This window comes from Micromonospora sp. NPDC047756, from assembly GCF_055587245.1.
Genome location: NZ_JBVJGQ010000005.1, coordinates 243,088 through 300,758 on the forward strand (window position 1 = coordinate 243,088; position 57,671 = coordinate 300,758).

The 57,671-nt window shown below is 72.6% G+C and carries 51 protein-coding genes and 1 pseudogene; 18 read left to right on the forward strand and 34 right to left on the reverse strand.

The annotated features are described in order from the left end of the window. Positions 1 to 344 precede the first annotated feature (344 nt). The 10 genes from ACZ6NZ_RS17760 to ftsY form a co-directional block, all read right to left on the reverse strand. A complete protein-coding gene (locus tag ACZ6NZ_RS17760) occupies positions 345 to 1,424 on the reverse strand; it encodes an amidohydrolase family protein (protein WP_465859039.1) in 1,080 nt (359 codons plus the stop codon). 18 nt (positions 1,425 to 1,442) lie between these two features. Continuing rightward, positions 1,443 to 2,021 carry a Uma2 family endonuclease gene (locus ACZ6NZ_RS17765; RefSeq protein ID WP_465859041.1) on the reverse strand — a complete coding sequence of 193 codons (579 nt, stop codon included), beginning with the start codon at positions 2,019 to 2,021 and terminating at the stop codon, positions 1,443 to 1,445. A gap of 68 nt (positions 2,022 to 2,089) precedes the next feature. Next, the gene (gene ffh, locus ACZ6NZ_RS17770; RefSeq protein WP_357269939.1) at positions 2,090 to 3,649 is read right to left on the reverse strand and encodes a signal recognition particle protein; all 1,560 of its coding nucleotides are present in this window, start codon (positions 3,647 to 3,649) and stop codon (positions 2,090 to 2,092) included. Positions 3,650 to 3,763: 114 nt separating this feature from the next. Further along, positions 3,764 to 4,420, reverse strand: a complete 657-nt coding sequence (locus tag ACZ6NZ_RS17775; RefSeq protein ID WP_465859043.1) for a response regulator transcription factor — start codon at positions 4,418 to 4,420, stop codon at positions 3,764 to 3,766. Next, the gene (locus tag ACZ6NZ_RS17780; RefSeq protein ID WP_465859045.1) at positions 4,417 to 5,580 is read right to left on the reverse strand and encodes a sensor histidine kinase; all 1,164 of its coding nucleotides are present in this window, start codon (positions 5,578 to 5,580) and stop codon (positions 4,417 to 4,419) included. The genes ACZ6NZ_RS17775 and ACZ6NZ_RS17780 overlap by 4 nt, the downstream gene beginning before the upstream one ends. 426 nt (positions 5,581 to 6,006) lie before the next feature. After that, positions 6,007 to 8,337, reverse strand: a complete 2,331-nt coding sequence (locus ACZ6NZ_RS17785; RefSeq protein WP_465859047.1) for a [protein-PII] uridylyltransferase — start codon at positions 8,335 to 8,337, stop codon at positions 6,007 to 6,009. A 16-nt stretch (positions 8,338 to 8,353) separates the two neighbouring features. Then, on the reverse strand, positions 8,354 to 8,692 hold the full coding sequence (locus tag ACZ6NZ_RS17790) for a P-II family nitrogen regulator (protein ID WP_172862163.1): 339 nt from the start codon (positions 8,690 to 8,692) through the stop codon (positions 8,354 to 8,356). A gap of 25 nt (positions 8,693 to 8,717) precedes the next feature. Continuing rightward, positions 8,718 to 10,130 (reverse strand): ammonium transporter, encoded by a 1,413-nt coding sequence (locus ACZ6NZ_RS17795; protein ID WP_465859049.1) that lies wholly within the window; start codon positions 10,128 to 10,130, stop codon positions 8,718 to 8,720. Positions 10,131 to 10,405: 275 nt separating this feature from the next. Further along, on the reverse strand, positions 10,406 to 11,269 hold the full coding sequence (locus ACZ6NZ_RS17800) for an aminoglycoside phosphotransferase family protein (RefSeq protein WP_366608241.1): 864 nt from the start codon (positions 11,267 to 11,269) through the stop codon (positions 10,406 to 10,408). Between the two features lie 6 nt (positions 11,270 to 11,275). Continuing rightward, on the reverse strand, positions 11,276 to 12,457 hold the full coding sequence (gene ftsY / locus ACZ6NZ_RS17805; RefSeq protein WP_366608240.1) for a signal recognition particle-docking protein FtsY: 1,182 nt from the start codon (positions 12,455 to 12,457) through the stop codon (positions 11,276 to 11,278). Positions 12,458 to 12,641: 184 nt separating this feature from the next. Here ftsY and ACZ6NZ_RS17810 point away from each other — a divergent pair, with 184 nt between their 5' ends. The 5 genes from ACZ6NZ_RS17810 (at position 12,642) to ACZ6NZ_RS17830 (ending at position 17,657) form a co-directional block, all read left to right on the forward strand. Further along, positions 12,642 to 14,369 (forward strand): alkaline phosphatase D family protein, encoded by a 1,728-nt coding sequence (locus tag ACZ6NZ_RS17810; RefSeq protein WP_465859051.1) that lies wholly within the window; start codon positions 12,642 to 12,644, stop codon positions 14,367 to 14,369. A gap of 10 nt (positions 14,370 to 14,379) precedes the next feature. Then, positions 14,380 to 14,820 (forward strand): MarR family winged helix-turn-helix transcriptional regulator, encoded by a 441-nt coding sequence (locus tag ACZ6NZ_RS17815; protein ID WP_366608238.1) that lies wholly within the window; start codon positions 14,380 to 14,382, stop codon positions 14,818 to 14,820. Between the two features lie 147 nt (positions 14,821 to 14,967). Next, complete coding sequence (locus ACZ6NZ_RS17820) at positions 14,968 to 16,587, forward strand: MDR family MFS transporter (protein WP_465859054.1); 1,620 nt, start codon at positions 14,968 to 14,970, stop codon at positions 16,585 to 16,587. 9 nt (positions 16,588 to 16,596) lie between these two features. After that, positions 16,597 to 17,091, forward strand: a complete 495-nt coding sequence (locus ACZ6NZ_RS17825; protein WP_355005258.1) for a universal stress protein — start codon at positions 16,597 to 16,599, stop codon at positions 17,089 to 17,091. Between the two features lie 44 nt (positions 17,092 to 17,135). Then, complete coding sequence (locus tag ACZ6NZ_RS17830; RefSeq protein WP_465859056.1) at positions 17,136 to 17,657, forward strand: DinB family protein; 522 nt, start codon at positions 17,136 to 17,138, stop codon at positions 17,655 to 17,657. 7 nt (positions 17,658 to 17,664) lie between these two features. Here ACZ6NZ_RS17830 and ACZ6NZ_RS17835 read toward each other — a convergent pair whose 3' ends face one another. From ACZ6NZ_RS17835 to ACZ6NZ_RS17845, 3 genes are all read right to left on the reverse strand, one after another. Beyond that, a complete protein-coding gene (locus ACZ6NZ_RS17835; RefSeq protein ID WP_465859058.1) occupies positions 17,665 to 18,285 on the reverse strand; it encodes an HAD family hydrolase in 621 nt (206 codons plus the stop codon). Further along, a complete protein-coding gene (gene smc, locus ACZ6NZ_RS17840; protein ID WP_465859060.1) occupies positions 18,285 to 21,899 on the reverse strand; it encodes a chromosome segregation protein SMC in 3,615 nt (1,204 codons plus the stop codon). Before smc ends, ACZ6NZ_RS17835 begins: the two co-directional genes overlap by 1 nt. A 349-nt stretch (positions 21,900 to 22,248) precedes the next feature. Further along, a complete protein-coding gene (locus ACZ6NZ_RS17845; RefSeq protein WP_030487463.1) occupies positions 22,249 to 22,443 on the reverse strand; it encodes a hypothetical protein in 195 nt (64 codons plus the stop codon). Positions 22,444 to 22,815: 372 nt separating this feature from the next. On the opposite strand from ACZ6NZ_RS17845, the gene ACZ6NZ_RS17850 reads away from it, so the two are divergent. After that, complete coding sequence (locus ACZ6NZ_RS17850) at positions 22,816 to 23,979, forward strand: CAP domain-containing protein (RefSeq protein ID WP_465859062.1); 1,164 nt, start codon at positions 22,816 to 22,818, stop codon at positions 23,977 to 23,979. A 116-nt stretch (positions 23,980 to 24,095) separates the two neighbouring features. Then, positions 24,096 to 24,938: an endo alpha-1,4 polygalactosaminidase gene (locus tag ACZ6NZ_RS17855; RefSeq protein WP_465859064.1), complete on the forward strand. Its 843-nt coding sequence runs from the start codon at positions 24,096 to 24,098 to the stop codon at positions 24,936 to 24,938. Positions 24,939 to 25,191: 253 nt separating this feature from the next. On the opposite strand, the gene ACZ6NZ_RS17860 is transcribed toward ACZ6NZ_RS17855, so the two are convergent. The 9 genes and pseudogenes from ACZ6NZ_RS17860 to rsmD all read right to left on the reverse strand — a co-directional run bounded on the left by ACZ6NZ_RS17860 (position 25,192) and on the right by rsmD (position 33,204). Then, entirely contained in the window at positions 25,192 to 27,411 is a 2,220-nt protein-coding gene (locus ACZ6NZ_RS17860; protein ID WP_465859066.1) for an MMPL family transporter, read from the reverse strand. Positions 27,412 to 27,631: 220 nt separating this feature from the next. Further along, positions 27,632 to 28,489 (reverse strand): bifunctional DNA-formamidopyrimidine glycosylase/DNA-(apurinic or apyrimidinic site) lyase, encoded by an 858-nt coding sequence (gene mutM / locus ACZ6NZ_RS17865; RefSeq protein WP_465859067.1) that lies wholly within the window; start codon positions 28,487 to 28,489, stop codon positions 27,632 to 27,634. 220 nt (positions 28,490 to 28,709) lie between these two features. Further along, a pseudogene (gene rnc / locus ACZ6NZ_RS17870) lies at positions 28,710 to 29,459 on the reverse strand (ribonuclease III); the annotation flags it as partial. Beyond that, the gene (locus ACZ6NZ_RS17875) at positions 29,456 to 30,439 is read right to left on the reverse strand and encodes a phosphate acyltransferase (RefSeq protein WP_465859485.1); all 984 of its coding nucleotides are present in this window, start codon (positions 30,437 to 30,439) and stop codon (positions 29,456 to 29,458) included. The pseudogene rnc and the gene ACZ6NZ_RS17875, both read right to left, overlap by 4 nt. 114 nt (positions 30,440 to 30,553) lie before the next feature. Beyond that, complete coding sequence (rpmF, locus tag ACZ6NZ_RS17880) at positions 30,554 to 30,727, reverse strand: 50S ribosomal protein L32 (RefSeq protein WP_030335284.1); 174 nt, start codon at positions 30,725 to 30,727, stop codon at positions 30,554 to 30,556. 5 nt (positions 30,728 to 30,732) lie between these two features. Then, positions 30,733 to 31,296 (reverse strand): YceD family protein, encoded by a 564-nt coding sequence (locus tag ACZ6NZ_RS17885; protein ID WP_366608229.1) that lies wholly within the window; start codon positions 31,294 to 31,296, stop codon positions 30,733 to 30,735. A gap of 109 nt (positions 31,297 to 31,405) precedes the next feature. Beyond that, a complete protein-coding gene (locus tag ACZ6NZ_RS17890; protein ID WP_355005267.1) occupies positions 31,406 to 31,903 on the reverse strand; it encodes an SPFH domain-containing protein in 498 nt (165 codons plus the stop codon). Between the two features lie 258 nt (positions 31,904 to 32,161). Continuing rightward, positions 32,162 to 32,644, reverse strand: a complete 483-nt coding sequence (gene coaD / locus ACZ6NZ_RS17895) for a pantetheine-phosphate adenylyltransferase (RefSeq protein ID WP_030335289.1) — start codon at positions 32,642 to 32,644, stop codon at positions 32,162 to 32,164. Continuing rightward, positions 32,641 to 33,204, reverse strand: a complete 564-nt coding sequence (rsmD, locus tag ACZ6NZ_RS17900) for a 16S rRNA (guanine(966)-N(2))-methyltransferase RsmD (RefSeq protein WP_366608227.1) — start codon at positions 33,202 to 33,204, stop codon at positions 32,641 to 32,643. Before rsmD ends, coaD begins: the two co-directional genes overlap by 4 nt. A 396-nt stretch (positions 33,205 to 33,600) precedes the next feature. On the opposite strand from rsmD, the gene ACZ6NZ_RS17905 reads away from it, so the two are divergent. After that, positions 33,601 to 34,563: an LPXTG cell wall anchor domain-containing protein gene (locus ACZ6NZ_RS17905; protein WP_366608226.1), complete on the forward strand. Its 963-nt coding sequence runs from the start codon at positions 33,601 to 33,603 to the stop codon at positions 34,561 to 34,563. A gap of 76 nt (positions 34,564 to 34,639) precedes the next feature. Here ACZ6NZ_RS17905 and recG read toward each other — a convergent pair whose 3' ends face one another. Together recG and ACZ6NZ_RS17915 are read right to left on the reverse strand one after the other, a co-directional pair. After that, positions 34,640 to 36,838, reverse strand: coding sequence for an ATP-dependent DNA helicase RecG (gene recG, locus ACZ6NZ_RS17910; RefSeq protein ID WP_465859070.1), 2,199 nt, complete (start codon positions 36,836 to 36,838; stop codon positions 34,640 to 34,642). Then, positions 36,835 to 38,448, reverse strand: a complete 1,614-nt coding sequence (locus ACZ6NZ_RS17915) for a DAK2 domain-containing protein (RefSeq protein WP_465859072.1) — start codon at positions 38,446 to 38,448, stop codon at positions 36,835 to 36,837. The genes recG and ACZ6NZ_RS17915 overlap by 4 nt, the downstream gene beginning before the upstream one ends. Before the next feature lie 344 nt (positions 38,449 to 38,792). Here ACZ6NZ_RS17915 and rpmB point away from each other — a divergent pair, with 344 nt between their 5' ends. After that, positions 38,793 to 38,984, forward strand: a complete 192-nt coding sequence (rpmB, locus tag ACZ6NZ_RS17920) for a 50S ribosomal protein L28 (protein ID WP_011905179.1) — start codon at positions 38,793 to 38,795, stop codon at positions 38,982 to 38,984. A gap of 128 nt (positions 38,985 to 39,112) precedes the next feature. On the opposite strand, the gene ACZ6NZ_RS17925 is transcribed toward rpmB, so the two are convergent. Beyond that, entirely contained in the window at positions 39,113 to 39,574 is a 462-nt protein-coding gene (locus ACZ6NZ_RS17925; protein WP_366608223.1) for a GNAT family N-acetyltransferase, read from the reverse strand. Between the two features lie 29 nt (positions 39,575 to 39,603). Further along, positions 39,604 to 40,593 carry a thiamine-phosphate kinase gene (locus tag ACZ6NZ_RS17930; RefSeq protein WP_465859074.1) on the reverse strand — a complete coding sequence of 330 codons (990 nt, stop codon included), beginning with the start codon at positions 40,591 to 40,593 and terminating at the stop codon, positions 39,604 to 39,606. Positions 40,594 to 40,689: 96 nt separating this feature from the next. Here ACZ6NZ_RS17930 and ACZ6NZ_RS17935 point away from each other — a divergent pair, with 96 nt between their 5' ends. Both ACZ6NZ_RS17935 and ACZ6NZ_RS17940 read left to right on the forward strand, forming a co-directional pair. Further along, positions 40,690 to 40,923, forward strand: a complete 234-nt coding sequence (locus ACZ6NZ_RS17935) for an Lrp/AsnC ligand binding domain-containing protein (protein WP_030487446.1) — start codon at positions 40,690 to 40,692, stop codon at positions 40,921 to 40,923. Positions 40,924 to 40,932: 9 nt separating this feature from the next. Continuing rightward, positions 40,933 to 41,616 (forward strand): DUF3515 family protein, encoded by a 684-nt coding sequence (locus tag ACZ6NZ_RS17940; RefSeq protein ID WP_465859076.1) that lies wholly within the window; start codon positions 40,933 to 40,935, stop codon positions 41,614 to 41,616. 55 nt (positions 41,617 to 41,671) lie between these two features. Here ACZ6NZ_RS17940 and ACZ6NZ_RS17945 read toward each other — a convergent pair whose 3' ends face one another. Then, complete coding sequence (locus ACZ6NZ_RS17945) at positions 41,672 to 42,772, reverse strand: D-alanine--D-alanine ligase family protein (protein WP_366608220.1); 1,101 nt, start codon at positions 42,770 to 42,772, stop codon at positions 41,672 to 41,674. Between the two features lie 195 nt (positions 42,773 to 42,967). Next, positions 42,968 to 43,186, reverse strand: coding sequence for a hypothetical protein (locus ACZ6NZ_RS17950; RefSeq protein ID WP_030335309.1), 219 nt, complete (start codon positions 43,184 to 43,186; stop codon positions 42,968 to 42,970). A gap of 278 nt (positions 43,187 to 43,464) precedes the next feature. Here ACZ6NZ_RS17950 and ACZ6NZ_RS17955 point away from each other — a divergent pair, with 278 nt between their 5' ends. Together ACZ6NZ_RS17955 and ACZ6NZ_RS17960 are read left to right on the forward strand one after the other, a co-directional pair. Further along, entirely contained in the window at positions 43,465 to 44,310 is an 846-nt protein-coding gene (locus tag ACZ6NZ_RS17955) for a helix-turn-helix domain-containing protein (RefSeq protein ID WP_091393087.1), read from the forward strand. Positions 44,311 to 44,316: 6 nt separating this feature from the next. Beyond that, positions 44,317 to 44,517 (forward strand): DUF397 domain-containing protein, encoded by a 201-nt coding sequence (locus ACZ6NZ_RS17960; protein ID WP_366608219.1) that lies wholly within the window; start codon positions 44,317 to 44,319, stop codon positions 44,515 to 44,517. 141 nt (positions 44,518 to 44,658) lie between these two features. On the opposite strand, the gene ACZ6NZ_RS17965 is transcribed toward ACZ6NZ_RS17960, so the two are convergent. From ACZ6NZ_RS17965 to ACZ6NZ_RS17985, 5 genes are all read right to left on the reverse strand, one after another. Further along, on the reverse strand, positions 44,659 to 45,708 hold the full coding sequence (locus ACZ6NZ_RS17965) for an ROK family protein (protein ID WP_465859079.1): 1,050 nt from the start codon (positions 45,706 to 45,708) through the stop codon (positions 44,659 to 44,661). A 240-nt stretch (positions 45,709 to 45,948) separates the two neighbouring features. Further along, a complete protein-coding gene (locus ACZ6NZ_RS17970; protein ID WP_465859080.1) occupies positions 45,949 to 46,737 on the reverse strand; it encodes a putative protein N(5)-glutamine methyltransferase in 789 nt (262 codons plus the stop codon). Further along, a complete protein-coding gene (locus ACZ6NZ_RS17975; protein ID WP_366608216.1) occupies positions 46,734 to 47,852 on the reverse strand; it encodes a cystathionine gamma-lyase in 1,119 nt (372 codons plus the stop codon). The genes ACZ6NZ_RS17970 and ACZ6NZ_RS17975 overlap by 4 nt, the downstream gene beginning before the upstream one ends. A gap of 8 nt (positions 47,853 to 47,860) precedes the next feature. Further along, complete coding sequence (locus tag ACZ6NZ_RS17980; RefSeq protein WP_210786417.1) at positions 47,861 to 48,868, reverse strand: NAD(P)H-dependent glycerol-3-phosphate dehydrogenase; 1,008 nt, start codon at positions 48,866 to 48,868, stop codon at positions 47,861 to 47,863. Positions 48,869 to 48,941: 73 nt separating this feature from the next. Beyond that, positions 48,942 to 49,679 carry a lysophospholipid acyltransferase family protein gene (locus ACZ6NZ_RS17985; protein ID WP_465859083.1) on the reverse strand — a complete coding sequence of 246 codons (738 nt, stop codon included), beginning with the start codon at positions 49,677 to 49,679 and terminating at the stop codon, positions 48,942 to 48,944. A gap of 127 nt (positions 49,680 to 49,806) precedes the next feature. Here ACZ6NZ_RS17985 and cofC point away from each other — a divergent pair, with 127 nt between their 5' ends. The 5 genes from cofC (at position 49,807) to ACZ6NZ_RS18010 (ending at position 55,586) form a co-directional block, all read left to right on the forward strand. Beyond that, the gene (gene cofC / locus ACZ6NZ_RS17990; RefSeq protein WP_465859084.1) at positions 49,807 to 50,454 is read left to right on the forward strand and encodes a 2-phospho-L-lactate guanylyltransferase; all 648 of its coding nucleotides are present in this window, start codon (positions 49,807 to 49,809) and stop codon (positions 50,452 to 50,454) included. 114 nt (positions 50,455 to 50,568) lie between these two features. Continuing rightward, a complete protein-coding gene (locus ACZ6NZ_RS17995; RefSeq protein WP_355172353.1) occupies positions 50,569 to 50,766 on the forward strand; it encodes a cold-shock protein in 198 nt (65 codons plus the stop codon). A 54-nt stretch (positions 50,767 to 50,820) separates the two neighbouring features. Next, complete coding sequence (locus ACZ6NZ_RS18000; protein ID WP_465859086.1) at positions 50,821 to 53,175, forward strand: RNA degradosome polyphosphate kinase; 2,355 nt, start codon at positions 50,821 to 50,823, stop codon at positions 53,173 to 53,175. 24 nt (positions 53,176 to 53,199) lie between these two features. Further along, a complete protein-coding gene (locus ACZ6NZ_RS18005) occupies positions 53,200 to 54,720 on the forward strand; it encodes a CYTH and CHAD domain-containing protein (protein ID WP_465859088.1) in 1,521 nt (506 codons plus the stop codon). Then, positions 54,708 to 55,586 carry an NUDIX hydrolase gene (locus ACZ6NZ_RS18010; RefSeq protein WP_465859090.1) on the forward strand — a complete coding sequence of 293 codons (879 nt, stop codon included), beginning with the start codon at positions 54,708 to 54,710 and terminating at the stop codon, positions 55,584 to 55,586. Before ACZ6NZ_RS18005 ends, ACZ6NZ_RS18010 begins: the two co-directional genes overlap by 13 nt. Before the next feature lie 12 nt (positions 55,587 to 55,598). Here ACZ6NZ_RS18010 and ACZ6NZ_RS18015 read toward each other — a convergent pair whose 3' ends face one another. Then, positions 55,599 to 57,566 (reverse strand): endonuclease/exonuclease/phosphatase family protein, encoded by a 1,968-nt coding sequence (locus tag ACZ6NZ_RS18015; protein WP_465859092.1) that lies wholly within the window; start codon positions 57,564 to 57,566, stop codon positions 55,599 to 55,601. Positions 57,567 to 57,671 lie beyond the last annotated feature (105 nt).

Sequence of the window (57,671 nt, forward strand, 5' to 3'; positions counted from 1 at the left end):
GCACCAGGCCACTCCCGCCCCCGCCCGCGACAACGCGGAGCAGGCCGCGACGACGCCGCGCACCCCGCACCCCGCACCCCGCACCCCGCACCCCGCACCAAGATCCGAGCAACTTCCCGGATGTTGCTGCCTCAGGCGCGCGGCAGGCAGCAACATCCGGGAAGTTGTGCGGATCTTCGGGCCATGATCGTGCTCGATCCTGGATGTAGTGGCATCCCGCGACGTTGAGGCCCCTACATCGTGGTTCGAGCACGATCTTGCGCCAAGGGACGCGGCACACGCGCACAGCCGCACAGCGGCCCAGCGGCCCAGCGCACCACGACGGCGGAACCCGCGGGGGGCGGTCAGCGGATGACGCGGCCGCGGAGGATCGTGCGGGACGGGGCGCGGACGACGCGCAGGTCACTGCGGGGGTCCTCGGGGTAGACGGTCAGGTCGGCGAGGCCGCCCTCCACCAGGCCGGGAAAGCCGAGCCACTCCCGGGCGCCCCAGGAGGCGGCGGCGAGCACGTCGATCGGGGCCATGCCCGCCCGCTCGTGCAGCAGCAGCATCTCCTCGGCGGCCAACCCGTGATCGATGCCACCGCCGGCGTCGGTGCCCACGTAGATGGGCACCCCAGCCTCGTACGCGGCACGCACCACCTCGGGGAAGCCGTCACGCAACGCCAGCATGTGGTCGGCGTACCCGGGAAACTTGCCCCGCGCCTGCTCGGCGATCCCCCCGAAGGTGGCAATGTTGATCATCGTGGGGACCAGCGCGGTGCCCTGGCGGGCCATCTCGTCGATCAGGTCGAGGGTGAGCCCGGTGCCGTGCTCCACCGAGTCGACCCCGGCCCGCACCATGATCTCGACGGCCGACTCGGAGAAGGTGTGCACCGCGGCGCGTACCCCGGCGTCGTGTGCGGCCCGCACGGCGGCGCTGAGGGTGTCCGCGTCCCAGGCCGGCGCCAGGTCACCGACGCCACGGTCGATCCAGTCGCCGACCAGCTTGACCCAGCCGTTGCCAGCCCGTGCCTGCGCGGCCACCGTCGCGGCGACCTCGGTGGCGTCGACCTCCACGCCGATGTCGCGCAGGTAGCGCTTCGGCGGGGCGACGTGCCGGCCCGCGCGGGCCAGTCGCGGCAGGTCCGGCTCGTCGTCGAGTTCGGGGTACGGGTACGGCGAGCCGGCGTCCCGGATCGCCAGCACCCCGGCGTCCCGGTCGACGTGGGCCAACGCGCGGGCCTGGTCGAGTGAGGTGATCGGGGCGCCACCTCGGGCGATGCCGATGTGGCAGTGCGCGTCGACCAACCCCGGCAACACGAAGCCGCCGTCGACGACGGTCTGGGCATCGGGTACGGGAGTGAAGGTCACCCGGTCGCCGACCAGCCAGAGATCCCGGACCTCGTCGTCGGGGAGCAGCACGCCGCGCACATGAAGAGCCATGCGCACAGTCCTACCCGATCACTCCCCGTCGGGGGCGAGCAGGTCGTTCTTCCGAGCGGTCAGGGCGGGCAGGTCCACGGAGACCTTCCACGGGTGCTCGGTGACGAACAGGTCCTCGGTGTGGGCGACCTGCTCGTACTCGCGGGTGGCGCCAAGGGTGTACTCGGTCAGCGTGACGTGTTCCTGCAACGGGTCCACCACCCAGTAGGACCGGACGCCGGCGTGCGCGTAGACCTTCGCCTTGTCGTACATGTCGCGGAAGCTGGAGGTCGGGGAGACGACCTCCACGGCGAGCAGGGCGTCCTCCACCGGGACCGGCGATCGGCCGGCATGCTTACGGCGAATGACCACCACGTCGGGGCGAGGCTCGTTGCGCCGGTCGACCCGCATGGACAGGTCGATACTGACCAGGTATTCCGGCGGGCAGTTGACGCGAAGCGTGAGCAGCAGCTCGACGCAGAACTCCTGGTGCACGGCAGTCGGCGACGGCACGATCAACCTTCCGTTGATCAGTTCGTACGGAAGGTCCTTCGGCAGGTCACCGAGGTCGTCGACCGTCCACTCGTGCCGTTCGGGCAGGATCGGGGCTGCGGTCATGACATCTCCTTCCAGGGGGCGACCTCACCCTAAGCGCCGGATCAGTCGCCCGCCGTCACCGACACACGTCAGCGCGGGCCCTTGTCGCCGCCCTTGCCGAGCTTGTTGAAGTCGATCTTCGGAAGCTTGAAGCCGGGCGGCAGGCCCTGGCCGCCAGCGAGGTCGTTCGGGTCCATCCCCGGCGGGAGCTGCGGCATTCCGCCCGGGAAACCGGCGGGCATCCCGGCGCCGGCGCCGGTACGCGGACGACCGCCACCCTTGGTGCCCTTGCGCTTGTTCTTCGGCGACTTGGTCGCCTTGCGCCGGCCACCGCCGGGCAGGCCCATCATGCCGCCCATCTGCTTCATCATCTTCTGCGCGTCGGCGAAGCGGTTGAGCAGTTGGTTGACGTCCATCACGGTGACCCCGGAGCCGTTGGCGATACGCGCCCGGCGGGAACCGTTGATGATCTTCGGGTTGGTCCGCTCGCCCGGGGTCATCGACCGGATGATCGCGGTGACCCGGTCGAAGTGGCTGTCGTCCAGCTCGGCGAGCTGGTCCTTCATCTGCCCCATGCCCGGCATCATGGCCAGCACGTTGGCGATCGGGCCCATCCGCCGCACCGCGATGAGCTGGTCGAGGAAGTCGTCAAGGGTGAACTGCTCACCGCCCATCAGCTTGGCGGTCATCTTCTCCTTCTGATCGGAGTCGAAGGCCTGCTCGGCCTGCTCGATCAGAGTGAGGACGTCGCCCATGCCGAGGATCCGGCTGGCCATCCGGTCGGGGTGGAAGACGTCGAAGTCCTCCAGCTTCTCACCGGTGGACGCGAACAGGATCGGCTGCCCGGTGACCTCGCGGACCGACAGCGCGGCACCACCGCGGGCGTCGCCGTCGAGCTTGGAGAGCACCACACCGGTGATGCCGACGCCGTCGCGGAACGCCTCGGCGGTGCGGACGGCGTCCTGACCAACCATCGCGTCGATGACGAAGATGACCTCGTCCGGCGAGACGGCGTCGCGAATGTCGGCGGCCTGCTGCATCATCTCGGCGTCGATGCCGAGGCGGCCGGCGGTGTCGACGATGACGATGTCGCGGGCGGCGCGCTTGGCGTGCTCGATCGACGCGCGGGCCACCTGCACCGGGTCACCGGTGCCGTTGCCGGGCTCCGGGGCGTACACCTCGACACCGGCCCGGCCACCGAGCACCTGGAGCTGCCCGACGGCGTTGGGGCGCTGGAGGTCGGCGGCGACGAGCAGCGGCTGATGCCCCTGGCCCTTCAGCCAGCGGGCCAGCTTGCCGGCGAGGGTCGTCTTACCGGAGCCCTGGAGGCCGGCCAACATGATCACGGTCGGGGGCTGCTTGGCGAACTGGAGCCGCCGCCCCTCGCCGCCGAGCACGTTGATCAGCTCTTCGTTGACGATCTTGATGATCTGCTGGGCCGGGTTCAGCGCCTGGGAGACCTCGGAGCTGCGGGCCCGCTCCTTGACGGCCGCGATGAAGCCCTTGACCACCGGCAGCGCGACGTCCGCCTCCAGCAGCGCGAGGCGGATCTCGCGCGCGGTGGCGTCGATGTCGGCGTCGGTGAGCCGCCCCTTGCCGCGGAGCTTGGTGAAGATCCCGGACAGGCGGTCACTCAAGGTGTCAAACACGCGAACATCCCGTTTGTCAGTGTTCCGGCGGGCACAACGCGGCCGGCACTGCGGAGTCCGGCCACCGCTAGGGTAACCGCCCGGCCGTAGGGCCGCTGTCGCCCGGCCCGGGCCTCACCCCGAGACCAACCCCGACTGGTACGCGAACACGACGAGCTGGGCCCGATCCCGGGCTCCCAGCTTGCCCATCGCCCGGCTGACGTGGGTCCGCGCGGTCGCCGGGCTGACCACCAACCGCACGGCGATCTCCTCGTTGTTCAGGCCCTCACCGACCAGGCCGACGACCTGACGCTCCCGATCGGTCAGCGCCTCCAGTCGCGGGTGCGGACGAAGCACCCGCGACGGCCGGGTGGCGAACTCCCGCACCACCCGACGGGTCACCGACGGCGACAGCAGCGCCTCCCCCTCGGCGACGAGCCGGATCGCGCGCAGCAGCTCAGTCGGTCTGGTGTCCTTGGTGAGGAACCCGCTCGCACCGTGCCGCAGCGCGTCGAAGACGTACTCGTCCAGCTCGAACGTGGTGAGCACCACCACCCGCGTGCCGGTCAGGTCGGGGTCGCCGACGATACGGCGGGTCGCCTCGATGCCGTCGATGCCGGGCATCCGGATGTCCATCAGCACCACGTCCGGGCGCTCCCGACGGGCCAACTCGACCGCCCGCAGCCCGTCGGACGCCTCGCCGGCCAGCGCCAGGTCGTCCTCGCTCTCCACCAACGCGCGCAGCCCGAGCCGGACCAGATCCTGGTCGTCGGCGATCAGCACCCGGATCACGTGGTCGGCTCCACGGGCAGCCTCGCGTACACCCGAAACCCGCCCCCGGCGCGCGGCCCGGTGGTCAACCGCCCACCCAACGCCGCGACCCGCTCGCGCATCCCGGCCAGACCGTGGCCACCCTCGCCGTCGGCCGGAGCCGTTCCGGCGCGGTCGGCACCTGACCCCCCGTCGGTGACCTCGACGGTCACCTCGTCGACCCGGTAGTCCACCGTCACCTCCGCGCTCGCCACTCCCGCGTGACGCAGCACGTTGGTCAACGCCTCCTGCACCACCCGGTACGCGGCCAGGTCCACCGCGGCCGGCACCTCCCTGGGCTCCCCGACCACGCGCACCTCCACGGCGAGCCCCGCCCCGGCCAGCCGGTCGCGCAGCGCCGGAAGCCGGGCCAGGCCGGGTACCGGCTCACGCTCGGCGCCCCGGCGCACCGCACCCAGGGTGACCCGTAGCTCGTCCAGCGCCTCGCGGCTGGTCCGGCTGATCGCGGTCAGGGCCACCTCCGCCTGCTCCGGCCGCTTCGGCAGCAGGTGCAGGGCGATCTCCGCCTGCATGCTGATCGCGGCCAGCCCGTGCCCCACCACGTCGTGCACCTCCTGCGCGATGCGCAGCCGCTCCTCGTCGGCCTGCCGTCGCGCCTGCTCAACTCGGCCGCGGGCCTCTTCGGCACGGGTACGCGCGGTCGCCTCACGGCTCACCCGCACCACCACCCCCACCGCGAACGGTACGACCACCCAGGCCGACGCGGGCAGCACTCCCGTCCAACCCGGCGCGGGCCCCCGCCCGAAGAAGACGTGCGCCAACAACAGAACGAACGCGCCACCGGTGGCGAGCGCCGCCGGTCGCACCGGCAGCCACACGGCCACGCTGTAGACCGCGACCAGGAACGTGACCAGAATCGGCCCGTACGGGTAGCCGATCAGCAGGTACGCCGAGGTGGCCACCGTGACCACGGCGAGAGCGGCGACCGGAGCACGCCGCCGCACCAGCAGGGCGAGCGCCGCGACGGCGATCAGCACCCGACTCACGGCGTCCACCGGCCTCGACCCCGGCTGGTTGTCCCCGGCCAGCCCGGTGGCAAGCAGTCCGAACCCGAGCAGCACCACGCCGAGCGCGGCATCCGCCGCCACCTCCGGCCACCACCACCGCCCGTCTCGCCGCATGGCCGTCATTCTGCCCGCGCGGACCCCGCGCGACGTCCGTCCACCAGCGGCACCGCCCCTACGCCCCCCGACGTACCCCCGCCCCCGCCTGCCCGCCCCCGCCCCCGCCCTCGCCCTCGCCCCCGCCCTCACCCTCGCCCTCGCCCTCGCCCCCGCCCCCGCCCTCGCCCTCGCCCTCGCCCTCGCCCTCGCGATCTTGCACTTTGTGTCGTCGCTATGCGGCTTTTACCTGGCATGCGGGGACACAAAGTGCAAGATCGACGTAGGGGTGCGGGGGCGACGCGGGGCAGGGCGGGGCCGGGGCGACGCGGGGCAGGGCGGGGCCGGGAGACGCGGAGCAGGGGGGGCCGGGGCGACGCGGAGCAGGGCGGGGCCGGGAGACGCGGGGCAGGGCCGGGCGGGGGGACGCGGGGCGGGGTGGGGCGGTTAGACGGCGGCTAGGACGGCGGCTTCCAGGCGAGCCCGGGTGGTGTCGTCCGGCCAACCGCCCACCAGGTAGAAGGCGTCGACCACGTCGGCGCCGAGGGTGGAGATGCGGGCCGCGCGAACCAGGGCGCCGGCCTCGTCGAGCGCGCAGGTGACCCGGTAGAGCAGCCCGGCGGCGTCGGCGGCGCGCAGTTCCAGCAGTACGGCGTCGGTGGCCGCCTCGCGGTGCCAGACCACACGTGGAGCCGCGCCACCGCCACGGCTGGCGAGGGCACGGCCCCGCAGCCGTTGGGTGACCGACACGTCGCCGGCGACCGCCCGGCGCAGGTCGGCGCGGAGCGGGACCGGGTCCGGCGGAAGGCCGTAGCGGGGCTGCACCCGGCACTCGACCAGAGCCCGGCCGTCGACGGCGGAGGCGTCCGCGGAGATCACCTCCAGCCGGTGCAGGGCCAGGCAGCCGGCCACCGTAGCGAGCAGACCCCGCCGGTCGGCCGCCGCGACCGACACCCGGTCGCCGGTCAGGTGGACGACCGGCAGGGGTCCGGCCAGCAGCTCCGGGTCCGGGGCGGGTGGCTCCGGAAGTACGCCGGTGTCCAGCGCGGTGCGGACCCGGGCGACCAACTCGGCGACGAGCCGGCCCTTCCAGTCGGACCAGGCCGCCGGCCCGGTCGCCGCCGCGTCGGCGCGGACCAACGCGTGCAGCACGTCGAGGGTGCCGGTGTCGCCGACCGCCTCGGCCACCGAGGCGATGGTGACCGGGTCGCTCAGGTCCCGGCGGGTCGCCACGTCGGGCAGCAGCAGGTGCAGCCGGACCAGCTTGCCGATCAGCTCGACCTCGGCGGTGGGCAGACCGACCCTGGTGGCCACCGCCTGGGCTACCGGCACGCCGACGGTGCTGTGGTCACCGGGGAGTCCCTTGCCGATGTCGTGCAGGAGAGCGCCGAGGAGCAGCAGGTCCGGGCGCTCCACCTCGCGGGCGTGCCGGCTGGCCTCGTGCGCGGTCTGCACGAGGTGCCGGTCGAGGGTGAAGCGGTGCACCGGGTTGTGCTGGGGCAGGCTGCGCAGCCGGGTCCACTCGGGCAGCCAGCCGTCGACCAGCCCGTACCGGTCGCAGGTCTCCCAGGCCGGCACCAGGCCGGGGCCGGCGCCCAGCAGGGTGATCAGCGCGGCCCGGGCCTCGGCCGGCCAGGGGGCCGGCAGGGGCGGACAGTACGCCGCCAGCCACTCGCAGGTGGCCCGCGCGATGGGGAGTCGGGTCGTGGCCGACGCGGCGGCCACCCGCAGCGAGAGGCTCGGGTCGGGGCGCGCCCCGATCGCCGTGCGGGCGAGCACCAACTCGCCGTCGTGTTCGACCACGTCGCGGGCGACCGGGCGGCGGACCGGGCGGCCGTTGCCGCCGCGGGAGCGGCCGGAGCGCAGCCGGTCGGCGGCCCGGAAGGCGTCGTCCAGGGCGTGGCTGACCGTGCGGGCGTCACCGGCGACCCGACGCAGCAGCGCGTCGCCGTCGTCCACCACGGCTCCCGGCCGCCCCTCGGCGTCGGACCCGCCGGGCTGGAGTTGTCGCAGGCCGAGCAGGTTGGCCACTCCGTCGCGTTCCTGGGCGACCAGCCGGTCGACCCGTCGGCCGACCTGCTGGTGCAGCGCGTCGCGGGTGTCCAACAGGCGCAGGTGAGCGGCGCGTACGGCGGGACGCAGCGCGTCGGTGATGCCGGCGGCGGAGATCGCCCGCAGCAGCCCCACGTCGCGCAGACCACCGGCGGCCTCCTTGAGGTCGCCCTCCAGCAGGAACGCCAGCTCGCCGTGGGCCTGCCAACGGGCCTCGGTGACCTCGCGCAGGCCGGAAAGGTGCCGGACGGCGGTACGTCGCCAGTGATCGGCGGCGGTGCGGATCAGCGCGTCGGCCAGCGCCTGGTCCCCCACGATCATCCGGGCGTCGAGCAGCCCGAGGGCTACCTTGACGTCGTCCTGGGCCACCGAGAGCGCCTCGGCGACGGTGCGGACGGAGTGGTCGAGCCGCAGGCCCGCGTCCCAGATCGGGTACCACACCGACGCGGCCAGCTCGTCGGTGCCGGGCACCCCGGCGTGCACCAGCACCAGGTCGAGGTCGCTGTACGGGGCACACTGCCGCCGACCCAGGCCCCCGACGGCCAGCAGCGCCACCCCGTCCCGCGGCGGCAGCAACCCCCGCAGGAACGAGTCGTACGCCGCGGCCCGCCCCCGCCGGGCCGCTTCCCCGATCCCCCCGGGAACGCCGACGACCTCGTTGATCAAGAGGTTCGCGTCACCGTCATCGGCGGGTCCTGACGCGTTCTTCTTGATCAACGAGGTCATGTCAGTCGTGGCCGCGTCAGAGTGCGTCGAGGCCGCGTTCGCCGGTACGCACCCGGACGACCTCTTCGACACCGGTGACCCAGACCTTGCCGTCACCGATCTTGCCCGTGCGGGCCGCTCCGACGATGGCGTCCACCACCTTGTCGACGTCGATCTCGTCGGTGAGCACCTCGACCCGGATCTTGGGCAGGAACTCGACCGTGTACTCGGCACCCCGGTAGACCTCGGTGTGCCCCTTCTGCCGTCCGTACCCCTGAACCTCGCTGACGGTCAGCCCGGCCACCCCGAGGGCGTGCAGGGCCTCCTTCACCGCGTCCAGTTGGTACGGCTTGATGACTGCGGTCACCAGCTTCATGTCCAACCCCTCCATCCCAGGAACGTTAACCGGCGACCTTTTCGCTGACCGGCTCGGCGGGCTCCGCCTCCGGCTTGGCACCACTCGTCGAACCGCCACCGGAGGTGCCGATGCCGGCCATCGCGAACGCGCCGCCCGCGCCGCCACCGGCCGGTGACAGGTCGTAGCCGCTCTCGGCGTGCTCGCCGATGTCGATGCCCTCGACCTCCGCCTCGGCCTTGACCCGGAAGCCGATCGTCTTCTCGATGACGAAGGCGAGCACCCAGGCGATGCCGAACGACCAGGCGGTGACGATCAGGCCGGCGAGCGCCTGGCGTCCGAGTTGGGTCACGCCGCCGCCGTAGAAGAGGCCGTCGGAGGCGCCCACCACGTCGGTGATCGCGGAGTTGACCGAGTTGGTGGCGAAGAGGCCGAGCCAGAGCGACCCGATCCAACCACCGACGAAGTGCACGCCCACCACGTCGAGCGAGTCGTCGTAGCCGAGCTTGTACTTGAGGCTGACGGCGAGCGCGCACACCGCGCCGGCGACGACACCGAGCAGGACGGACGCCCACGGTGCGATGAAGCCACAGGCCGGGGTGATGGCGACCAGGCCGGCGACGGCGCCGGACGAGGCGCCGACCATCGTCGGCTTGCGGGTCTTGATCCACTCGACAGCGATCCAGCCGAGCACCGCCGCAGCCGTGGCGAGCTGGGTGTTGATGAAGGCGAGGCCGGCGACCGAGTCGACGGTCAGCTCCGAGCCGGCGTTGAACCCGAACCAGCCGAACCACAGCAGACCCGCACCGAGCGCGACCAGCGGGATGTTGTGCGGCTTCATGCCCTCACGCGGCCAACCGAGCCGCTTTCCGAGGACCAGGACCACGGCCAGGGCCGCCGCACCGGCGTTGATGTGCACCGCGGTGCCACCGGCGAAGTCCAGCGCGTGGATGTCGCCGCCGATGATGCCGCCGCCCCACACCCAGTGGGCGACCGGGAAGTAGACCAGGGTGGCCCAGCCGAAGGCGAACAGCAGCCAGCCGGCGAACTTGGCCCGGTCCGCGATGGCACCGCTGATGAGCGCGACGGTGATCACCGCGAAGACCATCTGGAAGGCCATGAACACGTAGAGCGGGACGCCGATGCCGCTGGGGTTCTCCGCCGTGGCACCCCACAGGTCGGTCTCGGCGAGGAAGGTCTTGGTGCCGAGGTACGCGCCCGGGTCGCCCCAGAAGCCGTTCACGTCGGTCCCGAAGGCGACGCTGAATCCGTAGAACCACCACAGAATAGAGATGAGCCCGATAGCCGAGAAGCTCATCATCATCATGTTGAGTACGCCCTTGGCCCGGTTGAGGCCGCCGTAGAACAGCGCCAGTCCGGGGGTCATGAGCAGCACGAGCGCGGTCGAAACCAGCAGCCACGTGGTATTGGCGCCGTCGATCGTCGGTGCTTCAGGCACGCTGGCCTCCTAAAAGGTGAAGTCCTCCTTCGCGGCTTTCCGGGGCAGCGTCGCCCGTAGGCCGGTTGCGCGGAAGCTTCGCGGCCGGCTGTTTCACTTTGGGTCCCGTGCGGGTTTCCGTTTCGTGACGGGTTGTTTCGGACGTGTCACGAACTCCGCACAGTCATCAGCATGGACGATTGTGGATCGACCGGACGGCGACCGTCGATGGCTGACCGGTCAACGGCATCGACCGGTGCGCTTGACGCGCCCGGCCGAGCATCGCCGGCCGGCGCTCAGCGGAGGGCGTTCTCCAGGGTGTGCCGCTCGTAGTCGAGCAGTCGCAGATCGCGCATCGGTCGACGCAGGTGACCCTTGTGCACGATCCGGACGAACGCCGGCTCGCCGGCGGCGGCCATCCGGCGGATCCCCTCGACGTGGTCCACGATCCGTTTACGGATGGTGCGGATCAGCCGGTGCCGGTCCCGGGGGATCAGCCCGTACGCGTCGGCGAAGAGCCGGAGGCGGCGAGGGCGGTCCGGGTTCTTCCAGCCCAGCGTGATCGAGTCGCGGTCCGCGAAGATCGGCACCCAGGTCCAGGCCGCGTACGCCACGTCGTAGATCCGCGCTCCGGGCGAGGCGAGGTCGAAGTCGATCAGCCCGAGGGTGCCGTCCGGACGCCAGATCACGTTGTGCGGCGCGGCGTCGTGGTGACAGATCACCTCGGTGTCCGGCGGTGGGGGCCCGAACGACCGCCAGACCGCCGCCTGCGGAGGGGTGAAGCCGTACTGCGCGTCGTGGAACATGCGCAGCATGGTGGCGACGGTGACCAGGGCCTCGTCGGTCACCCAGTGCGGGGCGAGCGGATATTCGCCGCACTCCCCCTCCAGGTACGACAGCACCTCACGGTTGCGCTCGTCCATCCCGAGCGCCCGGGGGGCTCCGGTGAACCCCACGTACTCCAGGTGGCGCAGCAGCGCGTGCACGGACGGGGTCCACGGTCCGGCGTTGCGACGGACCGTGTCACCCACGCGGACGACGGTGCTCACGTTGCCGCCGTGCAGCGGGATCTCCTGCGAAGTCACGTACGGTCTCCCGAGGCGCTGCGAAGAATGGCCAGGGTCACGCCAGCCCGCGTACGCGCGATCGTCAGTGGTCACCCGAGACTACGCGTCCCGGCCGGTGGCCTCAGTCCCCAGCAACGCGTCGACGAACTGCGCCGGGTCGAACGGGGCCAGGTCGTCCTTGCCCTCGCCGAGGCCGACCAGCTTCACGGGGATACCGAGCTTGCGCTGCACGGCGATCACGATGCCGCCCTTGGCGGTGCCGTCGAGCTTGGTGAGCACCACGCCGGTCACGTTGACCACCTCGGTGAAGACCCGGGCCTGCTCCAGGCCGTTCTGCCCGGTGGTGGCGTCCAGGATGAGCAGTGTCTCGTCGATCGGGCCCTGCTTCTCCACCACGCGCTTGACCTTGCCCAGCTCGTCCATCAGGCCGATCTTGTTCTGCAGGCGGCCGGCGGTGTCGATGAGCACGGTGTCCACGCCGGTGTCGATGCCGCGCTTGACGGCGTCGAAGGCGACGCTGGCCGGATCGGCGGCCTCCGGCCCCCGCACGGTCTCCGCTCCGACGCGCGAGCCCCAGGTCTCCAGTTGGTCGGCCGCGGCGGCCCGGAAGGTGTCCGCCGCGCCGAGCAGCACGCTGCGACCGTCGGCCACCAGCACCCGGGCGATCTTGCCGCAGGTGGTGGTCTTGCCGGCGCCGTTGACGCCGACGACGAGGACCACCGCCGGCACGCCGTCCTTGGGGGCGGTCCGCAACGAGCGGTCCAGGCTCGGGTCGAGCGCGTTGACCAGCTCGGCGGCGAGCAGTGCCCGCAGCTCGGAGGCCGAGCGGGTGCCGAGCACCCGGGTGCGCTCGCGAAGCCGGTCGACGATGTCACGGGTGGCGTCCACGCCGACGTCGGCGGTGATCAGGCTGTCCTCGATCTCCTCCCAGACGTCCTCGTCGAGGTGGTCACGGGCGAGCAGACCGAGCAGGCCCTTGCCGAACACGCTCTGTGAGCGGGACAGCCGCGAGCGGAGCCGGACCAGCCGGCCGGCGGTCGGCTCGGGCACCTCGACCTGCGGTTCGAGGACCGGCGGCGGCTCGACCAGGACGCCGGTGGACAGATCGGACTCCGGTGCCTCGACCGGCGGGCCGGCGAGATCCTCCTCGGCCCTGGTGTCGACCTCCGTGCGGGGCAACGGGGGCTCGGGCCGTCGCCGCAGGCGCGGGACGACCAACCCGACTGTGCCGGCGATCAGCACACCGAGCAGGACCAGAGCGAGGACGAGATATTCGGCCATGCCGGAATCCTGTCAGATGCCGGCGACGGCGTCCCAGCCACCGCACCCCGAGCCGTGCACGGAGTCTCCGCCGCCGCCCTCCCAGGCGGCGCCCGGCATCTCAGCCGCCGCCCTCCCGCGCGGTGCCCGGCATCTCAGCCACCGCCCGCAGCCGGTGCCCGGAATCCGGCGGTAGGCTCGCGCCATGTCCGCCGCACACCTCCTCATCGGCCCACTTCTGCGGCGAGTCGTGGACACCCGGGCCACCATCTGGGTGGAGACCGCCGGGCCCGCCGTGGTCACCGTCCGCACCGCCGACGGCGCCACCGGCGCCGCGCCCACCTTCTCGGCGTACGACCATCACTACGCCCTCGTGGTCGTGGAGGGCCTCACCCCGGACAGCGAGACCACCTACGAGGTGCTCGTCGACGACGAGCTCGTCTGGCCCGTGCCGAGCAGCGGGTTCCCGCCGAGCGTGATCCGCACCCGGGCCGCCGACGACCGGGACCAGCCGGTCAACCTGATCTTCGGCTCGTGCCGGGAGACCACCCAGCACTCCACCACCCGCAAGCTGCCACCTGACGCGCTGGACGCGTACGCCCGGCGGTTGATGGCGGACCCGGAGTCGAACCCGCTGCCCGACCTGCTCGTGTTGCTCGGTGACCAGGTCTACGCCGACGTCACCTCGCCCACTGTGCGCCGGTTGCTGCGTCGACGGCGGCGGCGGCCGAAGGGCGCTCCCGCCGACCAGGTGGTGAGTTTCGACGAGTACACCAAGCTCTACCTGGAGTCCTGGCGTGATCCGGAGATCCGCTGGCTGCTCTCCACGGTGCCCAGCGTGATGATCTTCGACGATCACGAGATCATCGACGACTGGAACACCTCGGCGGCGTGGCGGGCCGAGGTACGCGAGCAGCCGTGGTGGGCGGAGCGGATCGGCAGCGGGCTCGCCTCGTACTGGGTCTACCAGCACCTGGGCAATCTCTCGCCCGACGAGATCGTCGCCGATCCGGTCTTCGCCAAGGTCGCCGCCGCCGAGGACGCCACCAGCGTGCTGCGCGAGTTCGGCCACCGGGTCGACCAGGAGTCCGACCTGGCCCACGACACCGAGCGCTGGCGCGCGGTGCAGTACCAGTGGAGCTACGCACTGGATCTGGGCCGGACCCGGCTGGTCATGCTGGACAACCGGTGCAGCCGGGTGCTCGAGCCCAACAGCAGGGCGATGCTGCCGCCGGGCGAGTGGGCCTGGTTCCTCGACCAGGCGCACGGGGTCTACGACCACCTGGTGGTGGGCGCCTCGCTGCCCTGGCTGCTGCCGCAGGGCATCCACCACATCGAGGCGTGGAACGAAAAACTGGCGGACTCACGCCGGCCGTGGGTGGCGCGCGGGGCGGAGAAGCTGCGGCGTGCCCTGGACCTGGAGCACTGGGCGGCGTTCCGGCGGTCCTTCGAGGCGCTCGCGGAGACGTTCGCCCGGATCGGCACCGGCACGCCGCGGCAGTCCGGCGCGCGGATCGGGGCCGGCCCGGCGTACGCCCCACCGGCGTCGATCAGCGTGCTCTCCGGTGACGTGCACCACTCGTACGTGGCACGGGCCCGGTTCGCGGACCCGACGGTGGTCACCCCGGTGCACCAGCTCACCTGTTCGCCGATCCACAACCAGGTGCCGGCGGGCATTCGTCCGCTGATGAAGCTGGGCTGGTCGCCGGGGCCGGCCGGGGCCACCCGGGCGCTGGCCCGTTCGGCGGGCGTACGCCGGCCGGGAGTGCGCTGGCGCAAGCTGGCCGGCCCGTACTTCGGCAACGCGGTCGCCACTCTGACCCATCAGGGGCGCGGGGCGGACGTGGTCATCGAGGGCACCACGAAGGACGGGCACCTACGCCCCGTGATGCGGCGTCGACTCTCCGGCGACGGCGAGCCAACCGCGCCGTAGTCTCTACGCCGTGGACGAGCACCTGCCGGAGCCGATCCGGGCGGTCGAGCACGAGTTGACCGCTTTGCTGCGCCGTGGCCGAGCGGTCTCCTGGGAGATCGCCCGGGAGGTGCACCCGAATCTGGAGCCGAACACCTATGGGCTGTTGCTCTGGTTGCGGCGTAGCGGGTCGATCCGGTTGACCGAGTTGGCGGCGCGGTTGGGCGTGGGCAAGGGCACGCTGAGCCGGCAGATCAACGCGTTGGAGGTCCTCGGCCTGGTCCACCGCGACCCCGATCCGAGTGATCGGCGGGCCGCGCAGATCAGCATGACCGAGGAGGGGCAGCGCCGGTTCGACGTTGCCCGTTCGGCGCGCCTGGGCGAGTTTCTGCGTGCCCTGGACGGTTGGCCGGAGCGGGACGTCGAGGAGTTCGCCCGGCTGCTCGGCCGGTTCAACGACTCCTGGCAGTAGGCGTCGCGGCGGGGAATAGCGCGCCGGTCCCACAAGTTGTTGCTTCAGGCAACCAAGGCATACGGTTGCCTCAGGCAATTCTCAGGCGGCCCGCGCGTACCGGCCCCGCCGCCGTTCCACCTCGACTCCGCTCGGAGGCAACCCACGATGAGCCAGGCCACAGTCCCCACGCGGGCGGCCGCCGTCGACATGACCCACCGGCAGATCCTGGAAGCGCTCTCCGGCCTGCTGCTGGGTCTGTTCGTCGCGATCCTCTCCTCCACGGTCATCTCGAACGCGCTGCCGCGAATCATCACCGAACTGCACGGCGGCCAGTCCGCGTACACCTGGGTGGTGACCTCGGCCCTGCTCGCGACCACGGCGACCACCCCCATCTGGGGCAAGATGGCCGATCTGACCAACAAGAAGACACTCGTCCAGATCGCGCTGGGGGTCTACGTACTGGGCTCGGTGCTGGCCGGCCTCGCGCAGGGCACCGGTGAGCTGATCGCCTGTCGGGTGCTTCAGGGCGTCGGCGCAGGCGGCCTCACCGCACTGGCCCAGGTGATCATGGCCACGATGATCTCGCCGCGCGAGCGGGGCCGCTACAGCGGCTACCTCGGCGCGGTGATGGCCGTCGGCACCATCGGCGGCCCGCTGATCGGCGGCGTGATCGTGGACACCTCCTGGCTCGGCTGGCGCTGGTGCTTCTACGTCGGCGTGCCGTTCGCCATCATCGCGCTGATCGTGCTCCAGAAGACCCTGCACCTGCCGGTGGTCAAGCGGAAGGCGCAGATCGACTGGTGGGGCGCCACTCTGATCACCGCGGCCGTCTCGCTGCTGCTGATCTGGGTCTCGCTCGCCGGCGACCAGTTCGCCTGGGCGTCCTGGCAGACCGCCGCGATGGTCGTCGGTGCCGTGCTCCTCGGCGCGCTGGCGATCCGGGTCGAGACCCGGGCCGCCGAGCCGGTGATCCCGCCGCGGTTGTTCCGCAACCGCACCATCACCCTCGCCGTGGTCGCCAGCGTCGCGGTCGGTGTGGCTCTGTTCGGCGCGTCGATCTTCCTCGGTCAGTACTTCCAGATCAGCCGTGGCCAGAGCCCGACCATGTCCGGTCTGATGACCCTGCCGATGATCCTCGGCCTGCTGGTCGCCTCCACGGTGATCGGGCGGGTCATCTCCACGACCGGCCGCTGGAAGCGGTACCTGGTGATCGGCACGGCGCTGCTCACCATCGGCTTCGCCCTGATGGGCACGCTCCGCGCGGACACCAGCTTCACCCTGCTCAGCGTGTACATGGCGCTGATCGGCCTCGGCCTGGGCATGACCATGCAGAACCTGGTCCTGGCCGTGCAGAACACCGTCAGCGTCCACGAGCTCGGCGCGGCCAGCTCGGTGGTGGCGTTCTTCCGCAGCCTCGGTGGCGCGATCGGTGTCTCCGCCCTCGGCGCGGTGCTCGCCCACCGGGTCAAGGACTACACCGCCGACGGGCTGGCCCAGCTTGGCATCCCCGCCTCCAGCTCCGGCAGCGGCGGCACCCTGCCCGACGTGCACACCCTGCCCGGCCCGCTGCGGGCTGTCGTCGAGAGCGCGTACGGCCACGGTGCCGGCGACATCTTCCTGGTGGCCGCCCCGTTCGCGTTGATCGCGTTCATCGCGGTGCTCTGCATCAAGGAGGTGCCGCTGCGTCAGCACAACGACAGCCCGGTTTCCGCCGAGGTCGAGCGGGAATCGACAGTCGCCGCCGGCGCTGGCGCGGCCGTGATCCGTACCGGCGAGCAGAGGTGAGGTAGAGCCATGGGCGTGGGAGCACCGGACCGCGAGGAGTACGGCCCCCGGACCCGACCGCTGCCCTTCGAGCGCGGCACGGACGGCCCTCGGGTGATCATGGCGGGTGTCGACGGCACCCGCACCTCCGAGCGGGCCGGTGCCTACGCCGCCGGCCTGGCCCGTCGGCAGAGCGCCGCGCTGGTGGTGGTCTTCGTCAGCTCACCGAGCGGGCTGACCGCCCTGGTTCCCGGCATGGACGCCGGCGCGGTCCAACGCACGCACGACGAGCTGGCCGACGAGCTGCGCCGGGAGTGCCGGCGTGGGGCCGAGCAGTGGGGCATTCCGGTGACCCTGCTGGTGCGGCGCGGCGACGCGTACGGCGAGCTGTGCGCGGCGGCCGACGAGTTCCAGGCCGACATGCTCGTGGTCGGCGCGTCCGAGCAGGCCGGACACCGGCTGGTCGGCTCGGTCGCCACCCGGCTGGTCCGTGCCGGCCGCTGGCCCGTCGTCGTGGTGCCCTGATAACCCGTCGCGGCATGTCCGGGGTGCCGGGCAGGATGCGCGGCATGACCTGGACCGCACCGGAGATAACCCGGACTCCCGAACCGTACGTCGGCGACGAGCGCACCATGCTCGACGGCTGGCTCGACTACCACCGACAGACGCTGCTGCTCAAGTGTGCCGGGCTGACCGAGGAGCAGTTGCGCACGCCGAGCGTGCAACCGTCCGGGCTGACCCTGCTCGGCCTGGTCCGGCACCTGGCCGAGGTGGAGGCCTGGTGGTTCCGGGAGAACTTCGCCGGCAAGCCTGTCGACTACCCGTACTTCACCCCGGAGAACCCGGACGCCGACCACGACGTCAGCGCCGCCGACGCCGAGGCCGACTTCGCCACCTTCCACCGCGAGGTGGCACTGGCCCGCGAGGCCGCCGCCGGCCACTCGCTCGACGAGACGTTCATCGAGGTCGGCGCGAAGAAGCGCACCTTCAACCTGCGCTGGGTGTACGTGCACATGATCGAGGAGTACGCCCGGCACAACGGCCACGCCGACCTGATCCGGGAACGCATCGACGGCGTCACCGGCGAGTGACAAGGGCTCAGTAGTCCAGGGCCGCCCGCAGGTAACGCAGGTCGGCGTGGCCGCCCCAGCGGTGCGCCGACAACCCGGCGGACCGGGCACCCCGCACGGCCCAGTCCTCGTCGTCGACGCACAGGACCCGGGCCGGCGGGGTGGCCAGGGCCACGCAGGCGGCCTTGAAGTATTCCGGGGCGGGCTTGTGCACGCCGATCACCGAGGAGTTGACCACCACGTCCAGCTCCCCGACCAGACCGAGCGCGGCCAGGTCGGAGTCGAGCAGGTCGGTGGCGTTGGTGCCCAGCCCGACCCGGACGCCCGCCGCACGGACCTCCCGAACGAACGCCAGCACCTCCTGGTCGACCTCTCCCCGGTAGCTCTGCCACTGCTCCACGGCGGCGCGGGCCCGTTCCGGGCTGCCCACCGACTCGGCCAGGGCGTCCGCCACGCTGTTCATCCACTCGGCGTGGTTGACCTGGCCGGTGAGCACCGGCTGGAGCCGCCCCCACTGCATGGCGATCTCGCCGAGCACCCCCTCGGAGAGGCCGTACTCCCGCTCGACAACGGCGGCCACCGCCGGGTCCCACCGGCGCAGTACGCCGTCGAAGTCCAGCAGGAGCGCCGTCGCGCGTTCCCGAGCCACTACCCGTTCTCCTCGCCGCGGCCGTGCCGCTGGTCGTTCTCGTCGGTCTGGTTGAGCCGTTGGCTGATCACCTGGGTGACCCCACTGCGCATGGTCACGCCGTAGAGCGCGTCGGCGATCTCCATCGTCCGCTTCTGGTGCGTGATGACGATCAACTGACTCTTCTCGCGCAACTGTGCCATCAACGTGATCAACCGGCCCAGGTTGACGTCGTCCAGGGCCGCCTCCACCTCGTCCATGATGTAGAACGGGCTGGGCCGGGCGCGGAAGATCGCCACCAACATGGCCACCGCGGTCAGCGACCGCTCGCCACCGGAGAGCAGCGACAGCCGCTTGATCTTCTTGCCCGGCGGGCGGGCCTCCACCTCGACGCCGGTGGTGAGCAGGTCGTCGGGTTCGGTGAGGATCAGCCGTCCCTCACCACCGGGGAAGAGGACGGTGAACACCTGCTCGAACTCCCGGGCGGTGTCCTCGAAGGCACTGGCGAAGACCTCCAGGATCCGCTCGTCCACGTCCTTGACCACGGTGAGCAGGTCCCGACGGGTGGCCTTGAGGTCCTCCAACTGCTCGGAGAGGAACTTGAAACGCTCCTCCAGCGCGGCGAACTCCTCCAGCGCGAGTGGGTTGACCTTGCCGAGCAGGGCGAGTTCGCGTTCCGCCTTCGCGGCGCGCTTCTCCTGCACCGGCCGCTCGTAGCGCACCGGCTCGGGCACCGGCAGACCGTCACGTTCGGCCGTCGCGACGTCCACCGGGGTCGGCGGAACGGGCTGCGTCGGACCGTACTCGGCGACCAGCGTCTCCACGTCCAGCCCGAAATCCTCGGCGGCCTTCGCCTCCAACTGCTCGATGCGCAGCCGCTGCTCCGCCCGCGCCACCTCGTCGCGGTGCACCTGGCTGGTCAGCCGCTCCAACTCCGCCCCGAGCCGCTTGGCGGCACCGCGTACCTCCTGAAGCTCCGCCTCCCGCGCGGCGCGCTCCAGGGCGACCGCGTCGCGGTGCTCCTCCGCCGTCGCGATCGAGGTGGTCAGTCGGGTCAGCGCCTCCCGGGCGCCACCGGCGACGGACCGGGCGATGCCCGCACCCCGGGCGCGGGCGGCCCGGCGGGCCGCCGCGCGTTCCCGGGCGGCCCGCTCCGCGGTGGCCTGCCGCGCGAGCGAGTCGGCCCGGCCGGCGATCGAGGAGACCCGCTCCTCGGCGGTACGCACGGCGAGCCGGACCTCCATCTCGTTCTGCCGGGCCTGCGGCACCATGGCCGCCAATTGATCCCGTTCCTCGCTGGAGGGCTCGGCGTCGACCGGGGTCTCCTCGGCCAGCCGTAGCCGCTCCTCCAACTCGGCGAGCGCGGTGAGGTCCCGTTGCCGGGCGGCCTCGGCGCGGGAGCGGGAGTCGCCGAGCCGGTCGGTCTCGGCCTTCGCGGAGCGGGCCGCCGCACCCAGCTCGGCCAGCCGGCGAGCGGCGGCGTTGCGGTGGCTCTCCGCCTCACGCTTCTCGGCGGCGGCGTGCTGCACGGCCTCCTTGGCGGTCGCCACCTCGGCGCGCGCCTCGACCAACTGATCACGCAACTCCAGGCCGGCGCGTTCGGCGGTGACCCGGTTGGCGCGGGCCTCCTCGACTGCGGCCTGCACCTCGATGTAGCTGGGAGCCTTGGCCGACCCGCCCGCCGCCGCGTACGCCCCGACGACGTCACCGTCCGGGGTGACCGCCCGCAGCTCGGGGTTGCTGGCGATCAGCTCGGCGGCGGCGGCCAGATCGTCGACGAGCGCCACGTCCCGCAGGGCCCGGTGCACCGCCGGACGCAGCTCGGCGCTGCACTCCACCAGGTCGGGCGCCCATCGGGCGTCGTCCGGCAACTTCGGGCGCAGAGCGTCCGCGGAGCCGGTCATGCCGGGCCCCGCCGGGCTGCCGACCAGCAGTCCGGCCCGGCCGGCGTCGGAGATCTTCAACAGCCGCATCGCCTCGACGGCCTCGTCCACCCCACTGACGGCGACGGCGTCAGCGAGGCCGCCGAGCGCGGCGGCCAGCGCGGCCTCGTGACCGGGCGTGACGGTGAGCAACCCGGCGAGGCTGCCGAGCAGGCCGGGCACGTCTCCGGCGCGGGCGAGCAGCGCCCCGGCGCCGTCCTTGCGCCGCAGCCCCAGGGCGAGCGCCTCCTCGCGGGCCTTCCAGGAGGCGGCGTCCTTCTCCGCCGCCCGCTCGGCGTCGGACAGCGATCGGACGGTGGCTTGGGCCCGTTCCTGCACGGCGACCGCCTCGGCGTGCCGGGCGTCCAGGTCCGCGTTGTCCCGGTCGGCCTCGGTGGACTGGGCGGCGACCGCGTCCAGGTCGGCCTGCGCCTGCTCGGCGCGGCCCAGCGCGTCGGCGTGCGCGATCGCGAGGCGTTCGATCTCCTCGCCGGCGCTGGTGGTCCGGGCCCGGGCGGAGTTGACCTGGCCGGTGAGCCGGGCCATCCCCTCGCGCCGGTCGGCGATGGCCTTGGCCGCGACGACCAGCTCGCGCTCGGCGGCGGCCAACTGCCGCTCCAACTCCTGGCGGTGCTCGACCGCCTCGGCCAGTCGGATCTGGTCGTCGGTGAGCGCGCCGCGCAGCTCCTCCTCCTGCTCGCGGACGCGTTCCGCCTCGGCTTCCAGCTGGTCCGGGTCGCGGCCGGGCCGCTCGTCGTCGCCGGTGGCGCTGAGGTGCCGCAGCCGCTCCCGGGCCAACTGCTCGATCGAGCGGAAGCGTTCCTGGAGGGCGGAGAGCTTGTACCAGGTGTCCTGGGCGGCGGCGAGCAGCGGCGCGTCCTCGGCGAGGGCGGCCTCCAACTCGCCGAGTCGACCCTGCACCTCGGCGTGCTCACCCTCGATCTGCTCGCGCCGCTCGCGCAGCGCGGTCTCGTCGGCGATCTCCCGGTCGAGGGTGGTCCGCAGGGTGGCCAGGTCGTCGGCGAGCAGCCGCAACCGGGCGTCGCGCAGGTTGGCCTGGATGGCGGCGGCGCGCCGGGCCACCTCGGCCTGCCGGCCCAGCGGCTTGAGCTGACGACGCAGCTCCGCCGTGAGGTCGGTCAGGCGATTGAGATTCACCTGCATCGCGTCGAGCTTGCGAAGCGCCTTCTCCTTGCGCTTGCGGTGCTTGAGGACGCCGGCCGCCTCCTCGATGAACGCCCGGCGGTCCTCCGGCTTGGCGTGCAGCATGCCGTCGAGGCGGCCCTGCCCGACGATGATGTGCATCTCCCGGCCGATGCCGGAGTCGGACAGCAGCTCCTGGATGTCGAGCAACCGGCAGGAGTTGCCGTTGATCTCGTACTCGCTCTCACCGGAACGGAACATCCGGCGGGTGATGGAGACCTCGGTGTACTCGATCGGCAGCGCGCCGTCGGTGTTGTCGATGGTGAGGGTGACCTCGGCGCGACCCAGCGGAGCCCGGCCGGCGGTGCCGGCGAAGATGACGTCCTCCATCTTGCCGCCACGGAGGGCCTTGGCGCCCTGCTCGCCGAGGACCCAGGCGATGGCGTCGACGACGTTGGACTTGCCCGAGCCGTTCGGGCCCACCACACAGGTGATCCCGGGCTCCAGCTTCAACGTCGTGGCGGAGGCGAAGGACTTGAACCCCTTCACCGTCAGGCTCTTGAGATACACCTACTCGATCCTCGTCCGGTGGCCGCCGTACCGTCGCCGGCTGCGGGACCTGGGTGAACCCGCAGACTAACCCGGCGGTGTGAGCGGGCCGGCACGCGACCCGCCCCGCGTCGCGTCGACAGGGTTCGCGCTGTTGTTCGGTTGACCGTGAGAAAGACAAGCGCCTTTCATGATCGGCTTATCCGCCGACATGCTTTTCGGTAACTGTGCGGCGCGCTTCCCACACGGTCGGCTGCAAGATCATGAATGGTCGGCGCCGAAAAGGTGCCGGACAGTGTTGCGCGCCGGCACTGAGGTGTCGGCGCGCATTTTTGCGGTGGTGCGATTCAGTTTTTTTGCGACGTGAAGATCAGGTCAACGCCGGCTCGGCCAGACGGAGAAGATCATCCGCCTCCGCCGCAGCCGCCGCGAGCCGATCATTGTCGGCACGCAGACGCGTGATCTCGAACTCCAGCGCCTGAACCCTGGAACGCAGTCGGGTGACCTCGTCGAGCAGACGCCGGTCGGGCGCTGCACCTACGTGGCCGTAGAGGGCCTTCGCCATGCTGACTCCTTGATATGCGCTGCCGGAAAGGCCGGCCAAACGCGCGCCCATTTGTACGCGGCTGTCATTCCAGGCTGTATCTGGGCATGACCGGGCGCGACTGGCGACACCTATATATTGAGCCGCAAACCCCTCCTTCGTCAAGTTCTCGCAGGCCGTAGATCATCTCCACGTCGACCTGTCCACTTGTCGGGGGGCTGCCACAAGGCACGGACACTCTCTGTCCGGACGCCTTTACTGTACGCCTGGATTCGCGGAAGTCCGCACCCTGGCGTCCGACTTCCCCTTAACTCTTTCTTAGCCACGTTGCCGCAGGTCGTAGGCGCGCCGTAGCGTCACCCCGGCCCGCAACCGACCCCTGGAGGCATAGGCGTGTACGGCTGGACCGATCCGATGGACCCCAACGGCGCCCCCCGGCGCGCCGGAGGACCGACCGACGAGCCGGCCTGGCTGCACGACCGCCCGGAGCCCCGCTCGACCTACCTCTTCGGCGACGAACCCGACCAGCCGCGCGACGAGTGGCACCGGGAGCAGCCCACCGACAGCCGGCAACCGGACCCGGCGAACCCCGCCGAGGCGGCCGACGCCCGCACCGCCGCCTGGGGGGCGTACCAGCCGGACGGAGCGACCCACGGTTGGAGCGACAGCCACCCGGCCGAGGACACCACCGGAGGACGGCGCGCCGAGACGCCCGGCGGCTGGCACACCGACACCGACCCGGCGGCCACCGACGGCTGGCACGGCACCGCCGAGACCAGCCGGCCCGGCGAGGGACGACACCGCTCCCCACGCCGCTGGCGCCGCCCACTGATGATCGGAGGGGCCGCCGCGGCCGCCACCCTCGTGGTGAGCTTCGGCGTCGGCGCGCTCACCCTGCCCGGCGGTGACGACGGGGCCGCTCAGCCGACGGCCGTCGACGACTCCTTCGCCACGCCGGCCGCGCCCACCGAAGAGCCGGTGCTGGACACCCTCGCCGCGCCCTCTCCGTCGACCATCCCCAGCCCGGCTTCTCCCAGCCCGTCGCCGACCAAGATCGTCAAGCCCACGCCGGCGGCGTCGCGGAGCACCGCCGCCTCGCGCCGCAGCGTCCAACGCAGCACCGCGCCGAGCAACACCGGCAACTCCGCCGGTTCCAACGGCGCCAGCGGCACCGTCAGCGCCCAGGCCCGCGAGGTCGTGGACCTGGTCAACGCCGAGCGGTCCAAGGCCGGCTGCCAGGCGCTGAGCATCAACACCAAGCTGATGACGGCCGCCCAGCGGCACAGCCAGGACCAGGCCGACAACAAGAACATGTCGCACACCGGCAGCGACGGCAGCAACGCCGGCACCCGCCTGGACCGGGTCGGCTACACCTGGCGCACGTACGGCGAGAACGTGGCCTGGAACCAGCAGACCCCCGCCGCGGTGATGGACGCCTGGATGAACAGCTCCGGCCACAAGGCCAACATCCTGAACTGCGCGTTCACCGAGATCGGCGTCGGCATCGCCAACAGCAACGGACCGTACTGGACGCAGGTCTTCGCAGCACCGCGCTGACCGCGCGTCGTTCCCGCCCCCGCGCTCGTTGACCCGGTGAGGTACGTCGGGCCGGAGCGTGGGGGCCGCGTACCGGTGCGGGCGGCGACCGGCCGCCCGGGACCCGGGAGCTGCCGATGCGGATCCGGCCGCGGCGACGCGTCGCCGTACGCCCAGTGCGCCGCGCCCTGTCCGCCAGCGTCGCGCTCGTGCTGGTCATACCGGCGTACGGGTGCCGCCCCGCGCTGACCCCGCCCGGGGCGCCCACCGCGTGGCCGGCGGCGCAGGCCCGGCACTGGCAGTGGCAGTGGCAGCTCAACGGCCCGCTCGACCCGGCGGTGGACGCCCACGTCTTCCTCCTCGACCCGGTGGCCACCACCGCCGCACAGACCGCCGATCTGCGCTCCCGGGACCGCCGGTTGATCTGCCAGGTCCACGTCGGATCGGTCCGCTCCGACGACCCGGACGCCAGCCGGTTTCCCGAGGTCGTCCGGGGCGCGGCCGGACGTAGAGCCGACAGCCGGTGGCTGGACGTCCGGAGTTGGGACGCGCTCCGGCCGGTGCTGACCGACCGCTTCCGGCTCTGCCGGGGCAAGGGCTTCGGCGCGGTGGCGCTCTTCGACGCCGACGGGTACGCGGCGCGCTCCGGCTTTGCGCTCGACTTCGACGACCAACTGCTGTTCAACCGCCGGCTGGCCGAGCTGGCCCGCTCACTGAGCCTCTCCCCGGGGCTGGTCAACGACGTGCCACAGCTCGCCGCGCTGGCCCCGGACTTCGACTTCGCCGTCAACGAGGAGTGCGTCCGGCTGACCCAGTGCGCCAAACTGCTGCCGTTCAGCGACGCCGGTAAGCCGGTCTTCCACGTCGAGTACACCGGATCGACGGACGACTTCTGTGTCACCACCGTCGGCTACGGCTTCGCGTCCATCCGAAAGGACCGCACCCTCGACGCATCCCGCGAACCCTGCCCCCTCCCCTAACCCCCACCCCGCCCCCACCCCGCCCCTGCCCTGCCCTGCCCCGCCCCGCCCGCCCCGCCCCGCCCCGCCCCGCGATCTTGCACTTTCGGTTGTCCTTTTGCCGGGTTGCTCCCGCTTTGCCGCGACAGAAACTGCAAGATCGGCGGGCTGAAGGCGGGGTGGGGCTGAGTGGGCTGGGCAGGGCGGGAGCGGGAGCAGGGGCGGGAGCAGGGGCGGGAGCAGGGGCAAGCGGGGCGGGGCGGGAGCGGGGGGCTTAGGGCACTGGGACCAGCTCCGGGGCGGAGGCGGGTGGGTCGATGGGGGCGGGGGCCGGGCGGGGGCGCAGGAATCGCGGGGCCCACCAGTTGGCGTCGCCGAGCATGGTCATCAACGCCGGCAGCACCACGCCCCGGATGATGGTGGCGTCCAGCAGGATGGCCGCCGCCAGCCCGATGCCGAGCTGCTTCATGTCGATCGTGCTGAGCGTGGCGAAGATCGAGAAGACCCCGACCATCACGATCGCCGCGCTGGTCACCACCCCGGCCGACGACGTGATCCCGTACGACACGGCGTCGCGGTTGGGCAGGCCGGACCGGACGCCCTCGCGGATCCGACTGACCACGAAGACGTGGTAGTCCATCGAGAGGCCGAAGAGCACCACGAACAGGAACAGCGGCAGCCAGGACACGATGGCGCCCATCGAGGTGAAGCCGAGCAGTCCCTGCGCCCACTCGCCCTGGAAGACCAGCACCAGCAGGCCGTACGCGGCACCGGCGGAGAGCAGGTTCAGCGCGATCGAGCTCGCCGCGATCACCACCGACCGGAAGGTGAACGTCATGACCAGGAAGGTCAGCACCAGCACGAAGCCCATGACCAGCGGCAGCTTGTCCCGGACGTGCTGGGCGTAGTCCTCGCTGTCGGCGACGCTCCCGCCCACCGCGTACTCGATGCCGGGGATGGCCCGCAGTTCGGCCGGGACCAGATCCTCGCGCAGCTTCTCCAACGACTGCACCGACCGGTCGTCCCGGCTGGCGTACGGGGTGGGAACCTCCAGCACCGAGACCCGCCGATCGGCCGACACCTCGATCTTCGGTCCGTCCGCCTCGGCCGGGGCGAACAGCGGATCGCCGGCTGCCCGGGTGGACAGGCCGGTGAGGGCGGCGCGTACCCGATCGGCCTGGTCGGCGGGCGCCCGGACGGCCACCACGTGATTGGTGCCGGCGCTCGGGAAGGCGGCGGTGAGCCGGTCGTACGCCTGCATTGCCGGAGTCGTGCGGGGCAGGTCCTCCATGCCGGGGAACTTCAGCTTCATGCCGAGCGCCGGCGCGGCCAGCGCCAGCAGCAGACCGACCGAGATGACGAGCGTCGCCACCGGGGCGCGCAGCGCGGGTCGGAGCACCGCCGGCCACAGCCGGGGCGCGCGGGGCTCGCCGTGCCGGCCGGTACGTGGCGCGGTCAGTCGCCAGAGCAGCGGCACCCGGGGCCGGTCCACCCAACGGCCGAGCCGGGCCAGCAGGGCGGGCAGGACGGTCAGTGAGCCGGTCACCGCGACGGCCACCACGAGGATCGAGCCGATGGCGAGGGACGAGAAGACGACGTCGCCGGCGAGCAGCAGCCCGGCCATCGAGATGATCACCGCGAAGCCGGAGACGACGACGGCGTGCCCTGAGGTCTCCGCGGCGATCTCCACCGCGTCCAGACCGGACCGACCCTTGGCTCGTTCCTCCCGCTCTCGACGGATGTAGAACAGCGAGTAGTCGACGCCGACCGCCATGCCGATCAGAAGGATCACCGGTGCCGTGGTGTCGGTGGCCGGCACCAGGTGGGAGGCGAGTGTGGACAGACCCATCGCGGCGGCGACCGAGGAGAGGGCCAGCAGCACCGGCACGCTCGCCGCGATCAACGCGCCGAACGCGATGATCAGGATCGCCAGGGTGACCGGCAGGCTGAGCAGCTCGGCGCGCTTGAAGTCCTTGCCCAGGGTGTCGTCGAGGGCCTGGCCGATCGACGGTCCGCCTACCTGCTCGACGCGAAGCCCGGGGTGCGCGGCCTGCACGGAGGCGGTGGCGTCCCGCAACGGCTGCACCCGCTCCGAGGCCGTCTCCGGGTCGCCCGACATGGTGATCGGCAGCAGCAGCGCCGAGCCGTCCCGCGCGGTGACCGGCTGGCCCACCCCGGCGACCCCGGTGACCGTCCGCAGCCGGGCCGCCGCGTCGTCGGCCGCCGACTTCGCCGCCGCCGGGTCCAACGCACCGCCCAGGGAGGTGATGAGGACGTTGTCCACGGCCGGGTCGTCGAAGCTAGCGGCGTCGACGATCAGGCCGGCCCGCCCCGCCTCGCCGATCGCCTGGTCACCGCTGGTGGCCTCGTTGAGTCCGGCGGCGTTGCCGCCGACGAAGCACACCGCCACGAACACGGCCCACAGTGCGATCGCCCGCCACGGATGCTCGGCGCTCCACCGCGCCAGCCGCACCGTCACCGGTCTTCTGCCCATCTCCGGTCCCCCTGTCACGTCAACCCCCTGTCAACGGTGCTGACGTTAGGTGCGTGACGAGGCGGTCACATCGGGGATCGACCCGGGCCCACCCTGGAACCGGCGGACCGGGCGCGGGGGCGCTTCCGCCGGACATCGGCCCGCGATTCGGACGTACACCGGGGGCCTGCCCCGAGCGACAGGCCGCGACCCGCCGGCATCGCCCCGAGCCGGCTCCGGGTCATCCCCGAAGGGAACCCCGGGGCCGTGGCTGACAGTGCGGGCAGCTGTACGAGGACCGGTTCATGAACGCCTCACGGCGGATCGGCGCACCACACCGACGGCACGGCTCGCCCTCGCGGCCGTAGGCGTTGAGCGCCCGGTCGAAGTAGCCGCTCTCGCCGTTGACGTTCACGTAGAGGGCGTCGAAGCTGGTGCCGCCCTCGCTGATCGCCTCGGCCAGCACGTCACGGACGTGGCCGAGCAGACGCTGCGCGGCCGGGCCGGTCAGCGCGTCGGTGGGTCGGCCTCCGTGCAGCTTGGCGCGCCAGAGCGCCTCGTCGGCGTAGATGTTGCCCACGCCGGAGATCAGGGTCTGGTCGAGCAGAGCGCGCTTCACCTCGGTGTGCCGGCGGCGCAGCGCCGCGACGAACGCCTCGTCGGAGAACTCCGGGTCCATCGGGTCGCGGGCGATGTGCGCGATCTCGTCGGGCAACTCGGCGCCGCCCTCGCTCACCGAGAGCCCGCCGAACGTGCGCTGGTCGACGAAGCGCAGCTCCGGGCCGTCGTCGTTGAACCGGAACCGGACCCGAAGGTGGGTCTCGTCGGTCGTGCCGGGGGGCTGGAGCAGTAGCTGACCCGACATGCCGAGGTGCCCGACGATCGCGTCACCGCTGTCCAGTGGCAGCCACAGGTACTTGCCGCGACGGCGGGCGTCCAGCACCGTCCGGCCGGCGAGCACGTCGGCGAAGTGCACGTCGCCGGGAGCGTGCCGGCGGACCGCACGCGGATGACGAACCTCGACCGAGGCGATCCGGCGGCCGACGACCCACTGGGCCACCCCCTGCCGGACGGTCTCCACCTCGGGCAGCTCAGGCACGCGGGCCACCCGTCTCGTGACCGTCGGCGCCCCCGGCCGGCAGGGCCTGCGCCAGGTGGTCGGCCTGCTCGGCCTGCGCCGCCCGCTCGGCGCTCTCCAGTGGCCCGAACGACTCGCCGCGATCGGCCGAGTCGTCCCGGTCGGCCGGCTGGCCCCGGCCGGGGTCGCCGTCCTGACCACCCTGGCCGCCGTCGCCGTTCTGGCCGTCCTGGCCGCCGTCGCCGTTCTGGCCGTCCTGGCCGCCGTCGCCGTTCTGGCCGTTCTGCTCGGCGAGCGTCCGCCAGGCGGCCTCGGCGGCCCGCTGCTCGGCCTCCTTCTTGCTGCGCCCCTCCGCGCCGCCGTACCGGTTGCCGGCAACGACCACCCAGGCGGTGAACGTCTTGAGGTGGTCCGGGCCGGTGCCCTCGATCCGGTACTCCGGGACGCCGAGACCGAGCGCTGCCGTCAGCTCCTGGAGACTGGTCTTCCAGTCCAGCGCGGCCCCACGACCGGCCGACTCGGCCATCAGCGGGTCGAAGAGCCGATGGATGACGATCCCCGTGGTGTCCAGGCCGTACTGGAGGTAGATCGCGCCGAGCAGCGCCTCCAGCGTGTCGGCGAGGATGCTCGCCTTGTCCCGACCGCCGGTCGTCTCCTCACCCTTGCCGAGCAGCAGGTACGCGCCGAGCCCGTCCGGGCCCAGACCGCGCGCCACGTCGGCGAGCGCCCGCATGTTGACCACGCTGGCCCGCAGCTTGGCCAACTGCCCCTCGGGCAGATCCGGGTGGTTGTGGAACAGCGCCGTGGTGATCACCACGCCGAGCACCGAGTCGCCGAGGAACTCCAGCCGCTCGTTGGTCGGCAGCCCGCCGTTCTCGTACGCGTACGACCGGTGGGTCAACGCGCGCTGAAGCAGCTCGGGTTCCAGGCTTACTCCGAAGGCGGCTTCCAGGTGACCGACGGACGCCCGCCGCCGCTTGTCGTTGCTCATGTGCGTACCTCGGTGTCGGTGGAGCGGTCGGTGCGACCGGTCGCGGCGTTGCGGTCGAGCAACGCGGAGACCAGATCGGTGGCGCGCCGCCGCCACAGGTGGGCGGCGAGAGCTATGCCGGAGGCGACGTCGTCGGCGCGGGCGGACCCGTGACAGACGACCACCGTCCCCGCGACGCCCAGCAGGGCCGCCGCGCGGGGCGCGCCGCCCTGGGCAGGTGGGCCGCCGGCCATCGCGTACGCGCCCTCAATGGCCTTGAGCAGCACGTTACCGGTGAAGCCGTCGGTGACGACCACATCGGCGCGCGCGCCGAGGGCCACGTCGAACCCTTCGACCAGGCCGACGTAGCGCGCCCCGCCGGGCAGCGGCTCGACGGCCAGCAGGGGGTCGGTGGCGCGGCGGACCCGGTCACCCTTTCCGGCCTCGGTGCCGACCGAGAGCAGCCCGACCCGGGGCGCGGCGATCGAGTGGGCCACCGCCGCGTACGCGGCGCCGAGCACGGCGTGGCGGGCGAGGGTCGCCGGGCGGGGTTCCAGGGAACCGCCGACGTCGAGCAACACGACCGGACCGGCCACGGCGGGCAGGGTGGCGGCCAGCGCGGGTTGGCGGATCTCCGGCGAACGGCCGAGGCCGAGTACGGCCGCGGTGACGGTGGCGCCGGTGGCACCGGCGGAGACCAGGGCATCGGCGGTCCCGTCCCGGACGGCGGTGACCGCGGCCCGGACGGTGCTCTCGGAGCGGGCGGCGCTGGGATGGTCGGCCATGCCGACGACATCGCGCACGGGTCGCACCGTGATCCTGGCGCGTTGCGCGGGATCGAGGGCAGCGATCAGCTCGTCGGCGACCTCGGTCGGACCGACGAGAAGCAGGTGCAGGTCGGGGTCGGCGCGCATGGCCCGCAGAGCGCCGTCAACCACGACGGCGGGAGCGTCGTCCCCGCCGAGGAGGTCAACGGCGATCCGCGCGGTGCCCGGCTCCACCGGAACGCCGGCCGGGTTGGACCGGCCGGCGTCGGAGGGAGCCGGGGCACCGGGCGAATGCCAGGATGCGCGCGCCTCCCGACCTGAGGTCGGGGGCGTCACTCGGCGTCCAGGTCAGACCTCGAGAACCTGGCGGCCGTTGTAGGTGCCGCAGACGGAGCAGGCGGCGTGCGGCAGCTTCGGGGACTTGCACTGCGGGCACGCGACGGTCGCGACCACTGTCGCCTTCCAGTTCGCCCGGCGGGACCGGGTGTTGCTGCGCGACATCTTGCGCTTCGGGACGGCCACGGTTCTTACTCCTCTGTAACGGTCAGTTGCGACAGGCCCGCCCAACGCGGGTCGATCTGCTGGTGACTGTGGTCGGCCGGCAGATCGTCCCAGTGCGCCCCGCATTCGGGGCACAGTCCTGGGCAGTCCTCCCGGCAGAGCGGGTTGGTCGGCAGCGTGAGCACCAACGCGTCCCGCAGCGCCGGCTCCAGGTCGATCAGATCGCCCTGCATCCGGCCCACCTCGTCCTCGTCGGTCGTGGCGTCCGTGGTGCTGTCCTCGTACGCGTACAGCTCCTGGATCGTCACGCCCATCGAGTCGTTGATCTCGCGCAGGCAACGGCCGCACTCACCCCGGACGGGACCGGTGATGGTCCCGGAGACGAGCACGCCCTCGGACACCGACTGCAACCTCAGATCGAGGTCGAGGTCCGCGCCCTCCGGCACGCCGATCAACTCCACACCGAGGTCCGCCGGTGCCGGCACGACCCGCCGGACCTCACGCAACGCGCCAGGGCGACGCGGCAGTTCCCTCGTGTCGAGGACCAGCGGCGACCTGGGGTTGAGTGTCGATGGCGAGTGCTTGGGCATAGTTAGACTCCGGCCGGTGAGAGGCCGACAAAAAAGGTTACCTGGACGACCGCCGGACCGTCGAACCGGGGGCGACGCCCGCCTGAGAAGTCGGCTGGTGAGGTGCCGCTCAGAAGGGTAGCGGGCGTTCGGCCTCATCCCCAGCGAAGGTGCCGATCTCCCGCAGCGCGTGCATCTTGTCCCGGCCGCGCTCTATCGAGGCCAGCGCCCGGGTGAGGAACTGCTCGAAGTTGGCCAGCGCGGTGTCGACGTAGTCGTCGACCTCCTCACGCAGGCGTTGCGCCTCGGCGCGGGCCTCGCCGATGATCCGGGCGCCCTCGTGCTCGGCCGACACGGTGATCTCGTTCACCGAGACCAGGCGGGCGTGTTCTGCCTCACCCTCGCTGATGATCCGGTCCGCCTCGCGCTTGCCGGCGTCCATGATCTTGTCCCGCTCCTCGAGGAGCGCGGCGGCGCGACGCAGGTCGGCGGGGAGATCGGCACGCATCTCATCGAGGGCAGCGATCATCTCACCCCGGTCGACCATGCAGTTGTTGCGCGACATCGGGACGGAGCGGGCCTGCTCCAGGATGGCGATCAGTTCTTCGATGCGATCGAGCGGGTCCACCGGCTACCTCACTCCTGTCGTTCGTCGGCCGACCTCCATGATGCGGGCTACGGCCGTTCCCCGCGCCACCAATCATGTCGTGCCGGCCCCACCACCGCCCCACTCACCCCAACCCGGCGAGTCGCGACATAGTCACCCGCGGCTCCCACCGCGCCGATCTTGCACTTTCCGTCCCGTCAAACCATGCCGAAAAAGGCGATGCGGGCACCGCAAGTGCAAGATCGCGAAGGTGGGAGGTGGAACGGGGCCGGGGTCCGTTCAGCGGCGGGGGCCCAGGCGGGCCTGGAGAGCCTCGCGGACCGGGTCCGGAACGTGGGCGGAGATGTCGCCGCCCCACTTGGCCACGTCCTTGACCAGACTCGACGAGAGGAACGAGTAGAGCGGGTTGGTCGGCATGAAGAGCGTCTCGACGCCGGCCAGACCGATGTTCATCTGGGCCATCTGCAACTCGTAGTCGAAGTCGCTGACCGCCCGCAGGCCCTTGATCAGCACACTGGCCTGCTGCGCCCGGCAGAAGTCCACCAGCAGCCCCCGGAACGACTCGACCCGTACGTTGCCGTACGACGAGGTCACCTCGCGGAGCATCTCGATGCGCTCCTCGACGGTGAACAGGCCACTCTTCGACTGATTCACCAGCACACCGACGATCACCTCGTCGAAGAGCCGGCTGGCCCGCCCGATGATGTCGAGGTGTCCGTTGGTGACCGGATCGAACGAACCGGGGCACACCGCACGTCTCATGATCGGCGACCGTACCAAAGGGTGGTCTCGCCGTAACGGCGACTGCGCTCGGCGGTGATCCCCTCCACCCAGTCGAACTCCCTGGTGCGGCGGGACCGCTCCACCACCACCAACGCGTCGGGCGTCAGCCAGCCGCCGTCGACCAGCGCGGCCAACAGCGCGGTGATCTCCTCGTCCGGCACCGCGTACGGCGGGTCGGCGAAGACCACGTCGTACGGCCCGTCGTCCGGCCCGGCGGCCAGCACCGTCGCCACCTTGCCGGTGACCAGACGGGCCGCCGGACCCGCACGGAGAGCCGCCACGTTCTCCCGGATCACCCGGGCCGCCCGCGGATCGGACTCGACCAGCAACACGTGCCGGGCGCCTCGGGAGAGCGCCTCCAGGCCGACCGCGCCGGAGCCGGCGTACAGGTCCGCGAAGCGGGCGCCATCGAGATCGACAGCGGCCTGGACGGCACTGAACAGCGCCTCCCGAACCCGGTCCGAGGTGGGTCGGGTGCCGGCGCCGGGTGGCGCGGCGATCCGCCGGCCACCGAGCGTCCCGGCCACGATCCGGGTCACCGTTTCCTCCTGCTCATGCCCGCGACGCTACGCGATGCGGCGCAGGCACGGTCAGCACGGCACGGATCCGGGGAGCGGGCCGGCCGGCGACGACGGGGGCACCTGAGCAGCCCCGACGCAGCGGCATCCACCGTGGAGCCGGAGCGGGGCGGACCGTCCCCAGTGACCGGACCGGCACCTTCGGTATATCAAAGATCACGAATCGACTACATTGCCGGATGGCAATGATCTGAACTCCCCTCATTAACCACCCATCAGTACAGTCTCCCCCTGTCCCCGCTTTCGCCGCGGGAACACCACCGCGTCGCGCGACGCCCCGGTGAGCAGTGACTCCCCGGTCACGATGCCTCCCGGCCTTCCGCCACGCGATCCGTACCCCCCTCACCAGGAGCAGGCGTGAACCCTCCCAAGTCTCCGTTCCGGCGCGTAGCGGCCATCGCCGCGGGCGCGTTGATCGGCATCGCCGGCGTCGGCGTCCTCGCGAGCCCCGCGAGTGCCCACCACCCCGAGCCCTCCGGCACCTACTGCCTGACCTCCGACGGCCAGGTCAAGGTGACCTGGACGGTCGGCAACAGCGAGAACATCACCGCGAAGATCACCACGCTGAAGTCGACCGTTCCGGCCGACTTCACCGGCGGCCTGGCGCAGGACGCCACTCTCCCGGCGAAGGGCGAGGGTTTCCTCACCGGCACCCAGGCCTACCGCTTCGACCAGAAGCGGCCGACGGTCGAGCTGACCGTCGAGGCCCGCTGGGTGCGCGACGACCGGATCGTGAGCGAGTCGCGGACCGTGGCCGCCGAGCCGAAGGGCACCTGCGCGGCAGAGGCCACGCCCTCGCCGAGCAGCCCGACGCCGACCGCCACTCCGTCGGCGACCCCCACCCCGACCCCCACTGTCGCCTCGCCGTCGCCGAGCCAGCCTCCGACCCAGAGCCCGACCCCGACTGCCACCCCGGCTCCGGCGGAGCCGGTGGGCTCGGTCGAGTCGACCTGCGACAAGCTGACCTTCGCGATCGAGAACCCCGCCGACGGTGAGACCGTCACGCTCACCCTGACCCCGAACAAGGGCGAGGTGAAGACGCTGGTCGTCAAGCCGGGCGAGACCGGTTCCGTCTCCTTCGACGCGACCGAGGGTCTCGTCGTCACGCCGGCGGCCGAGGGCCTCGACGACACCGAGCCGATCGCCTGGGAGCAGCCGGCCGACTGCGCCCCGGGTCAGGGTGGCGGCAAGGACGAGCCGGCTCTGCCGCTGACTGGTGCCGCCACCGGCGGCATCATCGCCGGTGCCGTGGTGCTGCTGGCCGCCGGTGCCGCCCTGTTCGTGGTGGCCCGTCGTCGTCGGGTCCGCTTCACCGCCTGAGACAACCCGCTCTGACAGTTGAGGGCGCGTCGACCACCCGGTCGGCGCGCCCTCAGCCATGTGATGGCCTGCGTGGTCAGCCCTTCTCCAGGTACTCCGCGCGGTCCTCGTCCACCAGTGCGGCCACCGACGCGGCCAGTGCCGGGCTGCGGGCCAGCTCCGGGTCGTCCTCGACCAGGGTGATCGCCTCGGCGCGGGCGTCGCGGATCAGGTCGGCGTCGCGCCGCAGGGACAGCAACCGCAGGTGCGAGCGGTGCCCGGACTGGGTGGCACCCAGCACGTCGCCCTCGCGACGTTGCTCCAGATCCAGTTCGGCGAGCTTGAAACCGTCGCTCGTGGACGCCACCGCGTCCAACCGTTCCCGTGCCGACGAACCCTCGGCCGCCTCGCTGACCAGCAGACACAGCCCGGCGGCGGCGCCCCGGCCGACCCGGCCCCGCAACTGGTGCAGTTGAGAGACACCGAACCGGTCGGCGTCCAGCACGATCATCACTGTCGCGTTCGGCACGTCCACGCCGACCTCGATCACCGTGGTCGCCACCAGCACGTCCAGGTCACCGGCCGCGAAGGAACGCATCACCGCGTCCTTCTCGTCGGCCGGCAGGCGACCGTGCAGCACCCCGATCCGCAGGCCGCGCAGCGGACCCTCGGCCAGCAGCGGGGCCACCTCGGTCACCGCCAGCGGCGGCCGACGGCCGTTGTCGTCCTCGGCTGGCGGCTCCTCGTCGGACGTGGGACCGTCACCGATCCGGGGACACACCACGTACGCCTGGTGGCCGGCGGTCACCTCCTCGCGCAGCCGACGCCACGCCCGGTCCAGGTAGGCGGGCTTCTCGGCGGCCGGCACCACGTGCGAGGCGATCGGCGACCGCCCCCGGGGCAGCTGGGAGAGCGTGGAGACCTCCAGGTCGCCGTAGACGGTCATCGCCACCGTGCGCGGGATCGGGGTGGCTGTCATCACCAGCACGTGCGGCGGCTGGTCGGCCTTGGCGCGCAGGGCGTCGCGCTGCTCCACGCCGAAGCGGTGCTGCTCGTCGACCACCACCAGGCCGAGATCGGCGAAGTCGACCCCCTCGTAGAGCAGGGCGTGGGTGCCGAGCACGATGCCGGCGGCACCGCTGGCCACCTCGCCGAGCGCCCGACGGCGGGCGGCCGCGCCGAGCGAGCCGGTGACCAGCTCGACCCGGGTGGCGTGCTCGGCCGAGCCCAGCTCACCGGCCCGCCCGAGCGGCCCGAGCAGGTCGAGCATGCCGCGGTGGTGCTGGGCGGCCAGCACCTCGGTGGGCGCCAGCAGCGCGGCCTGCCCACCCGCGTCGACCACCTGGAGCATCGCCCGTAGCGCCACCACCGTCTTGCCCGAACCCACCTCGCCCTGCAACAGGCGGTGCATGGGGTGCGCTGTGGCCAGGTCAGCGGCGATCTCCACACCGACCTCCCGCTGACCGGCCGTCAGCTCGTACGGAAGTCGGGCGTCGAACGCCTCCAACAGCCCGTCCGGACGCGCCGGGCGGGGCCGGGCCGGCCAGTCGGCCGCCCGGTGCTTGCGCTGCACCAGGGTCACCTGGACGGCGAAAGCCTCGTCCCACTTGAGGCGCCGCCGCGCCTGGTGCAGCGCCTCCTTGCTGGACGGCCGGTGGATCTCGGTCAGCGCGACGCCCAGCCCGACCAGCTTGCGGCCGGCCCGCACGGCGCTCGGCAGTGGATCGTCCGGCGGGGTGAACGTGTCCAGTACGACGCGCACGCAGCGCGCGATCACCCAGGTCGGCACGGCCGCGGCGGCCGGGTAGACCGGGATCAGCGCCCCGGCGAACTCCTCGATGTCCTCGCTGATCGCCGCCTCGCCGTCGCCGCCCTCACCGAGCAGGACGTACTCCGGGCCGTTGAGCTGCCGTTTGCTGCGGAACTCGGTGACCTTGCCGGCGAACAGACCCCACCGACCCGGGCGCAGCTCGCGCTCGCGCCACGCCTGGTTGCCGAAGAAGGTCAACGTCAGCACCCCGCCGGAGCCGTCGCCGACGGTCACCTCCAGCAGGTTGCCCCGCCGCTGACGCATCGGGCGCACGGTGGTGCGCTGCACCTGGGCCATGACGGTGACCTGCTCACCGACGTCCAGTGAGCGGATGTCGGTGTGTTCGCCGCGCTCGTCGTAGCGGCGCGGGAAGTGGTAGACCAGGTCACCCGCGGTGTGCAGGTCGAGGTGCGAGGCCAGCGCCTTTGCTGTCTTGTCCCCGACCAGCTTCTTCAGCGGAGTGTCCACGGTGGCTGGTTCGCTCATTCGATCCCTACCAGGAGCGGATAAAACGGCTGGCCGCCCGGGTACGCGTGCACCTCGACGAACGGCCAGCGTCGCGCGACGTGCGCGCGGACGGCGTCGGTGAGCCCGGCCGGAGCGTCCACCCCGGCCAGCAGGGTGACCATCTCGCCGCCACCGCCGAGCATCCGGTCGACCACCGCCGCGCAGGTGTCGGTGAGGTCGGTGCCGATCAGGTGCACCTCCCCCTCCACCAGCGCCAGCACGTCACCGGGACGGCACGGGCCGGCCACGGTCAACGCCTCCCGGCTGGCATGGCAGACCTCGGCGTACCGGCAGGCCCCAGCCGCCTCGGCCATCGCGATGACGTCGTCCTCGAAACGGCGGTCACCGTCGCGGACCGCGAGCGCCGCCAGGGCCTGCACCGGCGAGCGGGTCGGCACCACGCTCACCTTGATGCCGTACCGATGGGCCTCGCGGGCGGCGGCGCTCGCCACCGCCTCGGTGTTGGCGTCGTTGGGCAGCACCACCACCCGGGCCGCGCCGGTGCCGCGGACGGCGTCCAGCAACTCACCCGTGGACGGGTTGCCCGGCACCACGGTCGCGCCCTCCGCGGCGAACAGGTCGGCGATGCCGCTACCGGTGGCCACCACCACCGCGGCCCGGCCGGCCACCACCGGGCCGGAGGGCGACTCCGGCTGGTCGGCGAAACGGGTGACCGAGATGCGGTACGGGCGGCCGGCGGCGACACCCGCCTCCACCGCCGCGCCCACGTCGTTGACGTGCACGTGCACGTTCCAGGTGCCTTCCGGCTCACGCCCGTCGCCGACGACGACCAGCGAGTCGCCCAGGACGTCGAGGGCCCGCCGCAACCCGTCGACCGCCTCGGCGCGGGCGTCGAGCAGGAACTGCACCTCGTACGCGTACTCCTCCGAACCGGTCTCGCGGGCGACGGTGGCCGCCGGGCGGGCGGGGCGCGGTGCCGGCGCGGGCCCTGCCGCGCTCTCCCCGGTCAGCACCTCGACCAGGGCGTCGAGCAACACGCAGAGCCCCCGGCCACCGGCGTCGACCACACCCGCGCGGGCCAGCGCCGGCAATTGCTCCGGGGTACGGGCGAGCGCCTCGGACGCCGCTCGAGCCGCGACCCCGGCCACCGCCGGCAGGTCGTCGCTGTCCGCGCCTTCGGCCGCGCCGGCGGCGGCCGCGATCACGGTGAGCAGGGTGCCCTCGACCGGCCGGGAGACCGCCGTGTACGCGGCGGTGGTGCCGCAGCGCAGCGCGGCGGCCAACTCCCGGCCGCGCACCGCCGGCACCCCGGCGACCTGGTCGGCGAGGCCACGCAGGATCTGCGAGAGGATCACCCCGGAGTTGCCCCGCGCGCCGAGCAGCGCGCCCTGGGCCATCAGCCGCAGCGCGTGCCCGTGCGCTGTCGGCCCGCTGTGCGGGAGCGTGTCCAGATCCATGGCGAGGGCCTGCTGCGCCGAGGTGAGGGTGAGCACCAGGTTGGTGCCGGTGTCGCCGTCGGGCACCGGATAGACGTTGAGCTGGTCGATCTCGCCCTGGTGGCGCTTCAGTGCGGCCAGCCCGCTCGCGCACCAGCGGCGGACCGCGGCGGCGTCGAGGGTGTCCAGCACGGGCAGAAGCCTACTGGCGCGCACCGACACCCGTCGGACTCGTCCGGCGTGTCCTCGCCGGCCCCGGCCGGCGCGGGCCGCAGTCTCCCTCAAGGCCCGGGCGGCTGTCTCTCGTCGGTCCCGGCCGGCGCTGATCGCGGCGGGGACGAGCACCTCCGGTACCCTTGCCGCCGGGCCGGCCCGCCGCAGGGCGGACGGGCCCACGACCAGGCGTGAGCCGGGGCACGGGCGAGCGCCGGACCGGGCCGGTTGGCCGGGTCGGCGAGTCATCGGGTAACCTGACCAGGTTGCCCGGGCAGCACCTGCCGGCGACCTCATGAACGTATCAATCCCAGGAGTATCCCGTGGCTAGCGTGTGCGACGTCTGTGGCAAGGGACCGGGCTTCGGCCACAACGTGTCCCACTCGCACCGGCGGACCAACCGCCGCTGGAACCCGAACATCCAGTCGGTGCGTACCCCGGCCGGTGGCGGCAACACCAAGAAGTTGAAGGTCTGCACCTCGTGCATCAAGGCCGGCAAGGTCACCCGCGCCTGACGCGGTAGCACCCACCTTTCGTTCGGCTCAGCCGGCGGACCCCGAGGGTCCGCCGGCTGAGTCGTGTTCCCGGGGCAGACGCCGCACCCCGCCCGGGGCCCGGGCACGCCCAGGTCCCCGGCGAGCTGTCAGAGGGTACGGCCGAAGGAGACGCAGCCCTCCGCGTCCTTGTAGAAGCCGAAGTTCGGGATCCGTTCGTACCCGGCGGAGCCGTACATGGCGATCGCCTCGGGCTGCTTGTCGCCGCACTCCAGGACCACTCGCTTGCGGCCGTGCTCGCGGGCGGAGCGTTCGACGGCCGCCAGCACCGCCCGGGCCACCCCGCGCCCCCGTGCCGCCGGGGCCGTGTACATCCGCTTCAGCTCCGCGCTGTCCGCGCCGTGGCTGCGCCAGCCACCGCAGCCGACCGGCTCACCGGCCAGGTAGGCCACCAGGAACGCGCCATCGGGCGGCTCGAACTCGGCCGCGTCCACCGGGGTGTCGTCGCCGGTGCCGCCGTAACGGGCGCCGAGGTCGGCCAGTGCGGCATGGATCAGGTGCTGCGCCACCGGTGCGTCGAACCGCACCGCCCGGATCTCGATCTCACTCACGGTATCCAGGGTACGGCGGGGCGCGGACCTCATCTGAAGTGGTCCCAGCCGGCCAGGCCGTCGTAGGCGACGCCGTCGACCGTCACACCGCCACCGTCGGTGACCAGACCGATCGGCCGCCAGCCCGGCGGCAACGCCACCGCCGGGGGGAAGGTCGCGGCCAGCGCGTGATCGTCGCCACCGGCGAGAATCCAGGTGTACGGGTCGACGCCGAGCGCCTGCGCCGCGTCGGCCATCTGCCGGGGCACCTCGAACCCGTCGCGGCGCACGTCGATCGCCACCCCGCTGGCCGCCGAGACGTGCCCGAGGTCGGCGAGGAGCCCGTCCGAGACGTCGATCATGGAGGTCGCGCCGAGCTGTGCGGCCTGCGGGCCGGCCTGGTAGGGCACCTGCGGTCGCCGGTACGCCTCGACCAGCAGCCGGGGTGTACGGAAGCCCCGGGTCAGCACGGTCAGCCCGGCCGCCGCGTACCCGGTGCGCCCGGCCAGAGCGAGCACGTCCCCCGGTCGGGCACCCGAGCGCAGCACGGGCGGACGGCCCCCCAGGTCGCCCAGCGCGGTGACCGCGACGGTCAGGGTGGGGCTGGCCGACATGTCCCCGCCGACGACGCTCGCGCCGACCGTCGCCGCCTCCGCGGCGAGCCCGTCGGCCAACTCCTCCGCCCAGGCGGTGTCCAGATCCGCCGGCATGCAGAGAGCGACCAGCAGAGCGGTCGGCGTGGCACCCATCGCCGCGATGTCCGCCAGGTTGGCGGCTGCCGCCCGGTGCCCCACGTCGCGGGCCGAGGACCAGTCCCGTCGGAAGTGCCGCCCGTCGACCAGTACGTCGGTGGAGGCCGCCACCCGGCCGTCCGGCGCGGCCACCACCGCCGCGTCGTCGCCCGGGCCGAGCAGGGTCGTCGGCCCGTACGACAGCCGGGCGGTGATCTTCCCGATCAGCCCGAACTCCCCGATTCCGGACACCCCGACGCCGCCGCGGTCGTTCCGCCCGTGCTGCCCGGCCCCGCCGTGCTCGCTCACCGCTGCTCCTTGACCACCGATAGGGATCAGACCTGGTCCGTAAGGTAGTTTCACCCTTCGGGCCGCTCCCGGGCGGCGACGGACGGAGGTCGAGTCGTGGTACAGGCGTACATCCTCATCCAGACCGAGGTCGGCCGCGCACGTGACGTGGCGGGTCTCATCGCGGACATCCCCGGCGTGGTACGCGTCGACGCCGTCACCGGGCCGTACGACGTGGTCGTCCTCACCGAGGCGAACACCGTCGACGAGCTCGGCAAACTCATCGTCAGCAAGGTGCAGATGGTGCCCGGCATCACCCGCACCCTCACGTGTTCGGTGGTGCGGCTGTAAGTGGACGAGATGACGACCTCCTCCTCGGCTCTGGACGACGGCGGGGCGCGCGACGCGGCCGACGGGACGTCCGAGCCGGCTGACGGTAACCGCGAGTCGACCGATCCCGCCGCCGCCGCGCCGGCCGGCCGTGATCGGACCATGCGTGGCGCGGCTCTGCTGGCCACGTTGATCGCCTTGCCGATCACGCTGCTGGTGGCCGTGCTGGCCTTCAGCAAGCTCAGTCCGGACGCGCCGGCCGCCGCGCCGACGCCCTCCGCGACCACCGCCCGGTTGCAGTCCACCACCCCGGTGGAGATGGCCGCCCCGGCGCTGGCCGCCCGCCCGGCCACGGTCTGCCGGGCCCTGCTCTCGCAGCTTCCGGCGAACATCCGCGACCTGGCCCAGCGACCGGTCACCGCCGGCCCGGAGCAGAACGCCGCCTACGGCGACCCCGCGCTCACCGTGGCCTGCGGCGGCACCGAGCCGACGTTTCCCAGCACCGACGAGGTCTGGACGGTCAACCGGGTCTGTTGGCACCTGGCCGACCAGGCCGACGCGGCGGTCCTCTCCACTGTCGACCGGGAGACGCTGATCACCGTGCGCGTTCCGCGCTCGTACGAGCAGCCGTTGCAGTGGTTGCCGACGATCTCCAGCACGATCGTGGCGAGCGTGCCCTCCGGCGGGGCGATCCCGTCCGGCTGCCAGCGCTGAACCCGAACCGACCCCGCCCGCGCCGGCTGACCGGCGCGGGCGGGGTTCGGACTGCTCAGTGCAGACCGACGCCGCGCCGCTGGGCGGTACGGATCAGCCGGTTGACCAGCTTCGGGTACTCCAGGCCGGAGGCCGCCCACATCCGCGGGAACATCGACGTCGGAGTGAAGCCGGGCATCGTGTTGATCTCGTTGAGGTAGACGTCCAGCTCGTCGGTGACGAAGAAGTCGGCCCGGGCCAGACCGGCGCAGTCCAGCGCGGTGAACGCGCGGACCGCGTACTCCTGCACCTGGCGGGTCACCTTCTCCGGCAGGTTGGCCGGAATGTCGTACTCGCAGGAGTCGTCGAGGTACTTCGCCTCGAAGTCGTAGAAGTCGTGGTCGGCGACGACCCGCACCTCGGCCAGCACGGACGCCTCTGGCGTGCCACCGGCCTCGCCCTCCAGCACCCCGCACTCGATCTCGCGGCCGACGATCGCGGCCTCGATGATGACCTTCGGGTCGAACTGCCGGGCGGCGGCGACGGCCGCATCCAACTCGGCCCAGTCGGTGACCTTGCTGACGCCGAACGACGAACCGGCCCGGGACGGCTTGACGAAGACCGGCAGGCCGAGCCGCTCCTTGTCCTGCTCGCTGAGCGTCATGCCGTTGCGCAGCACGGCGTACGTGCCGACCGGGATGCCCTCGACGGCACAGAGCTTCTTGGTGAACTCCTTGTCCATGGCGGCCGCAGAGGCGAACACGTTCGCCCCGACGTAGGGGATGCCGGCCATCTCCAGCATTCCCTGGATGGTGCCGTCCTCGCCGTAGGTGCCGTGCAGCACCGGGAAGACCACGTCCACGTCGGCCAGCGCCCGGGGGCCCTCGGTCGGGTCGAGCACCATCAGCCCGTTACCGGTGGGGTCGGCGCGCAGCACGATGTCGTCACCCGAGTCGGCGGTGATCTCCGGCAGCTGACGGGCGTTGATCGCGAGCTGGGCGGGGTCTCCGTTGGTCAGCACCCACTGGCCGGCCCGGGTGATGCCCACCGGCACCACCTCGAACTCGTCCGGGTCGAGTGCGCCGAACACGCTGCCGGCGCTGACGCAGGAGATGCCGTGCTCCGGGCTGCGTCCGCCGAAGACGATCGCCACGCGGGTCTTGCCTGGGGTGGTCACTCCGGTCACCTCTTCGTACGCGACTGCGGCTGGTCGTGCTCGCCGGTGGCGCTCACCCGGTTGACCTTACTGTGCGTGGCCGCAGGGCGAGGCGATACCCGGCGAGCCACGGGACGACACGGCAACCAGTCAGGAGAGGATATACGGTGCGTAATCGGGCGGTAGCTGTGTCACCGACCGCCGACCTGGGGCTGTTCAGTCCCGGGAGTGCCGGCGGCCAACCGCGATCACCTTCACCCGCTGCCGGCCGGCCCGCACCATGCCCAGCGCCATGAACGCTCCGGCGATGCGGTCGGCGGCCTCCCGACTGCTGGCGCCGACGACCTGCCGGCGCCGTTCCGGCGCGACCCGCTCGTTGCGGTTGACGCCCTCGACGGGACGCACGTCGGTGAGCACCACGAGGAAGCGGGTCATCGCACTCCGCCCGAGGGTACGGCGGAGGGCTCCGGGCGGGTTCGCACGTCGTCTCCTTCCGGCAGGCCGGGGTGGAGGGGCGGCACGCGACGATCGGGTACGGGGGAGAAACCCGATCGCCGCGCGCCCCATCCCCTCCGGTCGCTCACCACCACCGTCGCCACGACAACCGGCGGTGAGGACGCCATAACAGATTGACACGTGTATAGGCGTGAATGCAACTCCCATCGACGTTCTCTCATGCAGACGTTCCCGCAAATGTATGCGACCATCGATGCATGGCCCCGAAGACCGCCCGCGCCCGCCGGCTCGGCATCGCCCTGCGCCACCACCGGGAAGCCGCCGGGCTGACGCTGGAGACCGCGGCGGACGAGATCAACAGCACCCGCAGCACCCTCTCCCGCTACGAGAACGCCCAGACCCTGATCAGCCCCGCCACCGTGCGCGCCCTGCTCACGTCGTACGGGGTGAGTGCCGAGGAGGTGGCTGCGGCGGTGCAGCTCGCCAAGGACGCCCGTAAGCCCGGCTGGTGGGTGTCGTACTCCTACCTGCTGGATCCACGCACCATCGACTTCATCGCACTGGAGGCCGAGGCGACCGCCATCGCCAACTTCGAGCCCTCGGTGGTGCCCGGCCTGTTGCAGACCGCCGACTACATCCGTGGCGTGATGCGCGGCGGGCCGCACACCCTCGGCGACGACCTGGTGGAGCAGCGGGTCAAGATCCGGCTCGACCGACAACAGCGGCTCACCGCCGACCAGCCGCCCATCCTCGACGCGATCATCGACGAGGGCGCGCTGCTCCGGCCGGTCGGTGACCAGTCGGTGATGAATGGGCAACTACGGCACCTGGTCAAGATGGCCGAGTTGCCGAACATCAGCGTCCAGGTGATCCCGCTCTCCGCCGGCTACCACCGGGGCACCCGGGGTTCCCTGCACATCCTCGAGTTCGCCGACCCGGAGGACCCGATCATCGCCTCGGTGGAGACCGTCGCGGGTCAGATGATCCTCGACCGCGCGGGCGAGACGCGTACCTGCACCAAGATCATGGAGCATCTCCGAAGCGTGGCGCTCAGCCCGGCGGACAGCCGCGAGATGCTCCTGTCAGTCCTGAAGGGACGGTAGGACCCGATGACCCCGATGATCACAGCGGCCTTGGCCACGGCGCGGTGGCGCAAGAGCAGCCGCAGCGGCGACGAAGGCGCCTGCGTGGAGGTGGCCGCGATCCCGCGGCTCGTTGCCGTGCGCGACTCCAAGGACCCGGCCGGCCCGGCCCTGCTGTTCCCAACGGCGGCCTGGGCCGCCTTCGCCCAGGCGCCGCCGCAGCCCTGACCGGAGGTGCCGCCCGGGCCGCCCTCGCCCAGGCGGCACCGCACCACTGACCGCAGGTGCCGCCTGGGCCGCCCTCGACCAGGCGGCACCTGTGTGTTGACCGGAGGTGCCGGGCCGGTGCGGGCCGAGGCCCGCGCCGGCTCAGGCAACCAGCGGGCGGGGCTCCGGAGCGGCGCGTAGCGCCTCCAGCGCGGCGATCGCGACCCCTCGGGCACCGGCCATGTCCCGATCCGGCACCAGGGCGAAGGTGGCCACCGCCGCCTGCTCCTCGCGGAGCACCGTGTGCTCGCGGACCGTCGCCAGGAACCAGTCGCGGAACTCCGGTGCCGCCTCCACCACTCCGCCGCCGACGAAGTACGCGTGCGGGTCGCTGAAGTTCGCGGCGACGGTGAACAGCCGCCCCAGCGCCATCGCCTGCTGCGTGAAGAGGTCCCGCGCGAGAGCGTCCTCCCGCTCGCCGTACCCCCGGACCAGCTTTGCCGCCCGGGCCAACGGCTCGACGGCGAGCGGATGGTCGGGGTACCGGGTCAGCCAGTACGGCAGCAGGTTGCGTTCGATGCCGGTCAGCGAGGCGACGCTCTCGACGTCTCCGGTGAAGCCGCAGGCACAGGTGGGCTCCGGCTGACCCGGGCCGAGCAACCTGCTCAGCGGGATGTGCACGTGGCCCAGCTCCCCCGCCATCCCGGCCGCACCGGCGATCACTCGACCGCTCTCGACCACACCGCCCCCCAGGCCGGTGCCGACGATCGCGGACACCGACGAGCGGCTCATCGCGTCGGCGCCGAAGTAGACGTGGTGGGCGTAGAGCGCTGCCGCGTTGCCGTCGTTGTGATAGATCACCGGCAGCCCGAGCCGTCGCTCCAGCGCCCCGCGTACGTCGAAGCCGCGCCAGGCCGGCTGGGAGAAGTTGGTGGAGCCCCGCGACGAGATGACGCCGTCGGCGCTGGCCGGGCCGGGAGTGTCCAGCCCGACCGCCTGGACCAGGTCACGCGGCACGCCGGTCTGCGCCAGGGCGCCGTCGAACGCCTGAGCCAACGCCTCGATCGCCGCCTCCGGCCCGGCCCGCACCTCGCTCGGGATCTCCAGCAGCCCGTCCACCAGGAAACGGCCGTCCATCGTCAGCACCGTGGCGTTGTTGCTGGTGCCGCCGTTGTCCAGGCCGACGACCACCGGCACCCCTGCGCTGCCCACCGAAACCGCCTCCTGCCGTCATGAGTGTGAGCCGAGGCTAGTGCCAACCCCTCTCCCCCGCCACGCCCGGGCGCTCCACCAGCCTCACCGTGGCCACAAACCGGACAGCCCGGCTGGGTCGATCATGGAGTTGTGGTGGGGGACAAATGACTCATACCCGCACCAACCAGGCACCACAACTCCATGATCGACGCGGGTCAGGGGGTTGCGGGTCCGGGGGGCACGGGCGCCGGGGGTGGGTTAGGCGGGGCGGCCGGCGGTTAGGGCGGTGGCGTCCAGGTCTTCGTTGTGGTGGACGGTGGGGATCAGGCCGGCTTCGCCGAAGGCGTCGCAGAGGGCGTCGATCTGGGTGGTGCCGACTTCCACCACCAGGTGACCGCCGGGGGCGAGCCAACCGGCCGCGTCGACACCGACCCGGCGCAACACGGAGAGCCCGTCCGGGCCGCCGTCGAGCGCCACCGGGGCCTCGTGCAGCCGCGCCTCCGGCGGCATCAGCGCGACCGCGTCGGTCGGCACGTACGGGGCGTTGGCGACCACCAGGTCCAGCCGACCCCGCCACCGCTCGGGCAGCGGAGCGAAGAGGTCACCCTCGTACACCTCGACGTTCAACCCGGCGACGTTGCGACGCGCACACGCCACGGCCGCCGGGTCGATGTCGGCGGCGCCCAACCAGCGCGGCCCGAGCCGATGTGCCAGCGCGACGGTGGTGGCACCGGATCCGCAGCAGAGGTCGACCACGGCCGGCGCCGCGCCGGTCAACTCGGCAGCCATCTCGACCAGCAGCGCGGTCCGGGCCCGGGGCACGAAGACGCCCTCGTCGACGGCTATCCGCAGGCCGCAGAACTCCGCCCAGCCGAGCAGGTATTCCAACGGAGCGCCCGCCACCCGACGGTCGATCAGGTCGGCCAACGCCGCCGGGCTGCGCGCGGCGGCCAGCAGCAACTCGGCCTCGTCCTCGGCGTAGACGCAACCGGCGGCCCGCAGCCGGCTCACGAGAGCGGCCCGCTCGGCGGGGGACGGAGACGTCAAACCGGTCCGGCCACGTCGAGCGCGGCGGCGATGTCCGCCACCAGGTCCGCAGTGTCCTCCGCGCCGCAGGAGAGCCGGACGAAGCCGGGAGCGGTGTCGTCGCCCCACTGCGCCCGCCGGTCCGCCGTGGTGTGCAGGCCACCGAAGGAGGTCGCCGCCGCCACCAACCGGGCGGCCTCGACGAAACGGCCCACCCGGTCGGCGTCGCCCAGGTCGAACGAGAGCACCCCCGGTATCCGGCGCATCTGCGCCGAGGCCACCGGGTACGCCGGGTCGTCCGGCCGCCCCGGCCACCGCAGGCCGGTCACGTCCGACCGGCCGGCGAGCAGCTCGACGACCGCGGCGGCGTTAGCGCTCTGCCGCGCCAACCGCAGGTCGAGAGTGGCCAGTGACCGGTGGGCCAGCCAGGAGTCGAACGCGCCCGGAACCGCCCCGGTGGTGGTACGCCAGGTCGTCACCGCGTCGATCAGCTCGGTGGAGCGGCTGGCCAGATAGCCCAGCAGCAGGTCGGAGTGGCCGGTGAGCGCCTTCGTCCCGGAGGCGACCACCAGGTCGGCACCCAGATCCAGCGGGCGTTGTCCGAGCGGGGTGGCGGTGGTGTTGTCCACCGCCAGCAGCGCGCCGGCGGCGTGCGCCCGCTCGGCCAGGGCCGCCACGTCGACCACGTCGAGGCCCGGGTTGGCGGGCGTCTCCACCAGCACCAGCCGGACGCCCTCGAACGACGGGTACGGCCCGACGGTCGGCACGAACAGCACCCGTACGCCGATCGCCTCCAGCACGCCGGTGGCGAACGCCCGGACCGGGAAGTATCCGTCGGTGGGGAGCACCACCGTGTCCCCCGGCCGCAGCAGGGTGAGCAGCAGGCCGGTGATGGCCGCCTGACCGGTCGCGAAGACCCGGCAGTCACCGCCCTCCAGCTCGCCCACCGCCACCTCCAAGAGCCGGCGGGTCGGGTTGTCGGGGCGACCGTAGCCGTTCGGTGACGTGCCCTGACCCTCGAACGGGTCGAGGTGGTACGGCGCGGCGAAGACCGGCCCGGGCAGGAACGGGTCCCCCGGTGCCGGCTCGGGCAGGCCAGCACGTACGCAGCGGGTGCCGTCCCCCCACTCGCTCATCGGGTTCCTCACTCGTACGACTCGGGTTTGGCGGTGCGGCTCATCAGGGTCTCCACGGCGAGCCGCGGATCCATCCCCTCGTGGCAGATCCGCTCGACGTGCTCGGTGATCGGCATCTCCACGCCGTGCGCCCGGGCCAGGTCGCGGATCGCCAGGCAACTCTTCACGCCCTCGGCGGTCTGCCGGGTGGCGGTCTGGGCCTGCTCCAGCGTCTCACCCCGGCCCAGATGCTCGCCGAAGGTGCGGTTGCGGGCCAGCGGGGACGAGCAGGACGCGACCAGGTCGCCCATGCCGGCGAGGCCGGCGAAGGTGATCGGGTCCGCGCCGAGCGCCACGCCCAGTCGGGCCGTCTCGGCCAGCCCGCGGGTCATCAGCATGGCCCGGGTGTTGTCGCCGAAGCCCATCGCGGTGGCGATGCCGTACGACAGGGCGATCACGTTCTTGACCGCCCCACCCAGCTCACAGCCGATCACGTCGTCGTTCGTGTAGGGGCGCAGGTACGGCGTTCGGATCGACGACTGGACGAGCGTGGCGCGGGCGCTGTTCGTCCCGGCGACCACCGTCGCGGCGGGCTGCTCGGCGGCGATCTCCGGGGCCAGGTTCGGGCCGGACACGACGACCACCCGGTCCGCGGCGACCCCGGCGGTCTCCACGATGACCTCGCTCATCCGCTTGGTGGTGCCCAGCTCGATGCCCTTCATCAGCGACACCAGGGTGGAATCCGGGTGCAGGTGACCGGCCCATTCGGCGAGGTTGCCGCGCAGCGTCTGCGACGGCACCGCCAACACCACCACCTCGGCCCCGGTGATCGCCTCGGCGGCGTCGGCGGTGGCGGTGACCCGGGCCGGGAGCAGCAGGTCGGGCAGGTACTCCGGATTACGGCGCTCGGTGCGGATGCTCTCGGCGACGGGCGCCCGCCGGGCCCACACCGTCACGTCCCGCCCCGCGTCCGCGAGGATCTTGGCGAACGCGGTGCCCCAGGAACCGGCACCGAGCACCGCAACATGACCGCTCATGCCACCGCTCCGCTTCGCTGCGCGGCGGCCTGAACGGCACCACTGAGCCCGATGATTCGCTCGCTTCGCTCGCTCATGCCGCATCGTCCCGCTGCTCGGGGCTGACGGACGGTCGGGCCGGTCGCTCCCACAGTGGCGGCGGGGTACCGCCACGGATCTCGGCGAGCATGTCCCGCAGCCGCAACATGATGGTGTCCGTCATCTCCTCGAGGGTGGCCCGGGTCGGCTGGGCGTCCGCCCACCGGCTCAGGTCGATCGGCTCCCCGGCGGCAACGGTCACCGGGATCCGGGGGCGCAGGCTGACACGGGTCGTCCGCGGGTCGAAGATCCGTTCCGGCCCCCACATCACCACCGGTACGACCGGGGCGCCGGTGGCCAGGGCCAGGCGGGCCGCGCCGGTCTTGGCCTTCATCGGCCAGAGCTCCGGCTGTCGCGTGGTGGTGCCCTCAGGGTAGATCACGACCGCGCCGCCCTCGTCGAGCGCGGCGACCAGTGCGTCCAGCGAGCGGACGGCGTCCACGCTGCCCCGCTCGACCGGGATCTGCCGGCACCGGTGCAGAATCCAGCCCACCACCGGCACCCGGAACACGCTGGCCTTGCCCAGGTACTGCGGCCAACGCCCGGAGTCGTAGATGAAGTGCGCGGACACCAGCGGGTCGGCGTGGGAGATGTGGTTCGCCACGATGATCACGCCGCCGTCGCCGTGGAGATGTTCCTGACCACGCCAGGTACGCCGGGTCCAGACGGTCATCACCGGCTTCACCAGCCACACGGCGAACCGTTGCCAGAACCCCAGCCTCCGCCGTGCCACTGTGCCTCCTCGTCGCGCCCCAACCCGCCGCGAAATCCCGCCCGCGACGCCCGCAGCGGAAATCATGCCTGCTCGCCCCCGGTACGGCCAGCGAGGGGCCCGCCGCCCGGCTGGCAGGATTGCGGACGTGACTCAGCCGAGGTGGGCCGTGGTGGTGCCGGTGAAGCGGCTGACCGTGGCCAAGAGCCGGCTGCGAGGCGCGCTGCCCGGCGTACCGCATGAGGAGTTGGCGCTGGCCCTGGCGGCCGACACGCTCCGCGCGGTGCTGGCCTGCCCGGTGGTCGCCGAGGTCCTGGTGGTGACCGACGACGCCCGGGTGGCGGGGGCGGCGCGGGCCGCCGGCGCGGGGGTGCTGCCGGACGAGCCGGATGCCGGCCTGAACGCCGCGTTCCGGCACGGTGCGGCCCGGGCCGCCGCCGGGTGGGTGGCCGGGATCACCGCTGACGTGCCGGCGCTGCGCCCGGCCGAGTTGGCCGGCGCGCTGCTGGCGGCGCAGAACGGCCGAGCCGGGGTACGCCGGTTCCTGCCGGACGCGCCCGGCGGGGGCACGGTGCTGCTCACCGCCGGGCCGGGTGTGCCGCTGGATCCGCGTTTCGGGGTGGGCTCGGCGGTCGCGCACGCGGCGAGCGGGGCGCTGCCGCTCGACGGCGACTGGCCCAGCCTGCGCCGGGACGTGGACACCGCCGCGGACCTGGCCGCCGCCGCCCGGCTCGGGCTGGGGCCGCGCACGGCCGCGCTGGTGGCCGCCGGTCGTCCCGCCCGCGCCGCAGGCTGAGCCGCCCGCTCGTCCGAGCCCGCTCGTCCGAGCCCGCTGAGCCGAACCCGCTGAGCCGAGCCCGCTGAGCCGAGCCCGCGCCCCCGGCCGGACCGCCCGGTGTACGGTGCCAGCATGCAGGGCACGGTGGCCAGCTACGACGCGGCGACGCGCAGCGGTGTCCTGCTGCTCGACGACGGCACCGAGATGCGTTTCCCCGCTCGGGCGTTCGACGCCTCCGGGCTGCGGCTTCTCCGCCTCGGGCAGCGCGTCCACATCGACACCGATCCCGACGGCGAGGTCGTCCGGGTGACATTGCCGACGATGATCTGAGCCGGCGAGCCCAAGTTCATTTTGCGTTTACCGTAATCGGGTGATTATGAGCGGGTGAGCACCCCTCGCGAGCAGCCGGCCCGCCCGCCCGCCACCGACCTCCGCAACGGCTCCCGTACGCGCGGCGCCGACGGGCGCTTCCGCCCGTCCCGCGCCGAACGTGCCGGTGCCGCCCGCGCCGACACGCTCGCCGACGATCCCGGAGCCGCCTCCTCCGGGCTGGACGAGGTCATCGAACCCGAGCCGGCGATCGAAGGCACGCCCCGAACCCCTGCCGACGTACACCCGGTCCTGTCGGACGGCCTGCCGAACCCCGTGGTGGAGGACGACGAGCCGACGCCCCCGCCGCTGCCCGAGGACCGGTTCCTCAACCGGGAGCTGTCCTGGCTCGACTTCAACGCCCGGGTGCTCACCCTGGCCGAGGACCAGGCCACCCCGCTGCTGGAGCGGGCCAAGTTCCTGGCCATCTTCGCCAGCAATCTCGACGAGTTCTACATGGTGCGCATCGCCGGGCTGAAGCGGCGGCTCTCCGCCGGCCTTCCGGTGCGCGGCGGGGACCGGTTGCCCCTACGTACGCAGTTGGAGCTGATCGCCGAACGGACCGCCGCGCTGGGCGCCCGGCACGCCGCCTGCTTCGTCGACGACGTGCTGCCCAAGCTGGCCGACGAGGGCATCCGCATCCTGCGCTGGGGCGATCTGGGCGACGGCGAGCGGGAGCGGCTACGCACCTACTTCCGGGAGCACATCTTTCCGGTGCTGACCCCGCTCGCGGTGGACCCGGCGCACCCGTTCCCGTACATCTCGGGGCGGTCGCTGAACCTGGCGGTGGCGGTCCGTGACCCCGACGGCGGTTCGGAGCTGTTCGCCCGGGTGAAGGTGCCCAACAACGTTCCCCGCTTCGTCCGGGTGGACCGGGACCAGCCGGGCGTCCGGATGTTGCCGGTGGAGGACCTCATCTCGGTGCACCTGGGGCAGCTGTTCAGCGGCATGCAGGTGGTCGAGTGCCACCTGTTCCGGGTCACCCGCAACGCCGAGGTGGAGGTCGACGAGGACCGCGACGAGGATCTGCTCCAGGCCCTGGAGCGGGAGTTGGCCCGACGGCGGTTCGGTCCGCCGGTCCGGCTGGAGGTCGCCGCGTCCATCTCCGACCACATGTTGGAGCTGCTCGTCCGCGAGTTGGACATGGACGACCAGGACGTGCTCCGGGTGCCCGGCCTGCTGGACCTGTCCGCGCTGTGGCAGGTCTACGGGGAGGCGGACCGGCCGGACCTGAAGGACCCGCCGTTCGTGCCGGCCACCCATCCCCGGCTCGCCGAGGGCGAGGTGCCGCGCAGCGTCTTCGCCACCCTGCGCGACGGGGACATCCTGGTGCACCACCCGTACCACTCGTTCGCCACCAGCGTGCAGCGCTTCATCGAGCAGGCCGCCGCCGACCCGAACGTGCTGGCCATCAAGCAGACCCTCTACCGGACCAGCGGCGACTCCCCGATCGTCGACGCGCTCGTCGACGCGGCCGCCGCCGGCAAGCAGGTGGTGGTGCTGGTGGAGGTGAAGGCCCGCTTCGACGAGGTGGCGAACATCGGCTGGGCCCGCACGCTGGAACGCGCCGGCTGCCACGTCGTCTACGGCCTGGTCGGCCTGAAGACGCACTGCAAGACCGCGCTGGTGGTCCGGCAGGAGGGCAACCAAATCCGTCGCTACTGCCACATCGGCACCGGCAACTACCACCCGAAGACGGCCCGGCTGTACGAGGACTTCGGCATGCTCACCGCCGACCCGGAGATCGGCGCCGACCTCACCGACCTGTTCAACGTGCTCACCGGGTACAGCCGGCAGACCGCGTACCGGCGGTTGCTGGTCGCCCCGCAGGGCATCCGCAGCGGCCTCATCGAGCGGATCGAGCGGGAGATCTCGCACGTCCGCCTGGGTATGCCCGGCCTGGTCCAGTTCAAGGTCAACTCCCTGGTGGACGAGGGGGTGACCGACGCGCTGTACCGCGCCTCCCAGGCCGGCGTCCACGTCGACCTGCTCATCCGGGGCATGTGCACGCTGCGCCCGGGGGTGCCGGGGCTGTCGGAGAACATCCGGGTCCGCTCGATCCTCGGCCGGTTTTTGGAGCACTCCCGGGTCTTCCGGTTCGGCAACAACGGTGAGGCCGAGTTCTGGATGGGCTCGGCCGACCTCATGCACCGCAACCTGGACCGGCGGGTGGAGGCGCTGGTGCAGGTGAGCGACCCGATCGCCCGCGCCGAGTTGGACCAGGTGCTCACCGCAGCGATGAGCCCCGACGTGGACGCGTTCGAGCTGGCCGGCGACGGGACCTGGACCCGGCGTACCGGCGGTGACAATGCGGCCCGGGCCCATCTGCAGGAACTGCTGCTGCGCCGCGTCGGTGGCACGGCCAGCTGACCGCGCAGCGCATAGGCTGAGCTGATGGTCGAGGAGGAGCAGAAGTACGAGGTGGACGACGCCTACGCGCTGCCGGACCTGGCCGGCACGGCCCCGGCCGGCGGCCGGGTCCGGGAACTGCCTCCGGTGACGCTCGTCGCCCGCTACCTCGACACCGTCGACCTGCGGCTGGCCCGGTCCGGCGCCTCGCTGCGCCACCGCAAGGGTGACGAGCTGCCCTGGACCGTGAAACTGCCGACCGGGACCCCGGGCGTCCGGCACGAAATCTCCCGTCCCGGGTCCAAGGGGCAGCCGCCGCCGGAGCTGGTGGGGCTGGTCACCGTCCTGCACCGGGGTGCGCCGCTGGCCCCGGTGACGGTGGTCCGTACGGTGCGGCACGCGTACGAGGTGTGTGACCGGGCCGGCACCGTGCTCGCCGAGGTGGTGGACGACCGGGTGACAGTGCTCGACGACTCCGGCACCACCACCGACACCTTCCGCGAGGTGGAGGTGGAGCTGAAGGCCGGCGACCGGGAGCTGCTCGACCGGGTCGGCGGGGTGCTGCGCGAGGCCGGCGCCCAGGGCGGGTCGTTCACGCCGAAGCACGTACGGGCGCTGGGCGCGACGGCGCAGGCCGATCCGGATCTGGTCGCGCCGGCCGGGCTGACCGCCGAGCCGAACGCCGGTGACGTGGTGACCGAGTCGCTCCGCAAGGAGATCCGCCGGCTGTTGGCGCACGATCCGCTGGTCCGGCTGCGCGCCCCGGCCGCCGGTGGCGACACCGCCGTGCATCAGATGCGGGTGGCCTGCCGACGCCTGCGCAGTGACCTGCGCACCTTCAAACCGTTACTGCGAAGGACCTGGTCCCGCCCGCTGCGCACCGAGCTGCGCTGGCTGGCCGGCGTGCTCGGCGCGGCCCGCGACGCCGAGGTGCTGCGCGCGCGGCTGCGCCGTACCGCCGACGCCGATCCGCTGAGCCCGCTCGACCGGGGCGTTGTGGACCGGCTCGACGAGGTGCTCGCCGAACGGCAGCGGCAGGCGCTCACCGCGATCGACGAGATGCTGCGCTCCGCGCGCTACCTGGCCCTGGTGGACTCCCTGGTGCTGGCCGCCCGCGCGCCCCGGTTCACCCGAGGGGCGGCAGCGCCGGCCGCGCAGGCGCTACCCGCGCTGGTAGCCCGCCCCTGGCGGCGGTTGACCGGGCCGGACGGCGTCGGCGGGCTCGACGCGCAGTCGCCGGACGAGCGCTGGCACGCCGTCCGCAAGGAGGGCAAGCAGACCCGGTACGCGGTCAACGCGGTCGCCCCGACGGTCGGCAAGGGCGCACGGCGGCTGTCCCGCGCGCTCGCCCAGGTGCAGGACGTGCTCGGCGAGCACCAGGACGCGGCGGTGGCGGCGGACACCTGGCTGGAGATCGCCGCCGAGCGACCGGACGACCACGAGCTGGCCGTCACCGCCGGGCGGCTGGCCGAGCGGGAACGCCAGTCGGTACGCCGCACGCGCAGTCTCCTCCCGGCTGCCTGGCACCGGGCCACCCGGCGACGGCGCACCGGTTGGCTGCCGTGACGGGCATCCGGGCAGCGGGCGGGGTGGCCTGGCGGCCGACCGACGACGGCGTACGCGTCTGCGTGGTGCACCGACCCCGTTACGGCGACTGGACGCTGCCGAAGGGCAAGTTGGAGCCGGGCGAGCACGCGCTGGCCGCGGCGGTCCGTGAGGTGGCCGAGGAGGCCGACGTGCGGGGCGTGCCGCAGGTGCGGCTGCCGTCGGTGCGCTACCGCAGCGAGGGGCAACCCAAGCTCGTCGACTACTGGTCGATGCTCGCGGCGGCCAGTGGCGGTTTCCAACCGGACACCGAGGTGGACGACATCCGCTGGCTCGCGGTGGACGACGCGATCCGGTTGGTCAGCTACCCGCACGACGCCGAGGTGTTGGCGGCGTTCGCCGCGCTGCCGTCGGTGACGGCGACTGTCGCGCTGGTCCGGCACGCGCACGCCGGCAAGCGGGCCACCTGGTCCGGCCCGGACGTCGGGCGACCCCTGGATGCCGAGGGGTGGGCCCAGGCGACCACGCTGGCCGGGCTGATCGCCCTGATCCGGCCGGCCCGGCTGGTGTCGGCGTCGCCGCGACGGTGCGTGCAGACACTCGATCCGGTCGCCGCGTTGCTCGATCTGCCGATCGAGGTCTGTGGCGACCTGGACGAACCGCAACCCGGCCAGCAGGGCGACGAGCAGATCCTGCACACCGCCGCCCGGCTGCTGGAGTTGGCCGGCACCGGTGGGCAGTCGGCGGTGTGCAGTCAGGGCAAGGTCCTGCCGGGCGCCCTGGAGCGACTGACCGGCCGCACCGATGCGGACTTCACCACGCCGAAGGGCGGCGGCTGGCTGCTCGCCTTCGCCGCCGACCGGCTGTTGGCCGCCGATCGCCTGTAGGGCCCGCCTTCGTCAGCGGGGCGGCAGGGTCAGGGTCACCGCGACCGGCAGGTGGTCGCTGGCGGTGCTGCGCGGCGCGACCGGATCGCCGGGGGTCAGGCCGGGCGAGACGAAGATGTGGTCGATCTGCTGGCGCGGGTCGTCCGCCGGGCTGGTCGCCAGTGGTCGGGCGGCGGCCAACGCGTCGACCAGGCCGGCCTTGGTGAACTCCCCGAACGCCTCGTCGCCCGGTTCGGTGTTGAGGTCACCCGCCACCACCAACGGCCGACCGGCCGCGTACCGGGTGGCGAAGTCGGCGACCGCGCGGGCCTGGACCACCGGGCCCTTGCCGGGCGGCGGTTGCAGGTGGGTGCTGACGACGGCGGCGCGGACACCGTCGCTGAGGTCGAGCGTGACGGCGAGGGCCTGCGCGCCGGTGGGCGCCCCGACGGCGGCCAGCGGCAGGGTCCGCGGATCGTCCACCGGCCAACGGCTGAGCACCGCGTCACCCCAGACCGGGTCGGCGGCCGGCCCGAAGACGTAGGGCATGCCGAGCCGGTCGGCCAGCAGGTCGAGGGTGTCGTGCCCGCCGTTGAGCAGCCACGCCCGGTCGACCTCGCTGAGCAGCACCACGTCGGGCCGTTGCCCTGCGACCACCTCGGCGAGACCGGCCAGGTCGAACCGGCCGTCCAGCCCGAAACCCATCCGGATGTTGTACGCCACCACGGTCAACCGGTCCGGTGGGCCGTCCCGGTTGCTGGCCACCGGCACCTCGTCGGCGAGCACCGGTGCCAGCAGGGCCAACGCGGTGACCGCGGCGGCGGCCCGCAGCGGCGGAATCGGCCCGGGAAGCCGGTCGACGACGGGGCGGGCGGTGAACGCCACGGCGGCGATCAGCACAGCCACCACCACCGGCACCGCCGCATTGGGGTAGCCGAGGTCGTAGGCCGAGTAGTAGCCGACCGCCCCCACCGCGAAGACGAGCATCCCGGCGGCGACCGCGTACCCCCGCCGGGCGGCACCGGTGTCGGCGCTCGCGGTGTCGGCGCTCGCGGTGTCGGCGGCGGGCTGGCCGGTGTCGTCGGTCAGCGCGAGGCAGGCACCGAGGCCGACCGCGGCGAGGAGGACGGCCGGCAGGAGCAGGTCGCCCCGGTCGAGGGCGAACAGCACCGCGCCGGCGAGCAGCGCCACCGGGCCATACGCCCGGCCCCACCCACGCGGCGGCCGGGTCAACGCGGCGCAGAGGAACGCGGCGACCGCCACCGGCACCGGTGCCAGGCCGAACAGCGGCGAACGAGCCACCCCTTCTCCGGCGACCAGGTACGACATTCCGGTTCGGGCCAGTGCCGGGGAGAGTGCCACCATCCCGGCCAGCAGAAGCGCCGGCCCGGCCAGCAGCCAGGCCCGACCACCACCAGGGCCGACAGCGGCGTCAGCGGGGCCGACAGGGGCGTCAGCGGGGCCGGCGAGGGCGTCACCCGCACCGCCGCGCCGACCGGGTTGCGCCGTGCCGGCCAGGAACACCGCCACCGCGACGGCGCTGAGCAGCCAGGCCACCCAGTCACCCCGCCAGACCAGGTCGACGGTGTCCAACATCGCGTGCAGGGCGGCGTTGACAGCGAACCCCAACGCCAGCCCCGGGACCGGGCGGTCGGTGGCGGCCGCGACGCCGACCAGCCAGACCAACCCGGCGAGCAGACCGGCGGTGGCCAACCAGAGCTGTGTACGCCCGCCGGGAGCGGCGGTGAGCGCGAGCCGGGCGACGGCGAGCGCGACGGCGGCGACAACGGTGACCGGGCGGGCGCCGACCCGGCGGACCACGGCGGGTGCGCCCATCGCGAGCACGAACCAACCGAGGGCGAACGCTCCCATCAGCTCGGCCGGGGTGGACGCCGCCTGGCCGAAGATGGTGATGATGCCGGGCAGCCAGACCCGCAGCACGTCGATGAGGAGGAGCACGCCCAGCGCGAGCGTGCCGGTGGCGAGCTGTCGGTAGCGCACCGGCGCCCCATTTCCGTCGACGGGCCGGCCCAGGGGTGGCCGGCACGGCGATTCTGCGCGAGCCGGCCAACCCGGTCAACGGTCCCCGTACGCCGAGAAGCCGTC

Coding starts and splice junctions, on each gene's coding strand:
- ACZ6NZ_RS17765 (WP_465859041.1), bottom strand. CDS start 2,021: ATGACCGCAGCCCCGATCCTGCCCGAACGGCACGAGTGGACGGTCGAC.
- recG (WP_465859070.1), bottom strand. CDS start 36,838: ATGAGCGAACCAGCCACCGTGGACACTCCGCTGAAGAAGCTGGTCGGG.
- ACZ6NZ_RS17785 (WP_465859047.1), bottom strand. CDS start 8,337: ATGACCTCGTTGATCAAGAAGAACGCGTCAGGACCCGCCGATGACGGT.
- ACZ6NZ_RS17940 (WP_465859076.1), top strand. CDS start 40,933: ATGACGACCTCCTCCTCGGCTCTGGACGACGGCGGGGCGCGCGACGCG.
- ACZ6NZ_RS17760 (WP_465859039.1), bottom strand. CDS start 1,424: ATGGCTCTTCATGTGCGCGGCGTGCTGCTCCCCGACGACGAGGTCCGG.
- ACZ6NZ_RS17860 (WP_465859066.1), bottom strand. CDS start 27,411: ATGGGCAGAAGACCGGTGACGGTGCGGCTGGCGCGGTGGAGCGCCGAG.
- ACZ6NZ_RS17955 (WP_091393087.1), top strand. CDS start 43,465: ATGGCCCCGAAGACCGCCCGCGCCCGCCGGCTCGGCATCGCCCTGCGC.
- ACZ6NZ_RS17975 (WP_366608216.1), bottom strand. CDS start 47,852: ATGAGCGAGTGGGGGGACGGCACCCGCTGCGTACGTGCTGGCCTGCCC.
- ACZ6NZ_RS17825 (WP_355005258.1), top strand. CDS start 16,597: ATGGGCGTGGGAGCACCGGACCGCGAGGAGTACGGCCCCCGGACCCGA.
- ACZ6NZ_RS17980 (WP_210786417.1), bottom strand. CDS start 48,868: ATGAGCGGTCATGTTGCGGTGCTCGGTGCCGGTTCCTGGGGCACCGCG.
- ACZ6NZ_RS17830 (WP_465859056.1), top strand. CDS start 17,136: ATGACCTGGACCGCACCGGAGATAACCCGGACTCCCGAACCGTACGTC.
- ACZ6NZ_RS17820 (WP_465859054.1), top strand. CDS start 14,968: ATGAGCCAGGCCACAGTCCCCACGCGGGCGGCCGCCGTCGACATGACC.
- ACZ6NZ_RS17855 (WP_465859064.1), top strand. CDS start 24,096: ATGCGGATCCGGCCGCGGCGACGCGTCGCCGTACGCCCAGTGCGCCGC.
- ACZ6NZ_RS18005 (WP_465859088.1), top strand. CDS start 53,200: ATGGTCGAGGAGGAGCAGAAGTACGAGGTGGACGACGCCTACGCGCTG.
- ACZ6NZ_RS17995 (WP_355172353.1), top strand. CDS start 50,569: ATGCAGGGCACGGTGGCCAGCTACGACGCGGCGACGCGCAGCGGTGTC.
- ACZ6NZ_RS17960 (WP_366608219.1), top strand. CDS start 44,317: ATGACCCCGATGATCACAGCGGCCTTGGCCACGGCGCGGTGGCGCAAG.
- coaD (WP_030335289.1), bottom strand. CDS start 32,644: ATGAGACGTGCGGTGTGCCCCGGTTCGTTCGATCCGGTCACCAACGGA.
- ACZ6NZ_RS17845 (WP_030487463.1), bottom strand. CDS start 22,443: ATGGCGAAGGCCCTCTACGGCCACGTAGGTGCAGCGCCCGACCGGCGT.
- ACZ6NZ_RS17950 (WP_030335309.1), bottom strand. CDS start 43,186: ATGACCCGCTTCCTCGTGGTGCTCACCGACGTGCGTCCCGTCGAGGGC.
- ACZ6NZ_RS17810 (WP_465859051.1), top strand. CDS start 12,642: ATGTCCGCCGCACACCTCCTCATCGGCCCACTTCTGCGGCGAGTCGTG.
- ACZ6NZ_RS17780 (WP_465859045.1), bottom strand. CDS start 5,580: ATGCGGCGAGACGGGCGGTGGTGGTGGCCGGAGGTGGCGGCGGATGCC.
- ftsY (WP_366608240.1), bottom strand. CDS start 12,457: ATGGCCGAATATCTCGTCCTCGCTCTGGTCCTGCTCGGTGTGCTGATC.
- ACZ6NZ_RS17885 (WP_366608229.1), bottom strand. CDS start 31,296: ATGCCCAAGCACTCGCCATCGACACTCAACCCCAGGTCGCCGCTGGTC.
- ACZ6NZ_RS17790 (WP_172862163.1), bottom strand. CDS start 8,692: ATGAAGCTGGTGACCGCAGTCATCAAGCCGTACCAACTGGACGCGGTG.